Origin of the sequence: Nocardioides caeni (genome assembly GCF_004912195.1) — a bacterium.
Classification (GTDB): Bacteria; Actinomycetota; Actinomycetes; order Propionibacteriales; family Nocardioidaceae; genus Nocardioides; species Nocardioides caeni.
Genome location: NZ_STGW01000017.1, coordinates 1 through 56,620, shown reverse-complemented (window position 1 = coordinate 56,620; position 56,620 = coordinate 1). Strand labels below are relative to the sequence as shown.

The window sequence follows — 56,620 nt, the reverse complement described above, 5'->3', positions numbered from 1 at the left end:
TCGCCGTCCTCGCTGGCATAGGGACGAACGTCCAGGCGGGCGCCGACCTCGCCGACGCTCTGCGCGAGGAAGCCGGCGTTGGCGAGCCGGTCGACCAGCCCGGGCAGCGCCCGCTCCGCGTCGTCCAGCGGCACGGCGGCCTGCAGCAGGAACAGTCGCACGAGCGTCGCGAGCGGACCGCGCTCAGCCGCAGCCGCCGTACGACGGAGGGCGGGCGTCGTCTCGTTGCGCGAGAGCGCCGCGTGGGCCTGGGGACCGAGCAGGTCGCTGACGGAGTCGACGGTGAAGTCGGCGGCCACGAGGGCGTCGCGGAGGGGGCCGGACAGGGCGAGGGGCAGCACGGGTCAACCGTAGGCCGTGCCGGCACGCGGCGCCGCGTCCGGCGTCACCTCACCAGCGCGGCTTTCGTGATCCCGTCGGCGGCACGCACGGTGACGAAGCTGCGCGGCGGGCTGGCGCCGTACTCGATCGTCGTGGCGACCCCGTGCGCACCGAGGGTGCTGTCGTACCAGCCGGTCAGGGTGGGCGAGACCGTGCCCGACGGGTTGCCGACGCCGAGGTGGCGCCGCGGCAGGCCGAGGTTGCTGGCGAGACGACGCTGCCACGCGACGCCGCGCGAGCTGCTGCCGATGGCGGCGAGGGGCTGGTGGATCGAGGCGATGAAGTCGGGCTTGATCTCGCGCAGGAAGCGGATCATCGCGCGGGTCTCCGGCTCGCTGGCCCGGCGCGGACCGCCCCAGTAGCGGCCGCCCCGGCCGGCGCTGGTCCAGCCGCTGGTCGGCCAGTTGCGGTTGAGGTCCACGCCACGGGCGTTGGCGCGGGTCCCGCGCGCGGCGCCGTCGGGGTTCATCGACACGACGACCCAGATGCCGGTGCGCTCGCGGGGAACGATCCGGTCGCGGACGAACTCGGCCGTCCGGCGCCCGGCCGACTCGTCGCCGTGCATCTGTCCGAGCACGAGGAGCACGTGCTCGGCACCCTCGTAGCCGCGGTAGTAGGCGACGATCCGCCGCCCGCTGGCCGAGTGACCGATGACGCGCGCGGACTTCGTGTAGCCCGGCCCCTGAGGGAGGGTCCAGAACTGGTGGCCGTCGACGGCAGCCGACGGCGAGGGCACGGCCGCGCTGGCGGCGGTGGCCAGGGCCACCACCGCCAGCATCCCGAGAAGACGACGGATCACAACAGCGGCGCTGAGCTCTAGCTCTTGTCGAGCGACGGCGCGGGTGGCGCCGGCGCGTCGTCGGTCAGCGCCGACGTGCGCTGCTTGGAGATGTAGACGGCCGCGAAGATGCCCGCTGCCGCCGCCAGGGCGATCAGGATCCGCACGACGTCGTTCTCGCTCTCGCCGTAGGACAGGTCGACCACGGCGGCGACGATGAGCAGCGAGACCAGGTTCATCACCTTGAGCAGCGGGTTGATCGCCGGGCCGGCGGTGTCCTTGAACGGGTCGCCCACCGTGTCGCCGGTGACGGTGGCGGCGTGGGCCTCCGAGCCCTTGCCGCCGTGGTGTCCGTCCTCGACCAGCTTCTTGGCGTTGTCCCACGCACCACCGGCGTTGGCGAGGAAGACCGCCATCAGGGTGCCGGTCGCGATAGCGCCGACGAGGAAGCCGGCCAGCGGGCCGACGCCGAGACCGAAGCCGACGGCGATGGGGCTCAGGATCGCGAGGATGCCCGGGGTGGCCAGCTCGCGCAGCGAGTCGCGCGTCACGATGTCGACGACCCGGCCGTACTCCGGCCGGCCGGTGCCCTCCATGATCCCGGGGATGTCGCGGAACTGGCGTCGTACCTCATAGACCACGGCGCCCGCCGCACGACCGACGGCGTTGATCGCCAGGCCCGAGAAGAGGAACACCACGCCCGCACCGAGCAGGGCGCCGACGATCACCTTGGCGTCGTAGACACTGAAGATCTGCAGGAAGCCGAGGGCGTCGTCGAGGGTGGCGTCCGGCAGCGCGTCGCCGTAGGACTCCAGGGCGGTCTGGACGTACGACGCGAACAGCGCGCTCGCGGCGAGGACGGCCGTCGCGATCGCGATGCCCTTGGTGATGGCCTTGGTGGTGTTGCCGACCGCGTCCAGCTCGGTGAGGATCTGCGCGCCGCCCTCGCTGACGTCGCCGGACATCTCCGCGATGCCCTGGGCGTTGTCGGAGACCGGGCCGAAGGTGTCCATCGCGACGATGACACCGACGGTCGTGAGCAGTCCGCAGCCGGCGAGGGCGACGGCGAAGAGCGCGAGCTCGACGGCACCACCGGCCAGCAGCGCGGCACCGAAGACAGCGGACCCGATGACGATCGCGGTGTAGACCGCCGACTCCAGTCCGACGGAGAGGCCGGAGAGGATCACGGTCGCGTGGCCGGTCAGCGAGGTCTGGGCGACGTCCTTGACCGGGCGGTGCTCGGTGCCGGTGAAGTAGCCGGTGAGCGCGAGGATCGCGGCCGCCAGCACGATGCCGATCACGACCGCGCCGGAGGCGAAGATCCCGGGGGCGACGTCCGCGTCGACGCCGGTGCCGAAGTCGCTCCAGTCGCCCGGGAGGTAGATGAACGACAGGGCGACGCACCCGACGAGGCTGATCGCCGCGGAGAGGTAGAACGCCCGGTTGATCGTGGTCAGGCCGCTCTCGCCGGCGCGGGGCTTGCACAGGTAGGTGCCGATCACCGCGGTGATCGCTCCGATCGCCGGGATGAGCAACGGGAACACCAGGCCCTTGTCGCCGAACGCCTGCGAGCCGAGGATCAGCGCGGCGACCAGCGTGACGGCGTAGGACTCGAACAGGTCGGCCGCCATGCCGGCGCAGTCGCCGACGTTGTCACCGACGTTGTCGGCGATCGTCGCCGCGTTGCGCGGGTCGTCCTCGGGGATGCCCTGCTCGACCTTGCCGACGAGGTCGGCGCCGACGTCGGCGGCCTTCGTGAAGATGCCGCCGCCGACCCGCATGAACATCGCGAGCAGTGCCGCGCCGAAGCCGAAGCCCTCCAGCACGTTGGGCGCGGAGCTCTGGAAGACCAGGACGACGATGCTCGCTCCGAGGAGGCCCAGGCCGACGGTCGCCATGCCGACGACCGCGCCCGTGCGGAAGCCGATGTTCATCGCCGGGTCGCGGCCCTCGGTCTCCGCCGCTGCGGCGACCCGCAGGTTGGCGCGGACTGCCAGTGACATGCCCAGGAAGCCGATCGCGGCGGAGAAGCCTGCGCCCACGAGGAAGAAGACCGAGCGGAAGATCCGCACCGCCCACTCCGACTGGAGGCCGTCGGCCCCGTCCGCCGTGTGCGCCGGCAGGGCCAGCAGCACCACGAAGGCGATCGCCGCGAAGATCGTCAGCGTGCGGAACTGGCGGGTGAGGTAGGCATTGGCCCCCTCCTGCACCGCCTGCGCGATCTCCTGCATCTTGGGCGTGCCCTCGCCGGCGCGGAGCACCTCGGTCCGGAACAGGGTGGCCATGGCCAGCGACCCGAGGCCGATGGCTGCCACCACCAGCACGAGGACGAGATTGCCCCCGGTCACTTCGACATCGGCCAGATACGGATGGGGCATGCGACTGCCTCCTGGGGGAGTTCACTTCGGGTCATGTGACCCAGGTCATACAACGTGGCCCGGAGTCTACGCAGACCTGAGCGCGGAACACACGAACGATGTGACGCGAGTCACAGGATCTGGGTCGGGGCCGTGGTCCGATTCACCACGGTATGTAGGCGAACCGGCGGTTCCGCGGCGGAGTTCCGCGCGGGACGTGACAACTCGCCTACATACCGTGGTGAATCGGACCCAGGCAGCACCACGCCGCCGGTGCCGGCCTCCCCGCAGGCGTCGATCAGCGGCGACGCGCTCGCGCCATCAAACCGGCAGCGAGTCGTGGATGACGAAGACCTTGGCGAGGCCGGTGATCTTAAAGATCTTGAGGAGTCGGTCGGCGTTGCAGACGAGCTCGAGGGAGCCGTCGTGGGCGCGGACCTTCTTGAGGCCGCCGACGAGGACGCCGAGGCCGGTGGAGTCGAGGAATTCGACGTCCTGCATGTCCACGACGAGCTGGTAGGTGCCTGCGGCGACGAGCTCGGTGATCGTGTCACGGAGCTTGGGGGCGGTGTAGACGTCGATCTCGCCACCCACGGCGACGACGGTGCGACCACCGACCTCGCGCGTCGACAGTGTCAGATTCACGACCCTCACCCCGGAATCAAGTCGGTCCTTGTATGGCCCTTGTAGTGGGCTCAATCAAACCATGACCCAACCGGGCCCGCACGACGAGCACCAAATCCGCGCAGACGGGGGCCCCGCGGAGTGGGAAGGCGTCGGACCTCCTTGCGACAATCCGGGGGTGAGCGCAGCGCCCGATTCCGCCGTCCCGAGCACGGGTGTCGGCCGCCCGCCGGCAGCGCTGCTGGACCGTCTGGTGGCCCTGCCCGGGCGGGCCGATCGGCTGACCCATCGTGCGGTCCGGCCGGCCCGGGCGGCCGAGCACGTGGCCTGGCCGGCGTGGGCCGACGCGGAGCTGGTGGCGTCGTACGGGCGGCGCGGGGTGGAGCGTCCGTGGTCGCACCAGGTCGCGGCGGCGGAGGCGGCGCATCGTGGCGAGGACGTCGTGGTGTCGACCGGTACGGCGTCGGGGAAGTCGCTCGCCTATCTGCTGCCGACGTTGTCGGCGATCCGTGCGGCGCGGGGTCCGCGGGGGCAGCGCGGGTCCTCCACCCTCTATCTCGCGCCGACGAAGGCGCTGGCGCACGACCAGTGGGCGTCGCTGCGGGACCTCGGGCTCGACGTCCGGGTCGCGACGCATGACGGCGACAGCACCCCGGAGGAGCGGGAGTGGACCCGCGACCATGCGGAGTACGTCCTCACCAATCCCGACATGCTGCACCGCTCGCTGCTGCCCGGCCATGAGCGGTGGCACCACTTCTTCAAGTCGCTCGACCATGTCGTGGTGGACGAGTGCCACCACTACCGCGGCGTCTTCGGTGCGCATGTCGCGCAGATCCTGCGCCGGTTGCAGCGGGTCGCGGCCCACCACGGCGCGCAGCCCCGCTTCGTCCTGGCGTCGGCGACGGTGGCCGAGCCCGGGGTGACCGCGGCGCGGATGATCGGCCGGCCGGTCACCGAGGTCACCGAGGACGGGTCGCCGCGCGGTGAGCTGGTCCTGGGGTTGTGGGAGCCTCCGTTGACCTCGCACACGGGTGAGAACGGCGCGCCCGTCCGGCGACCGGCGACGGCCGAGACCGCTGATCTGCTGGCGGATCTCGTCGTCGATGACGTCCGCACGCTCGCCTTCGTCCGGTCGCGGCGCGGGGTGGAGACCGTGGCCCAGCGGGCCGGGGAGCTGATCGCGGAGGTGGACCCCTCGCTGGCCGGCCGCATCGACTCCTACCGCGGCGGCTATCTCCCGGAGGAACGCCGCGAGCTGGAGCGTCAGCTCCGCTCGGGGCATTTGCTCGGCATGGCCGCGACGAACGCGCTGGAGCTCGGCATCGACGTGAGCGGGCTCGACGCCGTCGTGGTCACCGGCTATCCCGGCACCCGCGCCGCCTTCTGGCAGCAGGTCGGCCGGGCCGGGCGTGACGGCGGCGGCGCACTCGGCGTGATGGTGGCGCGCGACGACCCACTGGACACCTACCTGGTCCACCACCCCGAGGCGCTGCTCGGCCGGCCGGTGGAGGGCACGGCGTTCGACACCGACAACCCGCACGTCCTGGGACCGCACCTGTGCGCCGCAGCCCAGGAGCTGCCCGTGACCGTCGCCGACGCGGAGCTGTTCGGACCGCGGATGCGCGAGGTGCTCCGCACGTTGGTGGAGCAGGGCCTGCTCCGGCGCCGGGCGATCGGCTGGTTCTGGACCGACCGCTCCCGCGCCGCCGACCTCGCCGACATCCGGTCGGCAGGTGGTCGACAGGTCCAGCTGGTCGAGGCGGGCACCGGTCGGGTCGTCGGCACGGTCGACGGCGGGCGGGCCCACGGCACCGCCCACACCGGCGCCGTCTATCTGCACCGCGGGGAGACCTGGCTGGTCGAGGAGCTCGACCTGGAGGAGCACGTCGCGACACTGCGCCGCGAGGACACCGACTTCACCACCAGCGCCCGGGAAGTCACCGACATCACGATCACCGAGGAGCGGGAGCGGGTGGCCTGGGGCGCGTGCCACCTGTCGTTCGGCATCGTCGACGTGACCAGTCAGGTGACGTCCTACCTGCGGCGCCGGGCACGCACCGGCGAGGTCATCGACGAGCGACCTCTCGACCTGCCACCGCGGACGCTGTCGACGACGGCGGTGTGGTGGACGGTGCCCGACAGCGTGCTGACCGCGACGCCCGCGCTCGACGCAGCCGACCTGCCCGGAGCCGCACATGCCGCCGAGCACTGCTCGATCGGACTGCTGCCGCTGTTCGCCACCTGCGACCGGTGGGACATCGGCGGCGTCTCCACTGCCCGGCACGCGGACACCGGCGAGCTGACCGTCTTCGTCCACGACGGACATCCCGGCGGCGCCGGCTTCGCCGAGCGCGGCTTCCGCACCGCGGCCGCCTGGCTGCGCGCGACCCGCGGGGCGATCGCCAGCTGCGAGTGCGCCACCGGCTGCCCGTCGTGCATCCAGTCGCCGAAGTGCGGCAACGGCAACGACCCGCTCGACAAGGCCGGCGCGATCGCGCTCCTCGACGCCCTGTTGCGCGACGCACCCCCGGCGTGAAACCGGAGTAGCGTGCCGCCATGGTGATCTTGGGACTCGTCCTCCTCGTCATCGGCGCGCTGGGGATCCTGGCTGGGATCTTCGGGACCGAGGCCGAGTCGACGTCCTCGCAGGGGACGACCGACGTGCACACGACGTTCATCGGCCTCGAGATGGGGGCCAGCACACTGTTCGTCGTCGCTGTCGTGTCGACCCTCCTCGTCGTCGCCGGCCTGTGGTTCATGAAGGCCGGCGCCAAGCAGGGCTGGAAGCGCCGCAAGGAGCAGAAGAAGTACAGCGAGCTCAACGAGAAGCTCGAGCGCGCCGAGGCCGAGCGCCTGCGCGACGAGTCGGGCGACGCCGACCAGCGCTGACCGGACGGCCGTCAGACCGCCGCTGTCAGGCCACTGGTCCCGCGCGGGCCCGGGCCGACAGGTCGGCACGCTGCCCGAGCCATCGCGGACCGGTGACGCTCACCTCGACCGTGACCACGGCTCCGGACGCCACGCACGACACGAGACCCGCGCCATTGGCGCGCACGATTGCGGCCGCCTCCGCGCACGGATCGAGGCCGGTCGGATCGCTCACCGCCGCCGCCCCCGCCAGCGCCGCCAGATCGGCTGCGGCCTGTGCCCTGCGGTGGTCGACGACCAGGGCGCCGACGACGCCGGCGGCGCACCCGATCAGCAGCAGCACACCCGCCATCGCGACCACGAGGACCGTGGCCGCTCCCCGATCGGCCCCTCGTGACCTCACGGTCCGGCGCCCGTCGGCTCCGGCACCGCGACGGCCTCGGCCTCGAGGCGGGCACCGGGCAGTGACCCCAGGAACCCGCCCGGGCCCTCCATCCGGCCGCTCGCCCGCACCACGATCCGTTGGCCCGAGACCGCCGTGGTGATCGCGACACCGTCCGGCGCCACTGCCTCACCGAGCGCGATCGCGGCCGCCGGGTCCTCGCCCCGGGCCAGCGCCCGCGCGGTCTCGCGGGCAGCGTCGACGGCGCGCACCTGACCGACGGCGACCGCGACGAGCCAGGTGAGCGCCGCGGTCACGGCCAGCAGGATCGGCAGGCCCACTGCCAGCTCCGCCGTCACCGCACCTCGCTGGACGGCAGCCGATCGACGTCGGGAGAGCCGGCTCACCCCAGGCCCAGCAGGTTGAGGACGTGGTCGAAGAGCGTCTTGATCAGCCGGTCGCCGAAGCCGCCGCTGAGCAGCTTGTAGAGCAGGCCGGCGAATCCCGCTCCCGCAGCGGTGGCAACGGCGTACTCCGCCGTCGTCACCCCGCGGTCGTCGAGCCTGCGGCCCCTGAGGCTGGTGTCGCGCATGGTCATCTCCTCTGGTCGTCGGCCACCCGATGCAGCCGTCCGTGACGACCTTGGCCGAGCCGGACGACGACGGGCCCTTCCTGCATCGGGGCCCTGTGCACGGCGTTCGTTCGTCCACAGCTCGCGGGGCCCGACGTGGACTGCGATGGGACGGCTGGGGGCGATTGATCACACGACCGACGTGGCGAGGCCGACGACCAGGGGCACGATGCCGAGGAGCACGAAGGCGGGCAGCAGACACACTCCGAGCGGTACGGCGGCCCGCACTCCGACCGACCGGGCCCGGTCCTCGACCTCCCCACGGGCATGCTCGGCCAGCTCCGCGGCGAGTGCGTCGACGGCGTCGGCGACGGGAGCCCCGCTGCGGTGGGCACGGAGCAACGCACGTCCGAGTGTGCCGAGGGCGGGGTCGGCGGCCAGCCCACTCCAGACGGCTGCGGGGTCCTCGCCGAGCCGGAGCCGCGCGGTCCAGGGCAGCAGCCGGTCGGCCGCCGGTCCGGCGAGCGCACGGACCACGAGCTCGACGGCGTCCGGCGCCGCGAGGCCCGACCGGAGGGCGGAGCCCAGCAGCGACACCACGTGCGGGAGCTCTCGGCGGGCCGCCTCGCGGCGGCGCCGCTCGCCCACCGGCTCGAGGCGCCGGGCAGCGCCGGCGACGACGATCGCGACGATCACGGCGGCGGGCGGCCCGGCGGTGCCGCCGACGAAGGCCCACGTGCCGGCGCCGGCCAGCATCGCCCAGGCCCAGGCACCGCGGCGGAGCAGGTCGCCGGTGTCCGACCCGGCCACGGGAGTCGCCGGACGGGTGCTCGCCGGCAGGCTCGGCCGAGGAGTGCGGAGCAGCGCCAGCGCCGCGACGACCAAGGCAGCGATGACCGTCATGCCCGTCATGCCCGTCATGCCGGTCACGAGGACGCCTCCACACCGCGGGCGAGGGCATCGATCCACGCGAGCCCGAGTCCGGTCAGGAGCAGGCCGCCGGCGAGGCACGCGATCCCCGCCGGCTGCCCGACCAGGAAGCCGAGGGGATCGGCACCGGCCCCCGATCCCATGGCGAGCGCGAGGGCGGGCAGCACCGCCAGGAGGCGGGCGGTCGCCCGTGCCGAGGCCAGCTCCCCGACGACGACGCGGCGGGTCCGCTCCGCCGACCGGAGGTCGTCGGCGACCCGGGCCAGCGCGGTGGCCAGGCCGTGACCGGTGCGGTGGGCGACCTGCCAGGCCGCGGCGACGAAGCACAGCGACTCGGCGCCGGGCGTGCGGGCCAGCGCCCGGAGCGCGGTGGGGACGTCGCCGCCCGCCTCAGCGACCCGCGCCACCCCTGCCACCAACGGCCACTCCTCGGCGGCTCGTCCGAGCGCTGCCGCGGGAGTCAGCCCGGCGGACAGCTCGGCCTGGAGGCCTGCGCACAGCTCGACGACCCGAGCGCGACGGTCCCCCGCCTCCCTGGCCTCCCGACGTCCGCGCGCCAGACGCGCCGCGCCCACCACGACGGCGATCCCGAGGACCACCAGCATCGTCGTCCGCGACGACCACCAGGCGCCGGCGACCGCGGCCGGCACCGCCGTCAGCAGGACCAGCCGCCGTCCGGGGAGCGCGCGCAACGTCGACTCCTCACCGGCTGGCGGGTCGATTCGGCCCATCGGCACGACCAGCACCGCGACGGCGAGGCCGGCGGCGAGGGCCGCCACCCCCAGCGTCAGCACGAGCGTCATGCCCGTCACGGCGCGGTGCCGCCGAGCAGCCGGCGCAGGTCGTCGAGCCCCGCACCCCGGACCGTCCGGCCGCCGGCATCGAAGGAGACAGCTGCCTCGGTGCGGACCAGCCCGTCGTCCTGCCGGCGCAGCACGGCGATCTCCCCGAGGCGGCGCCGGCCGCTGCTCCGGTCGCGGACCACGTGGAGGACGACGTCGAGCGCTGCGGCGAGCTGGCTGTGCACGGCGAGGCGATCGAGCCCGGCGCTGACGGCAAGTGCCTCGATGCGGGCCGGGACGTCACCCGCGGTGTTGGCGTGCAGGGTGCCGCAACCGCCCTCGTGTCCGGTGTTCATCGCCGCGAGCAGGTCGACGACGGCACCGTCGCGCACCTCGCCCACGACGAGCCGGTCGGGTCGCATGCGCAGCGCCTGCCGGACCAGGTCGCGCATCGGGACGGCGCCTGCGCCCTCCACGTTGGCGGGCCGCGACTCCAAGGACACCAACCGCGGATGGGGTGGGCGCAGCTCGGCGGCGTCCTCGACGACGACCAGCCGCTCCCCCGGGTCGACCTCGCTCAGCAGCGCCGCGAGCAGCGTCGTCTTTCCCGTCCCCGTGCCGCCGCTGACCACGAACGCCCGCCGCGCGGCGACCAGGCGCCGCACCAGCTCCCACCCGTCGTCGGTCAGGGCGCCCGCGGCCCGCAGCTCGGCCAGGTCGAGGCCGCCGCGACGCGGCACCCGCAACGAGATCGCGGTGCCGGGGTGTGCCAGCGGAGCGAGTACGGCGTGGCAGCGACTGCCGTCGGGCAGCCGCACGTCGGCGTACGGCGCGGCATCGTCCAGCCTTCGTCCACCTGACGCAACGAGGCGCTGCGCGAGTCGTCGGCACGACTCCTCGGAGGTCAGCACGACGTCGGTCTCCTCCAGCCCGTCACCGCGGTCGAGGAGCACCGGACCGGGACCGTTGACGAGGACGTCCGTCACGCCGGGAAGGCGCAGCAGCGGCTCGAGGACGCCCAGTCCGGCGGCCTCGCGGCGCATCTCCTCATGGACGGCGAGGACGGTGGCATCGCCGACCGGCATCCCCGACGCCCGCAGCGCATCGGCGACCCGGTGGGGCGTGAGGTCACCGGCCTGCGCCGCCAGGCGGCGGCGGACCGTCTCGACGAGTCCGCGCAGGTCGGCCACCTCGCCCGCCGGGACGCTCGCGGGGGTGTTCATGCCGCCTGCCGGCCGGTGTCCAGGAGGCTCCCGACGGCGCCCGCCAGCGGTCCGCGGGTGGACCGCAGCGGACCGAGGCCGAGGTCGACGGCTTCCGACAGGCCGCGTTGATCGCGCATCCGGGCGCGGACCGGGAGGCCGACGGCCCGCCGGATCTCGTCGTCGGTGAAGGCCTCGCCGCGCACGACGAGCCCGGCGGACGGGTGGTCGACGAAGCGGGCGCGCATCCGGGCGGCCCCAGCGACGCCGACCACGCTGGCGACGGTCGCCACCAACAGGTCGTCGCAGCGGGCGGCGAGCTCGTCGAGCAGCGGATCCCTGGTCCGGGGCAGGTCGAGGACGACCACCGCATGGCCGCGGCGTGCCGCCGACAGGGCCTCCCGGGCGGCGAACGCCTGCAGCGACTGGACCCGCCCGTCGACGTACCAGGACAGGACGCCGAGCTGGCCGCTGCGCGGCAGGGCGTCCCGCAGCGCCCGCGCGGAGAGGCGTCCGGTGGTCTGGCACAGCGCATCCCAGCGGAAGCCGTCGCGGCGCTCGACGCCGAGCATCCGGTCCAGTCCCGGGCCCTGCGGGTCGCAGTCGATGACGACCGCAGGACCCGACCGTGCTGCCCACTGGCCGAGCGCGCAGGCGAGGGTGGTGGCGCCCGCGCCGCCGCTGCCACCGACGACCCCGATGACGCGGGCTCGACCGGGCAGCTGCTCGGTCAGGTCGGCGAGGAGCTCGACGAGCCATCCTGCGGAGACCGGCAGCTCGACGACCTGCTCGGCGCCGAGGGCCAAGGTGGTGCGGAAGAGCTCGTGTGGTGCGGCGCGGCGGGTGACGACGTAGACCCGGGCCCGGGCCTCGGGCGCGATGGCGGCGAGCGCCTCGGCGGCGTCGGGTCCGACGAGGACGACGGGCGCGCGCGACCAGTGGGCGAGCGCTGCCGCGGCGTCGTGGACGACGACCGGGGAGACGTCGGCCGCGGCGGCCAGCGGCAGCAGGTCGGCGAGGAGGCCGTCGTCGGCCGTGACGACGAGCGGTGGCGCGTCGGTGTGGTCGTGGCGATGGGCGGGGTGGCGGTGGGTCGTGGTCATGCCAACGGTGTCGCCGGCGGCCGACATCGTCATGCCGGACGGTGCCGCGGCGGTGGACCACCGCGCCACGCCACGAGCCTGTGGACGGAAACGGGCGGTCCGGGTGCCGCGTGGGACTTGGAGGTCGCGCGTGGCAGGGACGCCGGCTCGCGCCGCACCGCGGGCCCTCGGCGGCGTTGCGGACGCTCAACGGTGCAACCAGACCGCCATAGCGCCCGCGCCTTGCCGAGCATCCCGCGAATGCGACGCTCGCCGATCGACGTCCCTGCCACGCGCGATCTCCTACGATGACCACATGGCCCCGCAAGGTACGCCGCCCACGGCGGCGTTCTTCGACCTCGACAAGACGATCATCGCCAAGTCGAGCGTCCTGGCCTTCAGCAAGCCCTTCCAGGCCGGCGGACTGATCTCGCGCCGGGCCGTGCTGCGCTCGGCGTACGCCCAGTTCGTCTTCATGATCGGCGGCGCCGACCACGACCAGGTCGAGAAGATGCGGCAGTTCATGTCGCAGCTGTGCGCCGGCTGGGACGTCGCGACCGTCCGCGAGATCGTCGCCGACACCCTGCACAACATCGTCGACCCGCTGGTCTATGACGAGGCCGTCCAACTGATCCTCGAGCACAAGGCCGCAGGCCGCGACGTCGTCATCGTCTCCACGTCGGGCAGCGAGGTCGTCGAGCCGATCGGCGAGATGCTCGGCGCCGACCGCGTCATCGCGACCCGCCTCGCGGAGGAGGACGGGCGCTACACCGGCGAGATCGACTACTACGCCTATGCCGAGGAGAAGGCCAACGCCGTCCGGGCGCTCGCGCAGGAGGTCGGCTACGACCTGGCCGAGAGCTACGGCTACTCCGACTCGGTCACCGACGTGCCGATGCTCGAGACCGTCGGCCACCCGTTCGCGGTCAACCCCGACAAGGAGCTGCGCAAGGTCGCGACCGCCAACGAGTGGCCGATCCTGCAGTTCACGCGCCCCGTCGAGCTGCAGTCGCGCCTCCACCTGCCGCCGCCGAAGCCGACGCTCGCCGCGCTCGCCGTCGGTGGCGTCGTCGCCGTCGGCGCGGCCGTGATCATCGGTGCGCGGAAGCGTTCGCTGAGCGCCTGAGCCTCGTCGGTCATCGAGGAGCGAGCGCCAGCGAGCGTCACGAGATGCCTGTGCCCACCTCGTCGAGTTCACCACAGGGGTCTCGTGACGCCCCGCTCGTTCCTCGCGGGGCTCCTCGACCACCGGAGTCAGCCAAATATGCAGGTGGCACCCGAGTCATCGCGTGTCTCGGGTGCCACCGCTGACACGTGAAACCTTGGCTACCAGGCGTGCACCGGTTTGCTGCTCCGGAAGTCTTCCGGACACAAGCGCCCTGTTAGGAAGGGTGGATCGCCGCGTGGGTACCGGGTTCACGTGTTGTCTGTGGAGTTCTGACTCCTTTGTACGCCGGTCGGCGGCCACCTTCAAGGGTTGTCTTTTCGACCGTCCCGGGGAACGCTGGCTGGTTGGGTCGGCTCCTCTTTTCAGCCGTCGGTGACCAGCGGACTCGCCTCGGCCGCCGCGGCGTAGGCCTCGGTGGCATAGATCAGCCAGGCGTGCATGCCGGCGCGACCGCCCGTCGACCAGCCGCGCAGGTTGGACTCGTAGGCCGCGCGCAGCCGCAGGTGGGCGGCCTCGGGCACGACGAGCGACTTCTCGTCGACGCCGCGGGCGGCGAGCAGCAGCCGCTCGGCGGCGCGCGCGACGATGCCGTTGTGGGAGTGGAAGGGCGCGGCGGCGACCAGCTCGGCGTGCACGACGGCCGCGACCGCCAGGGCCGGCGCCTGCGTCGGGGCGGTCACCAGCTCGGCGACGCCGCGCAGCTTCGCCGCCGACTCCCCGCCGCGCGGACGACCCAGCAGCTCGTCGGGCAGGGCACCGCGGGCCGCGAGCGTGTGGAGCCGCGCGAAGGCCTGGAGCGGCTGACGGCGCAGCACCGGCAGGAGCGACAGCAGCTCCGTCGCCACTCGTACGGCGGCCGCCGCCGTCTCGTCGCCGGTGCCCCCGCGCACCTCCTCCAGCGTCGACCCCGAGCCCTCGAGGACAGCGCTCGCGTAGGCGCCGCGCAGCAGCGACTCCGCCGTCAGCTCGGGGCTGGTGCGTCGCAGCCCGCGGTCGCGCAGCAGGACGTCGATGCCGTCACGGGCGGCCCTGAAGCCGGACGGGACGCCCTCCAGGGCGATCAGCCAGGCGTGCGGGTCGGTGCTCACGGAGAAAAGCCTAGTGTCCTGTCCGGTTGAAGCGCTGACATGGTCGGTGGTCATGGCGCGTGCATCGCGAGGCGGCCGTGCGAAGGCCTACCGGGTCGGCGGCAGGCGTGCCTCCGCGACGGCGCGCACGTGGCGTCGTACGCTCAAGGGCGTGGCCACCGACGACTCCTCCGCCTCCGCGGCACTCTCCTTCGGCGAGGCCGCCGACGCCTATGACCGCGGCCGTCCGGACTACCCGATCGACGCCGTCCGCTGGCTGACCGGCGAGACGCCGCTGAGCATCCTCGAGCTCGGCGCCGGCACCGGCAAGCTCACCGCGGCCCTGGTGGAGCTCGGCCACGACGTGCACGCCACCGACCCCGACCCCCGCATGCTCGAGCGCCTGTCCGTGGCCGTGCCCGAGGCGCGGCTCTCGCAGACGCGGGCCGAGGAGATCCCGGCCGCCGACGCCACCTACGACCTCGTCATCGCCGGGCAGGCCTTTCACTGGTTCGACCACGCGAAGGCGCTGCCCGAGATCGCCCGGGTGCTCAAGCGTGGCGGCTCCCTCGCCCTGATCTGGAACGCCAAGGACGAGCGGATCCCGTGGGTGAAGCGCCTGGGCAACCTGATCGGCCGGCAGGACATCACCAACCCCGACCCCGGTCCGGTCGAGGGTTCGCCACACTTCGGTCCGGTCGAGGAGGAGTCGTTCAAGCACTGGCAGACGATCAACCGCCAGAGCATCCAGGACCTCGTGCTCAGCCGCTCCAACATCGTGGCCCTGCCGCCCAACCAGCGCGACGCCAAGCTCGCCGAGGTGCTGGCGTTCTATGACGACTTCGGCCGCGGCATGGATGGCATGCAGCTGCCCTATGTCACGCGGTGCTTCAAGGCGGTCGTCGGCATCCGCCCGCAGACCGCCCGTCCCGAGCCGCTCCTCTCCTCCGCGGATCCCGCGCCGGAGGGGGAGGTCATCGAGCCGGAGGCGACCGACGCCGGCACCGGGTCGATGCCCGCCGTCGAGCCGCCGGCCGACGACGACTCCGGGATGCTCCTCATCGACTTCCGCTGAGGCAGCGCCATGGCCTGGCCCAGCGGCCCCCGCGGTCGGCGCAATCGACGTGGCCGGCTCGGCAGTGATGCCGACCGCGCCGCCTTCCGTGCCCTTCACCAGGCCTCACTCGCCTCCCCCGCCCTCCGCGAGGGCCTGACCGCGACCAGTGCCGAGCGCGCCGTGCGGCACCTGCGTCACCTCCTCGGTACGCCGGCCATGGCGATCACCGACACCGACGAGGTGCTGGCGTGGGACGGGGCGGGGCACCATCACCTCGACCAGGCCACGGTCGTGGGGCTGCTCGCGGTCGAGAAGGGCGCGACCCGCACCGTCGACCGCGGACAGCTCGGCTGCGACGAGCCGGGCTGCCCGATCCGCACCGGCATCGTCAGCCCACTCGTCGTCGACGGGCGCGTGCTCGGCACCGTGCAGGCGTTCGCGCCGACCTCGACCGCGGCGCTGGTGCGGGCCACCGAGGAGGTCGCGCAGTGGGTGTCGGGCCAGCTCGAGCTGGCCGAGCTCGACGCCCACCGCAACCGGCTGATCGAGGCCGAGGTGCGCGCGCTGCGGGCCCAGATCAGCCCCCACTTCGTCTACAACTCGCTCAACGCGATCGCCAGCTTCGTGCGCACCGACCCCGACCGCGCACGCGAGCTGCTGCTGGAGTTCGCCGACTTCACCCGCTACTCCTTCCGACGCCACGGTGAGTACACGACCCTCGCTGAGGAGCTGCGCTCCATCGAGCGCTACCTCCTGCTCGAGCAGGCGCGCTTCGGCGACCGGCTCCAGGTCACGCTCAACATCGCGCCGGAGGTGCTCCCGGTCGCCGTACCGTTCCTGTGCATCCAGCCGCTCGTCGAGAACGCCGTGCGGCACGGCCTCGAGAGCGTCGACCAGGTCGGCCACCTGACGATCGTCGCCCACGACCGCGGACCCGAGGCGGTCATCGAGGTCGAGGACAACGGCGTCGGCGAGGACCCCGAGAAGGTCCGGCGGGCCCTGGCCGGCGACGCGTCGCTCGACTCGGTCGGGCTCGGCAACGTCGACGCCCGGCTGCGCGCGACCTTCGGCGACGACTACGGTCTGGTCGTGGAGACCGCACCGGGCGCCGGCACCAAGGTGATCGTGCGCGTGCCGAAGTTCGCGCCGGGGGTCACCCCGTGAGCCCAGTGAGCCCCGTGAGCGGCCTGCGGGTGCTGGTGGTCGACGACGAGAAGCCCGCGCTCGACGAGCTGACCTTCCTGCTCGGCGCCGACGACCGCGTTGTCGAGGTGCTGGCGTGCTCCTCGGCCACCGAGGGCCTGCGGGTGCTGCGCGAGCAGGAGGTCGACTGCGCCTTCCTCGACGTGCAGATGCCCGGCCTCACCGGCCTCGAGCTGGCAGAGGTGCTGGGCCAATTCCGCCAGCGTCCGCCGATCGTGTTCGTCACCGCGCACGAGCAGCACGCCGTGGAGGCCTTCGACCTGGACGCCGTCGACTACGTCCTCAAGCCGGTGCGCCCCGAGCGTCTCGCCGAGGCCGTACGACGGGTGCTGGCGGCCAGCCGCCCCCAGCCGGCCGAGCCCGAGGCCGGCACCCAGGTCGCCGTCGAGCGGGGCGGGGTCACCCGATTCGTCGACCGGCGCGACATCACCCACGTCGAGGCCCAGGGCGACTACGCGCGCCTGCACACGACGGGCGGCGAGTCGTATCTCGTCCGCGTCCCGCTCACCACCCTCGAGGAGGACTGGGCCGAGGCCGGCTTCCACCGGATCCACCGCTCGCTGCTGGTGGCGTTGGGCCACGTGACCGAGGTCCGCAGCGACAGCGGCCGGACGTCGGTGATGGTCGGCGACACCGAGCTCGCCGTGAGCCGACGGCACAGTCGCGGGCTGCGCGACGTCCTCGTGCGCCGGGCGCGGGCCGGGGCCTGAGGGCGGGACCGGGACAGGGAGGTCGGGGTCATGGTCGAGCGGGTCCGGGTCACCGGTCCACCACGGCACACGGCGGCAGGTCGCGGCGCGGGTCGGCTCGGTGACGTCCACCAGCAGACTCCGATCGGCGACGTCTATCTCCGCTCGCTGCTGCGCGAGCAGCTCGGCCTGGCCGCGCGGGTGATCGGCCTCGTCGTGCTGACCCTGGGCGCCCTCCCGCTCGTGTTCCACCTGTGGCCGGAGCTGGCGGCGCGAGAGCTCGCCGGCCTGCCCGTGGCGTGGGTGGTCCTCGGGGCGGGCGTCTATCCGCTGCTGCTGCTCCTCGGCTGGCGCTACGTCCGACGGGTGGAGCGCAACGAGCGCTACTTCGCCGATCTCGTGGGGAGCGCCGGGGAGTCCGTCGGCCTCGCCGAGGCGGACGACGTCACGGGCACCGGCAGCGGCGTCGATCCGGGTGACCCCGCGTGAGCTCCGCGGACGTGCCCGGCCTGGTCGCCGTCGTCCTCGTCACGCTGGTGACGCTGGCGATCGGCACGTGGGGACTACGCGTCTCCCGCACGACCAGCGACTTCTTCGTCGCCTCCCGGTCGGTGCGGCCGGGTCTCAACGCCTCGGCCATCGGCGGGGAGTACCTGTCGGCGGCGTCCTTCCTCGGGATCGCCGGGCTGCTGCTCGTCGGCGGCGCCGACATGCTCTGGTATCCCGTCGGCTGGACCGCCGGCTACCTCATGCTCCTGGTCCTCGTGGCGGCGCCGCTGCGCCGCTCCGGCGCCTACACGCTGCCCGACTTCGCCGAGGCGCGCCTCGGCTCCCGCACCGTCCGTGCCGCCTGCTCCCTGTTGGTCGTCGGCATCGGCTGGCTCTACCTGATCCCGCAGTTCGAGGGCGCCGGGATCACCCTCCACGCCGCGATCGGTGCGCCCGAGTGGGCAGGTCCGCTCGTGGTCGGCGCGGTGGTGCTGGCCAACGTCACCTCCGGCGGGATGCGCTCGATCACCTTCGTCCAGGCCTTCCAGTACTGGCTCAAGCTCACGGCGCTCCTGGTGCCGGCCGCCGTCCTGGTGGCGGTCTGGTGGGGCGACGGGCGTCCGGGCTCGCGCCTGGCCGACGCCGACTGGTCGGTGCCGGTGGCCGAGGGCGGCGGCCTGGGCCTCTATGCGACGTACTCCCTGATCATCGGGCTCTTCCTCGGCACGATGGGCCTTCCGCACGTGGTCGTGCGGTTCTACACCAACCCCGACGGGCGCGCCGCGCGTCGTACGACGGTGGTGGTGCTGGCGCTGCTGGGCGTCTTCTACCTCCTCCCGCCCGTGTACGCCGGGCTCGGCCGCGTCTACGGTGCCGGCCTGGTCGACGACGGCTCGGACGTGCTGGTCCTCGAGCTGCCGCGGCTGATGCTCAACGGCACGGGAGGCGATGTCCTCACCGGGCTGGTCACCGCCGGCGCGTTCGCGGCCTTCCTGTCGACCTCCTCAGGCCTGGCGATCGCGGTCTCCGGAGTGCTCACCCAGGACCTCACCAGCCGCTGGGTGGCCGAGCGCAACGGCGTCGGCGCGTTCCGGCTGGCCGCCGTCGTGGCCGTCGTCGTCCCGGTGGTCGCCGCGCTGATGATCCGCAACGTCGGCGTCGCCGAGTCCGTCGGGCTGGCGTTCGCCGTCGCCGCGTCGACCTTCTGCCCGCTGCTCGTGCTGGGGATCTGGTGGCGGCGGCTGACCGACGTCGGCGCGCTCGCCGGCCTCGCCGCGGGCGGGCTCGGCGCGGGCGGCGCCGCGATCCTCACCCTCGCCGGCTATGCGCCCGGCGGCTGGCTCGGCGCGGCCCTGGCCCTGCCCGCCGCCTGGAGCGTGCCGCTCGCCGGTGCGGTGATGGTCGTGGTGTCACTGGCGACCGCCTCCCGCGAGCCCGTGCACGCCCGCCGTTTCCTCGTGCGGCTGCACACACCGGAGTCCCTCGCCCGCTGACCCGCCCCCGGTCATCGAGGAGCGAGCGCAGGACCCCAGGTCATCGAGGAGCGAGCGCCCGCGAGCGTCACGAGATGCCCGCAGCCACCTCGACGAGGTCCGCACCGAGGTCTCGTGACGCCCCGCTCGTTCCTCGCGGGGCTCCTCGACCACCAGCGCCGCTATCCCTGGGTGCGCAGGTAGCGCCCGAAGTGCGGCACCGTGAACGCGATCCGGCCACGCTCGCCGGAGTAGATGAGCCCCTTCTTCAGCAGGGCGTCGCGGGCCGGGGAGAGGGACTGCGGCTTCTTCCCGAGTACGACGGCCACGTCCGCCGTCGCGACGGAGCCGACCGGGTCGTCGGGCTCCTCGCCGGCGGCGTCCGCCATGGCGCGGAGGTAGTCGCGCTCGGCGGGGGTGGCGCGCTCGAAGCGGGAGCCGAAGAAGCCGACGGCCAGCTCCTCCTCGGCCTCGGGCGCCGCGACGGCGACGTCGTCGGCGGTGATCGGCGTGCGCGGTGCGAGGTCCCACACGGCACGGCCGTAGGCCTGGATGAAGTAAGGGTAGCCGCGCGTGGCGTCGTACATCGCGGCGAGGGCGTCGGTGGTGAACTCGGCGTCCTCCTCGGACGCCGGCGCGACGAGGGCCCGGTCGGCGGCGTCGCGGGACAGGCGGTCGATGCGCTGGTAGGAGAAGAGCCGCTCCGAGTAGGACTTGCTGGCGGACAGCACGGCCGGGAGGTGCGGCAGGCCGGCGCCGACGACGATGACGGGGAGGCCGTTCTGGCTCAGCTCGTGGCAGGCGGCGCAGAGGGCGGAGACGTCGTCGGTGCCGAGGTCCTGCATCTCGTCGATGAAGACGGCGACGCCCTTGCCGACGTCCGCGGCGAGGCCACCGACATCCGTCAGGAGCTCGACGAGGTCGATCTCGACGTCGCCGGAGTCGGCGCGGCCGCGGACGACCGGGGCGTCGATGCCCGGGCTCCAGCGGTCGCGCAGCTTGGCGTCGGCGCCGGCGTCGCGCTGGGCGAAGGAGCGGATCACGCCGAGGACGTGATCGGTCTCCGTGGGCTCGGGGTGGCCGAGCTCGCGGACCGCCTGGTGCAGCGCCGACGACAGGGGCCGACGCAGCGACTGGTCGGGGCGAGCCTCGAGCTTGCCGGTCCCCCATCCCTTGCGGACCGCGGCCGAGCGCAGCGCGTTGAGCAGGACCGTCTTGCCGACCCCGCGCAGGCCGGTGAGCACCAGTGACCGCTCCGGACGTCCGCGGGCCACCCGTTCCAGGACCACGTCGAAGGCCGTCAGCTGCTCGTCGCGGCCGGCCAGCTCGGGTGGCCGCTGACCGGCGCCGGGCGCATACGGATTGCGGATCGGGTCCATGATCCGACGCTATCGGCGTCTCTAGCGACAGCCCTAGATCGACCTAGCGTGTCGGGGCGAGAAACCGTCGTACGTCGAGCGAGAAAGCCCCACACCTCGGGCGAGAAACCTGCGCACTTCGGCCGAAAAAGGGGCGGGCCCCCGACCATCCCCATGTGAGGTCGGGGGCACCGGCCCGAGCCGGAGGGGGGAACGGCTCAGGCCGGGCGGCGGCGGCTGCGAGCCACCAGGGCAACCCCTCCCACCACGCCGCCAGCGCCGAGTGCGACCCCCCACAGGCCGACTGGCGCCCCCGTGGCCGGCAGCACGCCGGCCTCCGCCGTCGCACCGGTCGTGGCAGCCTCGACGAGGCCCTCCACGCCGGTCTGGACAGCGGTGTCCGTGTTGTCGTCGACCGCCCCGTCGACGCCGTCGACGTCGGTCTCCTCGGCGACCGGGCAGGGATCGGTGGCCGGGGAGAGGATGAAGTCCTCCACCCAGGCCGGCTCGATCTCGATCTCGGTAGCCGCGGCGTCGACGACGGTGACCTCGGACCCGGCGACCGGGGACCAGCCGGCGCCGGCCGGGGCGGCGGCGGACGTGCCTCCCGTGGTCTCCTCCGCGGCAGCGCCGGGGCGGGTGGTGCCCGTGGCGACGTAGCCGGCCTCGGGCGCGGTGCCCTCGGGCAGCCACAGCTCCTCGACGATCGCCGCGGCGGTCTCCGTGAAGACCCCGCGGAGCCAGCCGGAGCCGAGCGGGCTGTCGCCGTCGGGCAGCTCGGCGTGCTCGGTGGTGGTCCCGGCGACGCGGGTGACGCCGGTGAAGGTGCCGCCGGCCGGACCGGGCGCCCCCAGGGCGACCCAGCTGAGCTCGTCGTGGGCCTGCTCGGGCGCGGCCGGGACGGCGGCCTGGTCGACGACCCACACCTGCTCGGTCACCTCCGGCTCGAGCACGTCCACGCGGGTGTTGCCGGTGGGTGACCAGCCGAGCCCGTTGGCTCCGGCGTTCCAGCCCTCCCGCTCCCAGCGGGTGTTGCCGTTGTGCAGGTGCGCGTACTCCCACATCACCACGGTCACCGCCGGCGTCACGACGCGGCTCTCCCAGTGCCCGACCTCCGGCACGGCGGGGACGGCGGGCGCGTCGACCACGCGGACGGCGTACTGCTCCTCGACGACGTCGACCTCGCGGCTCCACGCCCACGTGCCCTGCGCCGGGGCGACCGTGCGCTCGTGCAGCACCTCGGTCGTCGGCACCAGGCGGCTCCAGACCCACTCGAGGTGGGTCACGGCAGGGACCTGCTCGACGACCGCCGGGTGGACGATCGTGTCGTAGACGGCGTCCTGGCCGCACTCGGCGCTGATCATCGGCAGGACCTCCCCCGGGACGGGGTCGGGGGCCGCCAGCGCCGCGCCGGGGGCGCCGAGGCCGAACGCGGCGACGGCGACCAGCGAGAGGGCGGGGAGGTGGCGGCGGGACATGGCACAGCCCTTCGGTTCGGGGGTGGATGTCGCTTCCGAGCCACGACGACCTGACAACCGGACCGGCCCGCACGGGGTCACTGCCGACGAGCCGAAACAGGACAAAGTCCCAACACCCTCCCTGCGCTCGCCTCTGGAATAGGCTGACGACGTGCCCGAGCTGCCCGAGGTGGAGGCGCTGGCCCAGGACCTGCGGGGCCGGCTGGCCGGCCGCGCGATCACGAAGGTCCACGTCGCCGCCTTCAGCGCCCTCAAGACCTATGACCCGCCGCTGGCCGCGATCGAGGGCGCACTGGTGGACGACGTACGACGCCACGGCAAGTTCCTCGACATCGAGGCCAGTGGCCTGCACCTGGTCCTCCACCTCGCCCGCGCCGGATGGCTGCGCTGGAAGGACGACGTGCCCGCGATCCCGCCGCGTCCCTCGAACAAGTCCCCCCTGGCGGTGCGCATCGTGCTCGACGAGGCCGACGGCGTCACGCCCGGGCTCGACATCACCGAGGCCGGCACCAAGAAGTCGCTGGCGCTCTATCTGGTCCGCGACCCCCTCGACGTCCCCGGAGTCGCGTCGCTCGGGCCCGACCCGCTCACCGACGACTTCACTCCCGAGCGGCTGGCCCGGATCCTCACCGACGCCGGACGCAAGCAGCTCAAGGGCGTGCTGCGCCACCAGGGCACGATCGCCGGCATCGGCAACGCCTACTCCGACGAGATCCTCCACGCGGCCCGGATGTCGCCCTACAAGCCGTCCGACTCGCTCTCCGACGACGAGCTCGCCATCCTCTACGCCGCGGTCCGCGACACCCTCGGCGCCGCCGTCGAGCGCTCCCGCGGGCACGCCGCCAGCGAGCTCAAGGCGGAAAAGAAGTCCAACCTCGCCGTCCACGGCCGCGCCGGCCAGCCCTGCCCCGTGTGTGGCGACACGGTGCGCGAGGTCTCCTTCGCGGACTCGAGCCTGCAGTACTGCGCCACCTGCCAGACCGGCGGCAAGCCGTTGGCCGACCGGCGGATGAGCAAGCTGCTGAAGTGAGCTCGAGGGCTCGAGCGGGCTCGAGTGAGCTGGCCGCTCACGCTGTGACGCGAGGAGTTCACGCGACGTTCGATCGAACGCCCAGGTTTCCCCCGTGGTCGGACGTGAAAGACTTCTCAGGCTTCCCTCAGTATCGCGCTGCTCTGCCGGCGCCGGGATGCGCCCACCATCACGTAGCTCTCACGAACCGGAGAAACACATGAAGAAGACCGCCCTCGGCCTCGGCAGCATGCTGCTGGTCGCCTCGTTCTCGCTCAGCGCCTGTGGCACCGACGAGGGCGAGCTCGCCAAGGAGTACTGCGACCTGGCCCAGGACGCCCAGGACGCCGCCGAGTCGGGCGACGCCGGCAAGATCGAGGACGCCACCAAGGCGCTCACGGACTGGCTGGAGGACAACAAGGACGTCGAGGGTGACGAGAAGGAGTTCACCGACGCCGTCGAGGACGAGTGCGGCGACCTGTCGACCGTTCCGTGATCCAGGCCTGATCCAGGCCTGATCCAGGCCTGATCCATCGCGATCCACGAGCCGGGCTCCCGTCAGCGGGAGCCCGGCTCGCTGCGTCTCACCGGGTCTGCTCATCTAGTGGCGCACTAGGCTCGCCGCATGATCCCCCAGGTCGAGATCGATGCCGTCCCGGACCCGCTGCCCGAGGGCCTGGTCGTCCTCGACGTCCGCGAGGACGAGGAGTGGGCGGCCGGCCGCATCGACGGCGCGGTCCACATCCCGCTGATGGAGCTGCCCGCGCGGGTCGGCGAGCTCGTCGAGCTCGAGGCGCCCCAGACGCTGGTGGTCTGCAAGGCCGGCGGGCGCTCGGCCCGCGCCGTCGCCTACCTCGCCCAGCAGGGCTATGACGTCGTCAACCTCGTCGACGGGATGATGGGCTGGGAGCGCGCCGGCCGCCCGATGGTCGCCGACGGCCCGGAGGCACCCGTCGTCATCTGACGACGAAATGACGACGGGCGCGACACCCGGAGGTGCCGCGCCCGCGCGATGCCTGAGCTGGAGGAGTCAGGCAGGTCCCGCGATCACGCCTGGCAGGTCTCGCCGACGTACTCGAAGAACTTGTCGATGTTCTTCTCGTCGTCCTCGGAGACGCCGGGGACGGTGTCGTCGCCGTCCTCGCTGCCGAAGGAGTCCTTGGCCTCGTCGTAGTCGAGGTCGGTGATCGCGTCGACCGCGGCCTCGAAGCCGGCGCGCTCGTCGTCGCCGATGTCCTCGGGGGTGCCCACCTCGCCGAGGTCCTCGTAGGCGGCCTGGATGTCCTTCCACTCGTCCTCGGTGGGCTCGTCACCCTCGATGGACAGGGAGACCTCGGAGATGTTGGTGATCTCGTCGCAGAAGTCCTTCTCGGAGGCGTCCGAGGGGTAGCCCCCGCAGGCGGTCAGGGAGAGGGCGAGCAGGACCGCGGCACCAGCAGAAGCGAGCGGGCGCTTGATCGAAGTCATCGGGTTTCCTTTCGTGGGAGCGGGTCACCGTGCCGGACCCGCGACAGGTCGCCGTCGTGACGACCCGAGGGACACCCCATGCCCCTCGACGGGCCGATTATTCACAGCCTGCTCTCAGACACGGCGAACCACGGGTGGCGCGCCGGTGACGAGTGGGTGTCAGTCCGCCCAGACGGGTGGCAGCGGCACGTCGAGGAGCAGCTCCAGCCGCTGGACGTACGACGCCCGCGAGATCGGGCGCACCCCGAGCGTCCGCAGGTGGGGCGTGGCCCACTGCACGTCGATCAGCCGGTCCCCCGCCGCGCCGGCCGGGTCGGAGCGGAGCAGGTCGACGAGCCCGACGAGCGCGGCCTTCGAGGCGTCGGTCTCGTGGTGGAACATCGACTCCCCGGCGAACAGCCCGCCGATCGCGACGCCGTAGAGCCCGCCGACGAGACGGTCGTCGCGCCACGCCTCGACCGAGTGGGCCCAGCCCAGGCGGTGGAGGGTGCCGTAGGCGCGGGCGATGCGCCGGTCGATCCAGCCGTGGGGCCGGCGCGGGTCGGCGCAGGCGGCGACGACGTCGTCGAAGCAGGTGTCGACGCGGATCTCGAAGCGGCGGGCCGAGCGGCGCAGCGAGCGGGTGACCCGCAGGCCGTCGAGCGGGAGGACGCCGCGGTGGGCGGGGCTCCACCAGCCGACCGAGCGGCCCTCGGGCATGGGGAAGAGCCCCGTCCGGTAGGCCTTCAGCAGGGTGCCGGGCTCGAGGTCGGCGCCGATGCCGACGAGGTCGCTGGCATCGTGCTCGGCGTCCTCGGGGTCCAGCTCGACCCCCAGCTCGACCCCCAGCTCGACATCGTCGCGCTCGTCGCCGTCGCTGTCATCGAGGTCAGGGTCGTCGTCGACGTCGCCCACCGGACCCAGGATCGGCAGCGCTGCCAGCTCCGCTCGCCCCGGGAGGTCCCAGGGCGAGGGAGGCGGCTCGACGGGCACGGCAGTGCTCGCCGCTCAGCGCGACCGGGGGGTCACTGGCTCGGCGTGGCGAAGACGTCCTGGCAGGCGTCCTCGGCGTACTCCGAGAAGGCGTCGAGCTTGGCCTCGTCGGCGTCCGACACGTCCGGCTCACCGCCGCTGGTGAACAGCTTGCGGGCCTCGGCGTAGTCGATGCCGGTGATGGTGGAGACCAGGATGTCGAGCCCCTCGCTCTGCTCCGCGGTGGCGTCGGCGGGAGTGCCGAGCTCGCCGAGGGCGGCATAGGCCTCCTGCAGCGCCTTCCACTCCGCGGCGGTCACGGAGGCCGACGTCTGGCTGCTCGTCATGAACACCTCCTGCAGCGCACCGCAGAACTCCTCGGTGCCGGCCGCGGCCGGGCCGGCACTCTCACCGTCGGTGGCGCCGTCGGAGCCCTCGTCGGTGGCGCCGTCGGAACCCTCGCTCGCGGCATCGTCGCTCGCGGCGCCGTCCGTGCTCGCGCTGGTGTCGGCGCTGGCCTTGTCGTCGCCGTCGTCGTCCCCGTCCGCGTCATCCCCGCACGCGGCCAGCGAGAGCGCGAGGGCGAGGGCCGCGAGGGCGGTGGCGAACAGGCGGAGCAGGCGGGTCATGGGGAACCTTCCGGTGCGGACGACACGATCGGGCCACAGTACGGGAGGCGCGATGGACGGACCTGCCGGCCCGTCCGCGGGCCGCCGCCCATGGCCCCACCACCCAGCACGCTCCTAGGATCGAGTCATGGCATCGCGGATGAAGAAGGGCCTGGCGGCGGGGGCCGCGCGGCAGCTGGCTCCACGGCTCACCCAGCTCGCACCGGGTCTGACCCACTCGTTCGTACGGGAGGCGCTGCAGCGCGCGATCCACGGCATCGGCCCGCTGCCTCCGGCGGCGGCCGCGGCGGAGGAGCAGCTGCGCGAGCAGCACGGCAACGTCGACAAGGCGATCCGAGAGGTCATCGAGAACCACGTCCTCTACGCCAGCATCGAGGGCTTCGCCACCAATCTCGGCGGCCTGGTGACCGCTGCCGTGGTGGCGCCGGCCAACATCACCGGGCTCGCTCTCATCCAGTGCCGCATGATCGCCGGCATCGCGCACCTGCGCGGCTACGACCTCGACGACCCGCGGGTCCGCAACGCCATCCTGGTGACCGTCCTCGGCGAGGACCAGGTGCTCAAGATGGTCAAGCGCAAGGACCTGCCGGCGCCGCCGATGGCGATCGCGACGGCCCCCGACGTCGACCCCGGACTGGACCGCGACGTGGCCAACGCCGTCGCCGCCGAGCTGATCGGTCGCGTCGTCGGCAAGAGACTGGCGGTCACGGTCAGCAAGCGGGTGCCGGTCGTCGGCGGAGCCGTCGGCGCCGCCACCGACGGCTGGACCACCTTCCGCGTCGGGCGCTACGCCGGCCGCGAGCTGCGGCCACGCCCGTAAGCGACGCCGCTTCCTCGCGGCGCGCAGCAGGCGTCACCTGCTCGCGCGGCCTCTTGCCTTGCGGTAGGCGCCGAGGGCCTTGCGGCCCGGCTGGCTGTCCTCCATGCGGCGTACGGTCCACTCCATCGACCGCATCAGTCGCGGGCTCCGGGCGCGGATGACGTCGCGGCGGGCGTCCTCGAGCTCGACGCGGAGCCGCTCGATCTCGCTCTCCCGCTCGGCCGAGGCCAGCAGCAGGGCCTTGATCGCGTCGACCGCGGCCGCGGCGACCTGGCGCTCGCGCGGTCGGTCGGGGTCGGGCCACGGATCGGAGATCGCGGCGGTGCCGCGCAGGTCCGCGAGGTCGCCGACGACGTCGTAGCCGCGCGCGTCCAGCTCGGCGATCCACTTCTCCGTCAGCTCCTCCACCCACGGCAGGTCCGCCGGGGGAAGGCTGAGCCGCGGTGAGGACGTACGCCGGGAGAGAGTCTGGTGGGCCAGCAGCTCCCGGACGAGCGGGCGGTAGGACGCCGGCGACAGCTCGCTCGCAGCAGCACGGTTGATCCGCGCCACCAGCGCCGACTCGGGCACCCCGAGGCTCGGGTTGGACCGCTCGGTCTCCCGCTCCAGCTCGATGCCGTCGAGGCCGAACGCCGTGCTGAACCGCTGCCACAGCAGGTCGGGGGCGCCGCCGGGTCGGGGCACGGTGACGATGTGGATCCGCTCGGGGGGCAGCGCGCTGCCCCAGCGGTCGAGGATGTCGGGGATCTCCTGGACGCCCCAGAACCAGGCGCCGATCCGGTGACTGCGCTCGGGGTCGCGCACGACCTCCATGAAGCGGGCGTAGGTGATCGACGCGCGGTGCTTGACGTTCTCCTGCCACTCCGCGGGGATCTGGCGGATCAGGCCACGCACCGAGATCACCAGGTGCACCTCGGCGCCGCTGCCGTCGGCGCGGTGACCCAGCGACTCCAGCGCGCGCTCGGCCTGCGCCCGGGAGGCGGTGGCGAGGATCTCGTGGCTGACGATCGACGTGCCGTCGTGGGCGCGGACCTGCGCGGCCAGCGCGTCCCACGCACCGACCGCCTCCTCCTCCAGCCCGCCCCAGCGCAGGCGCATGAGGTCGAGCGCGGCGAGGAAGTGGGCGTCGAAGCGGTCGGCGGGATAGCTGATGCCGTGCTTGAGCAGGGTCGGGCGGTTCTGGAAGAGGACGTCCTGGAGGTACGACGTGCCGGTCTTCGGGGTGCCGACGTGCAACAGGACCCGGCGGCTCATCTGCTCATCACCTACTGGTCTCGTCCCTGGTCTCGTCCCTGGTCTCGTCCCTGGCCTGATGCCTGCGCTGCTCCCGCGACCGGGTCGAGGAGCAGGTCCAGCGCCAGGCCGAGGACGGCGTCGTCGACCGGTCGCACCGGCTCCGTCGGCTGCGGCCCGGGCAGCAACGCGTCGAGATCGCCGAGCACAGGGTAGCCAGCCGCGGCGAGGTCGTGGCGGGCCCGCTCGGCCTGGGCGTCGAGCCAGCTGCTCCAGCGCGGCGGCACGGTCGGCGCCGGACCGCCACGCCCGTCGAGCCGGTCGACCAGCGCGGTGTGCAGCAGGCTGGGCCGGCGCTCGTGGTCGACGAGGAGCCCCAGCGGGTCACCGATGCGCCGGACCAGGTCGACCGCATCGGCCCCGAGCCGCGGCGGCGCGGCGACGTCGGCCACGCCCAGCGCATCGGCCAGGCGCGCCGGGTCGGTCACGATGACGACCTTGCCGGCGTCGTACCGCTGGGCCGCGGAGCGGGCCATCCGGGGCAGGTCCGCGCGGGGCGGCAGCCCGCCGGCGCCCGCGGCGCCCTTGACGAAGGCGCCCCACGTGACGCCGCCCTGGTCGAAGGAGCGGACGGTCCAGGCGTCGGCGAGGAGGGTGGCGAGGTCGGGCGCAAGGAGGTAGGCCGTGGGCCGTCGCCCGCCCGAGGGGTGGCCCTGCCCGGCGAGATCGGCCCGGGCCGCGCCGGCGCGCCAGGGGCTGCCGACCACGACGAAGGGCTGGGTCAGCTGGCGCCAGCGGTGGCTGGCGCTGCGGACGCGCTCGATGGTGGAGCGCTGTGCCACCGGCTGGCGGGCGACGTCCTCGGCGAGCAGCAGGCTGGCGACGCGGAGCAGCTCGGCGGCCTCGAGTGCGTCGGGATCGACGGGACTGGGGCCGAAGCCGGAGCCGTCGAGCCCGGTCAGGGTCAGCTCGGCGCGGCCACGTCCGGTGACGTCCGCCGCCACCACCCGGTCGGCGAGGCCGGCGGGCAGGCTGCGGCCGGAGTCGGCGGCGCGACGGTTGAGCCGCAGCAGCAACGCCAGGTGCTGGGCCCCGGGCAGCCGAGGGCCGGTGGCCGGGGCGTCGGCGACGGGATCGGCACCGGGGTCGGCGGTCCAGTCGAGCCAGCTCGTGGTCGAGCCGGCTCGCAGGGCGGCCACCCAGCCCCACGCGCGCGACTCTGCACTCATGGCGCCACCGTAGTCGGAGCGCCGCGAGCAGTGGCGGCGACCTCGGTCACTCGGTGGGTGGCGTGAGGGCCCGGACGACCGCCGACGGGCTCGGCCGGCCCAGCTCTGCAGCCATCCAGCGGCTGGTCGCCGCGACCGCCGTGAGGTCGACGCCGTGCTCGATGCCGAGACCGGTGAGGAACCAGACCAGGTCCTCGGTCGCGAGGTTGCCGGTGGCGCTGTGCGCATAGGGGCAGCCGCCGAGACCGCCGGCCGAGGCGTCGTACGTCGTCACGCCGGCCTGCAGGCCCGCGTGGACGTTGGTCAGCGCCTGTCCGTAGGTGTCGTGGAAGTGCAGCGCCAGGCGCTCGGGGCCGATGCCGGCGGCAGCGAAGGCGGCGACCAGGGCCCGGACGTGCCCGGCGGTCGCGACACCGATGGTGTCGCCGAGGCTGAGCTGGCCGACGCCGAGGTCGAGCAGGCGGGTGCCGACGGCGACGACCTGGTCGATGGGGACGGCCCCCTCCCAGGGGTCGCCGAAGCACATCGAGACGTAGCCCCGCACGTCCATCCCCTGCGCCAGGGCGCGGTCGACCGTCGGGGCGAACATCTCGAACTGGGAGTCCACGGTGCGGTTGAGGTTGCGCTCGGCGAAGGTGTCGGTGGCGGAGGCGAAGACCGCGACGTGGCGCAGCCCGAGCTCGACGGCGCGGTCGAGGCCGCGCTCGTTGGGCACCAGGACCGGCAGCTCGGCCGCGGCGTCGCCCAGCTCGGCCCGCAGCGCGGTCATCAGGTCCGCCGCGTCCGCCAGCTGCGGCACCCACCGCGGGTGCACGAAGCTGGTCGCCTCGACGATCGGCAGGCCCGCGGCGAGGAGGCGGCGTACGAACGCCGCCTTGGTCGCCGTCGGGATGATCCCCTGCTCGTTCTGCAGGCCGTCGCGGGGACCGACCTCGTAGATCGTGACAGCGGCCGGCAGGCCGGGCTCCGGCACGACCATCGGCAGCCCGATCACGACTCCTCACCCCGGTCGGCCCGATCGACGACGAAGAGCGGGGCGCCCAGGGCCACCTGGTCGGTGGTGCGCGCCGCGACCCGGGTGACGGTGCCGTCGTAGGGCGCCTTGAGCGCGAGCTCCATCTTCATCGCCTCCACCACGCCGAGCACCTGTCCCTCGACGACCTGCTCGCCCTCGGTGACCCTGACGTCGACGACGATGCCGGGCATCGGCGCCGCGACCGTGCCGTCGCCGGCGTCGGCCGCATGGTCGGTGGTGGCGTCGGGGCGGGTGAAGACGAAGCGTTGGCCGCGGTGGACCAGCTCCACGTCGTGCGCGGTCACCCGAGCGACGGTGCCCTCCGGGACCCGTGCCGCGGCCGTGACGTCCTCGTCGAACGTGACGAGGGGAGCGGCCGGCGGCCCACCCATCCGGAACCCGTCGCCGGCGAAGGGTCCCCCGGCGGCGGCGTGGGCGTCGAGCCACAGCCGCGCGGCGATCGCGCGAGCGGGCGCGGGATCGGGGGCGGGCACCTTGTTGCGGTCCAGCCAGGCCGTGTCGATGCCGCCGGGCTCGGCGAACACCTCGCTCGCGACCAGCTCGCGCAGGAAGCCGGTGTTGGTGGTGAGACCGAGGATCGCCGTGTCGTCCAGGGCGTCGACCAGACGACGTCTCGCCGACTCGCGGTCCACCCCGACCGCGATGACCTTGGCGAGCATCGGGTCGTAGGAGGTGCCGACGACCTGACCGGACTCCAGCGCGTGGTCGACCCGGGCGGACTCCGGCCACGCGACGACGGCCGCGGTCCCGGCCTGGGGCAGGAAGCCGTTGAACGCGTCCTCGGCATAGACCCGTGCCTCGATCGCGTGCATCTCGTGGCCGGCCAGCCGTCGGACCCAGTCGGCCTGGTCGAGCTCGGCGCCGCTCGCGACGTGCAGCTGCAGCGCCACGAGGTCGGTGTGGTTGACCTCCTCGGTCACCGGGTGCTCGACCTGGAGCCGGGTGTTCATCTCCAGGAAGTAGAAGTCGTTCGTCGCCGCATCGAGCAGGAGCTCGACGGTGCCGGCGTTGGTGTATTCGACCGCCTTCCCGAGGTCGACCGCTGCCTGGTGCATCCGCTCGCGCAGCTCGTCGTCGAGGCCTGGCGCCGGCGCCTCCTCGATCACCTTCTGGTGTCGCCGCTGCACGGAGCACTCGCGGGTGCCGAGGTGGATGACGTTGCCGTGGGCGTCGCCGATCACCTGCACCTCGATGTGCCGGCCGCGCTCGACGTACTTCTCGATGATCATCGCGTCGTCACCGAACGCGCCGAGGGCCTCGCGCTTCGCCGCGGCCATTGCCTCGGGGAGCTCGGCCGCGGAGCGGACGATGCGCATGCCCTTGCCGCCGCCGCCGGCCGCGGCCTTGACGAGCACGGGATAGACGAAGGACGCGGTGTCGTCCCCCAGGTCGTACGACGGCACGACCGGCACACCCGCGGCGACAGCGAGCTCACGGGCGGCGTCCTTGCGGCCCATCTGCTCGATGACCTCGGGCGTCGGGCCGATCCAGGTCAGCCCGGCATCGATCACGGCCCGGGCGAAGGCAGCGTTCTCCGAGAGGAATCCGTAGCCGGGGTGGATCGCGTCTGCGTCCGCCTCCACCGCGGCGGCGAGGACCGCGTCGGCGTCGAGATAGCTGGGGATCCTCAGTGCGAGGTCGGCGTCGCGGACGTGGAGCGCCTCGGCGTCGACGTCGGTATGGACGGCGACGGTGCGGATGCCGAGGTCACGGCCCGTGCGGAACACGCGCCGGGCGATCTCGCCGCGGTTGGCGACGAGGATGGAACGGATGGCACTGGTCTCGGTCATCGCGATCACATCCGGAAGATGCCGTAGGAGGGGTCCGGCGTGGGCACGGCCGTGACCACGTCCAGCGCCATGCCCAGCACCCGCCGGGTGTCGGCGGGGTCGATGACGCCGTCGTCCCACAGCCGCGCGGAGGCGTAGTAGGGCGAGCCCTGGCGTTCGTACTGCTCCTCGATCGGACGCTTGAACTCCGCGACGTCCGGGTCGTGCTCCTTGCCCGCGACGGTGGCGAGCACGTTGGCAGCCTGCTCGCCACCCATCACCGAGATCCGGGCGTTGGGCCACATCCACAGGAAGCGCGGGTCGTAGGAGCGACCGCACATGCCGTAGTTGCCGGCCCCGAAGGACCCGCCGATGACGAGTGTCAGCTTCGGGACGACCGAGCAGGCGACCGCGGTGACGAGCTTGGCGCCGTCGCGGGCAATGCCCCGGTTCTCGTACTCGCGCCCGACCATGAAGCCGGAGATGTTCTGCAGGAACAGCAAGGGGATGCCGCGTTGGTTGCACAGCTCGACGAAGTGGGCGCCCTTGAGCGCCGACTCGCTGAAGAGGATGCCGTTGTTGGCCACGATCCCGACCCGGTGGCCGTGGATGGTCGCGAAGGCGCAGACCAGCGTCTCGCCATAGAGCTGCTTGAACTCCTGGAAGCGGCTGCCGTCGACCAGGCGCCGGATCACCTCGCGGACGTCGTACGGCGTGCGCGTGCTCGACGGCACCACGTCGTAGATGCTCTCGGGGGCCTCGAGCGGGTCCTCCACCGTCACCGCTGGTCGAGGTGCGAGGTCGCCCCGCGACCGGGCCTCGAAACCACCGGACGCGGACCCCGGCAGCGTGTCCACGATCCCCCGCAGGATCCGCAGCGCGTGGTCGTCGTCGTCGGCCAGGTGGTCGACGACACCGGAGCGCCGGGCATGGACCTCCCCGCCGCCGAGCTCCTCGGCGGTGACGACCTCGCCGGTCGCGGCCTTCACCAGCGGGGGTCCGCCGAGGAAGATCGTGCCCTGCTCCTTGACGATGACGGTCTCGTCGGACATCGCGGGCACGTAGGCGCCGCCCGCGGTGCAGGAGCCCATCACGGCGGCGAGCTGGGGGATCCCGCGTGCCGACATGTTGGCCTGGTTGAAGAAGATGCGGCCGAAGTGCTCGCGGTCGGGGAAGACCTCGTCCTGCATCGGCAGGAAGGCGCCGCCGGAGTCGACGAGGTAGAGGCAGGGCAGCCGGTTCTCGGCGGCGATCGTCTGCGCGCGCAGGTGCTTCTTGACCGTCATCGGGTAGTAGGTGCCGCCCTTGACCGTCGCGTCGTTGGCGACGACGAGGCAGTTGCGACCCTGCACCCGGCCGATGCCGGCGATCACGCCGGCCGCGGGCACGGCGTAGTCGTCCCCGTCGTCCCCGTCTGCCCCGTCTGCCCCGTCGGCCCCGTAGAGGCCGAAGGCGGCGAGCGGAGCGATCTCGAGGAAGGGGCTGCCGGGGTCGAGGAGGCGGTCGACGCGATCGCGGGGCAGCAGCTTGCCGCGGGCGGTGTGCTTGTCGCGGGCGGTGGGGCTGCCGCCCTGGCGCACGCGCGCGAGCCGGTCGCGCAGCTCGGCGCTGAGCTCGGCCAGCGTCGGGGGGGTGGTGGTCACAACGAGAAAGGTTAACGATCATTAACCTCGTCGGCAACGAGCGACCTGAGAAGGTTTGGCAAAATTGTGTGCCCCGCGAACGCTAGTGGTCATCTCCGGAAGCTGTTCGGGGCGCGGGACACCCGGAGAACTTCCGGAGCTGACCACTAGCCTGCTGTGATGACCGAGCCCCGTCGGCGTGAGCAGATCCTCGCCACCGCCGCCGACCTCTTCGCGGCCCGAGGCTTCCACGGCGTATCCGTCAGCGACCTCGGCGCGGCGTGCGGCATCTCCGGACCCGCGCTCTACAAGCACTTCCCGTCCAAGCAGGCGGTGCTCGCCGAGATGCTGGTGTCCATCAGCGAGCGCCTGCTCGCCGTGGGCCAGGAGCGGGTGGCCACCTCCGACGGCGCCGCCGACGCACTGCGCGACCTGGTGGACTGGCACACCGAGTTCGCCCTCACCCACCGTCCGCTGATCATCGTGCAGGACCGCGACTGGGAGTCACTGCCCGAGGACGCCCGCGACCAGGTCCGCCGGCTGCAGCGCGCCTACATCTCGCTGTGGGCCGGCCAGCTCCGCACCCTGCAGCCCGACCTCGACCAGCCCGCCGCCCACGCGGCCGTCCAGGCCACCTTCGGCCTGCTCAACTCGACCCCGCGCGCCGGGCAGGACATCCCCGACGCCCCCCTGCGCGACCTGCTCGCCTCGATGGCGCTCGCCGCGCTCGGCGTACCGGCCCCCGCTCCGCTGGGATAGTCCCTGCCCAAAAGCACCGAACTGCGGTCGATTTCGGTGCTTTTGGGCAGGGACTATCCCGAACGGCGGGGGTACGACGGGGTCCGATCCGGGTCAGAAGCGCGGCGCGGCCCGCTCGATGATCGGGGCGAGATCGAGGCCGGCGGGCAGGGTGCCGAAGGCGCTGCCCCAGTCGCGGACCAGGCGGCTGGCGCAGAAGGCGTCGGCGACGGCGGTGGGGGCGAAGCGGATCAGCAGGCCGGCCTGGAAGACGACGGCGATCTGCTCGACCAGGCGTCGGGCGCGCAGCTCGATGTCGTCGAAGTCCGTGAACTCCTTCTTCAGCGACGTGAGCGCGTCGTCGTAGCGCTGGTCGGTGCCGACGGCCAGCTCGGCCTCGGCGAAGAACGCGTCGAGGGACTCGGGCTCGCGGCCGATGGCGCGCAGCGCGTCGAGGGCGGCGACGTTGCCGGAGCCCTCCCAGATCGACAGCAGCGGCAGCTCGCGATAGATCCGGGCGAGGTCGAAGTCCTCGGTGTAGCCGTTGCCGCCGAGGCACTCGAGCGCCTCCACCGCCAGGGAGGGGCCGCGCTTGCAGACGTAGTACTTCGTGGCGGCGAGGGCGAGTCGGCGCAGGGCGGCCTCGCCCGCGTCGCCGTGGATGGCGCGGTCGTTGGCGCCGGCCAGGCGCATCATCGCGGTGGTCGCGGCCTCGGACTCCAGGGCGAGGTCGGCGAGCACGTTGCGCATCAGCGGCTGGTCGACGAGCTGCTTGCCGAAGGCAGCGCGGTGCTGGGTGTGGTGGACGGCCTGCTCGAGGGCGGCGCGCATGCCGGCGGCGCTGCCGATGACGCAGTCGAGGCGGGTCATGTTGACCATCTCGACGATCGTCTTGACGCCCTTGCCCTCCTCGCCGACGAGCCAGCCGACGGCGTTCTCGTACTCGATCTCCGACGAGGCGTTGGACTTGTTGCCGAGCTTGTCCTTGAGCCGCTGGAAACGGATCGGGTTGGCGTCGCCTCCCGGCAGGACGCGGGGCAGCAGGAAGCACGACAGCCCGCCCGGCGCCTGCGCGAGGGTGAGGAACATGTCGGACATCGGGGCGGAGGTGAACCACTTGTGGCCCACGATCCGGTAGGCGCCGGCCTCGTCGCCTCCTCCGTCCAGCGGCGTCGCGGTGGTCGTGTTGGCGCGCACGTCCGAGCCGCCCTGCTTCTCGGTCATCGACATGCCGGCGATCAGGCCCCGCTTGGTCGCGGGGTCGCGCAGGCCGAAGTCGTACTCCCGATTCGTCAGCAGCGGCTCGAAGCGCGCAGCCAGCTCGGGGGTGGCCCGCAGCGCCGGGACCACGGCATAGGTCATCGAGATCGGGCAGCCGTGCCCGGCGTCGACGTTCCAGGAGTAGAACTTCGCCGCGCGAGCGACGTGCGCGCCCGGTCGGTCGTCGGCCCACGGCGCCGCGTGGATGCCGTGGGAGACGGCGGTCTCCATCAGCTGGTGGTACGCCGGGACGTACTCGACCTCGTCGACGCGCCGGCCGTAACGGTCATGGGTGTGCAGGCGGGGCGGGACGCGCTCGGCGAGCCGTCCCCAGTCGCGGGCCTCGGCGGAGCCGGCGAGCCGGCCGACGGCCTCGATCTCGGGCAGGGCCCAGCCGGCGCCCTCGCGCTCGATGCCCTCGCGCAGCGCGGGGTCGGCGGACGTGTCGTGGCCGAGGAGCGGCGGGACCTGGTTGGTGACCTCGTGGGTGCTGGTCATGGCGATCATCCCTCGCTGTTCGGCTGGTTCGTGACGTTGCTGGTCTGCGGTCCGTGGTCGTCGTACGGCGCCCCGTCGCGCTCACGCACGGCCTGCCGGAAGCCGGCCTCGGCGGCGCGCTGCTGGAAGGCGTATCCCTCGCGGGTGTGGCGGGAGATGCCGTCGAAGACGGTCGAGATCATCTGACTGTTCTGCACGCCCTGCGCGAGGAGCGCGGAGTTGAGCGCGAGCTTGGTCATGATGAGCTGGTTGAGCGGCATCGCGGCGATCCGCTGCACCAGCGCCTCGGTGCGCTCCTCAAGCCGGTCGGGCTCGGGCGCGTCGATCGCCAGGCCCCACGCCGCGGCCTCGGTGCCGGTGAGGGTGTCACCGGTGAGCAGCAGCCGCTTGGCCCGCTGGTCGCCGAGGCGGTGCGCCCACAGGCCGGCGGACGGGACGCCCCAGACCCGGGTGGGCGGGTAGCCGATCTTGGCGTCCGCCGCGATCACGATCTGGTCGCAGTGCAGCGCGATGTCGGTGCCGCCGGCGACGCAGAAGCCGTGGATCCTCGCCACGGTGGGCTTGTTGGCGTGCAGCAGGCTCGCGAAGCCACGCGTGAAGCGGCTCATCATCGCGTAGTCGACCATCGGGTCCCACGTGCCCGCCGGGTCGTGGTTGAGCATCTGGACGGTCGGGTCGAGGACGGTGCCCTCGCGCGGCACAGGCCCCACCCGGTGGTCGAGCTCGTCGAGACCCCCGTCCATCAGACCCTCGGCCGAGGCGGCGAGGTCGTAGCCACCGCAGAAGCCCTTGCCCCGGCCGCTGAGCACGATCACGTGCACCCGCGGATCGAGATCGGCGCGCTCGACGGCGTCGGCCAGCTCGACCGGGGTGTCCGGGGTGATCGAGTTGCCCTGCTCCGGACGGTTGAAGGTGAGTCGCGCGACCCGCCCGTCGACCTCGTAGGTCAACGTCCGGTAGGGCGGCACGTCGTCGGAGAGCCGCGGCGTGGCGCGGTACGGCGAGTCGGGGCCCTCGTGCGCGGGGCGACGCCAGGCGGCGGGATCCGTCATGGCCGCGACATTACGCTTGTGTCGACAGTTGTGTCCAGATCTGTAGTTCCCTGTCGTTCGTCGAGTAGTCCGCGAGGAACGAGCGGGCGTATCGAGACGTCTGTGCCCGGTGCTGGGACTGGCCCGGTCCGGTACGCCGGTTGCGGACGTCTCGATACGCGGCTCGCTGGCGCTCGCCTGCTACTCGACGAACGAAGGAGGTGCTGGCGCTCGCCTGCTACTCGACGAGCGAGCGTCACAGCATGAGAAAGTGCGGTCGTGACCGAGACCGCCCCGCTCCCCGCGCGATCGGTCATGCTCAGTCTGCTGCTCGGCTCCCATCCCGATCGGATGTCGGCCGCGGAGCTGGTCCGCGCCGGCGAGCACTTCGGCATCCCCGCGTCGACCGCACGGGTCGCGCTCACCCGCGCCGTCGCCGCCGGGGACCTGCGCCGCCACCCTTCGACAGGCTCAGGGCAAGCGGCCGTCTATGCCCTCGGCGAGCGCCTCGCCCGCCGACAGCAGCGTCAGGATGAGGCCGCACTCGATGCCGAGACCCCGTGGGACGGCACCTGGGAGATGGCGGTCGTGGTGGTCGGCGGCCGGTCGGCGACCGAGCGGGGCGCACTGCGGGAGCGGCTGGCGTCCTACCGCCTGGCGGAGCTGCGCGAGGGCGTGTGGACCCGCCCGGCCAACCTGCGGCGACCGCGCGCCTACGCCGACGACGTCGTGCTCAGCACGTTCACCGCCACGCCGGACGACGACCCCGCCGCCCTCGCGGCCGGCCTGTGGGACCTGCGCGCCTGGGCCGCCGAGGGACGCCGGCTCCTCGACCGGCTCGCGGCGACCACCGAGCCCGCCCCGCGCCTCGCGGTCGCCGCGCACCTGGTGCGTCACCTCGCCGCCGATCCACTGCTGCCGGCGACGCTGCTGCCCGCCGACTGGCCGGCCGCGGCCATGCGCGACGCCTATGCGGGCTACCAGGCCGAGCTGCGCGGGTTGACCGTCGGCTCGTGACGTCCCGCGGCGCTCAGCCCACCGCGTCGCGGCGATCGAGATCGGTGGCCAGGTAGGGGTCGAGCCGCGACAGCCGGGTGGCGAGCTCGCGACACCGTTGCGGGGTGTCGGCCGCGGCAACCCAGTCGGCCTCGGCGGTGGTCACCCCGACGAGCTGCAGGAACTCCAGCCGGCCGTGCAGGGAGTCGACCGGCGCGACGGTCGTGTCGGGCACCACGAGGTAGCTCGTGATCGCCGAGTCGTAGCCCTGCCGGATCGAGCTCCCGCCGGCGACCACCTGGAAGGGCTCGAACCAGCGTCCCGAGCCGGCGGTGTAGCGCGCCAGGTTGGCCATCGTGCCGATCGCCCAGCCGATCTCGGGCTCGGTCGTGCGCACCTTGGTCGTCAGCTCGTAGCCCCAACCGCTCCGCTCGCGACCATAGCTCTCCAGATCGGCGTAGAGGTCGCTCATCCCATAGCTGACCGCGTGCAGGTAGCCGTCACCGACGAAGACGCTCACGCCGTCGAGATGCTCCGGTCCGCCGAACATCGCGCGGGCCGCCAGGTTGGTCGCCGAGTGGCGCGGCTCCTGGTCGCCGTAGACGGCGGCGAACGCCGAGTCGATCGCCTCCCACCCGGGCGCCCAGTCGTCCTCTGCGGCGGTGCGGGCGGCGTACTGTTCACGGCTCATGGGTGCACTCACCGCGGGGACCTGCCCGCCGCGAGGGAGCAACAAACCGCTGGCGCCACAGGGCGTGTCTCCCACGTCGGCGCCGTCGGCCCGGGAGGCGGGCCCTAACCCCCTGCAGCGGCGCGGCGCATCTCCTGCAGCCAGGCGCGATAGGCGAGGTGCTCGGCCCGCAGCGCCTCGCCCGGCCAGTCCCGGGGCAGGAGCGCGACCGGCAGCACCGGGTCGGCGAGCAGGTGGCGGGCCGAGGTGATGCAGGCAGCGAACCGGCGAGCAGGGTCGTCGGTGCGGGTCGCCTCGAGCAGCGAGCGCGCCGTGGCGGCCCAGGCGTCGAGGTCCCACAGCAGGGCGACGAGCTCGTCGGCCGAGCGAGCCGGGCGGGCGACGAAGCGCTCCCCCAGCACGAGGACCTCCTCCGTCCATTCGAGCTCGAGGTTGGCCGGACGGAGCCAGAGGCCCTCGCGCAGCTCGGCCAGGCGCAGCCCCTGGAGCCGCGACCGCAGCTCGGCCCGCTCGTCGGCGGGACGACCGGCCGCAGTGACCGTAAACATCTCCCAGTCGCCCGCCCAGCCACCGGCCCGGTCGACACGGCGCGGGTGGACGGCGTCCTCCTGCCGGCGCTGCCGCTCACGGAGCCGGTCGGAGAGGCGGTAGCCGTCCGTCGTACGCGCCAGGTCACCGGCCGCCGTCATCCGCGACAACGCGGCGCGGACGGTGCTCTCGGCGACGCCGACGAGGCCGCCGCCGGCCACCAGCTCGCGCGCAGAGAGCTCGGCCACCTCGGCCCCGATGAGCAGGCTCAGGACCGCCGAGCGCGCCGCGACGGGACGGATCGGGGAGGCGGGCATGGCTGGAGCCTAGGAGATCGCGCGGTAGCGCCGCCGGGCATGTGACCTGCGTCTTACATTCTTTCCGCGAATGTTCCCGATGTGTAATGTCCGGCGCCATGACCTCCACGCAGCGCCTGACCGGGCGCACCCTGATCATGTCCGGCGGCAGCCGCGGCATCGGCCTCGCCATCGGCATCGCCGCTGCCCGGGAGGGCGCCAACGTCGCCCTGCTCGCCAAGACCGACGCGCCGGACCCGCGTCTGCCCGGGACGGTCCACACCGCAGCCGCCGAGATCGAGGCGGCCGGCGGTCAGGCGCTGGCGATCGTCGGTGACGTCCGTGACGAGGACTCGGTCGCCCGGGCCGTCGCGCAGACGGTCGAGCGCTTCGGCGGGATCGACATCTGCGTCAACAACGCCTCGGCCATCGCCCTCGCCCCGACCGAGGAGCTGCCGGTCAAGCGCTTCGACCTGATGACGTCGATCCAGCTCCGCGGCACCTACCTGCTCTCCCGCGCCTGCCTGCCGCACCTGCGCGAGAGCGACAACGCCCACCTGCTCTCACTGTCGCCGCCGCTGAACATGTCGCCCGAGTGGCTCGGCGCGCACCCGGCCTACACGCTGGCGAAGTACGGCATGTCCCTGCTGACCCTGGGCTGGGCGGCGGAGTACGCCGAGCACGGCGTGGCCGCCAATTGCCTGTGGCCGCAGACACTCATCGCGACCGCGGCGGTGCAGAACCTGCTCGGCGGCGACGCCGCGATCCAGCGGGCCCGCACCCCCGAGATCGTCGCCGACGCCGCCGTCGAGATCCTGACCCGGCCGTCGGCGACCTGCACCGGGCACACGTTCATCGACGTCGACGTCCTCGCCGAGGCGGGCGTGACCGACCTGTCGGCGTACGGCGGCAGCGGCGAGCTGGAGTACGACATCTTCGTCGACCCGCCGGCCTCCGCCTGAGTCAGTCGTCGAGCTCGTCGAGCAGCTGCCGGGCCCGGAGCGCGGCGTCGACGGCCACCTCGACGTCGTCGGCCAGGTCGAGGACACCCGGCCCTGCGGCCTCGGCCGCCGGAGGCGGGACGGGCCGAGCGGTGAGCAGGTCGTCGCGGGAGACGCCGCGCACGGCCAGCAGGACCAGCGGGTCGGCGTCGACCAGCCAGCCGGTCTGCAGCAGGACGGCGACCGCGTGGGCGCACGGGTCGAGGTAGTGCGGGCACGTGCAGGTCGACGCGAGCTCGCCGCCATAGGGCAGCAGCTCCACGCCGACCTCCTCCGCGTGCTCGACGAGCTCGTGCGGCAGGTTGCCGGCGAAGAGCTCGGGGATCCGGCCCGACTCGGCCGCCACGGCCTCCAGGAAGGCCGCATGGCCGGTCTCGTCGAGCACGGGCACGGCGACCTCGACCGTCCATGCGTCGTCACCGTCGCGGACCGCCGCGAGCAGCGCCCCCGCGTCGACGGTGATCCCGCCGACCTCTCCGCGACGGGCGAGGACGCGACCCGGCTTCAGCTCCGCCTCGGAGTACGCCGCCTCCTCGGCCGCCCGCAGCCAGGCCTTGCCCCACCACGACCGGACCCCCCGCCGGGGTGGCGCCTGCCGCACGTAGGTCGTCCTCATCCCTCCTCCCGGGCGCGGAGGTCGTCGAGGATCTGCTGGCGGCGCTGGTCGGTGCGCAGGGTGACGAGGTCGCGCAGCTCGGCGTTGCCGAGCTCGGTGAGGGCAGCGTCACCGCGGGCCAGCACGGCGTCGGCGAGCTGGCGCTTGCGACCCAGCAGCGCCGCGACCCGCTCCTCGATCGTGCCCTGCGCCGTCATCCGGTGCACCTGCACCGGCCGGGTCTGCCCGATCCGGTAGGCGCGGTCGGTGGCCTGCTCCTCGACGGCCGGGTTCCACCACCGGTCGACGTGGACGACGTGGTCGGCGCGGGTCAGGTTGAGGCCGGTGCCGCCGGCCTTGAGGGACAGCAGGAACACCGGCACCTCGCCGGCCTGGAAGCGCGCCACCATCGCCTCCCGCTCGCGCACCGGAGTCTGTCCGTGCAGGAACTGGTGGGGCATCCCGATGTCGGCGAGGTGCCGCTCGATCAGGCGGCCCATGGCGACGTACTGCGTGAAGACGAGGAGGGCACCGCCCTCGGCGACGACCGTGGAGACGAGCTCCTCGAGGAGCTCCACCTTCTCCGAGCGGCCGACGAGACGGGCCGACTCCTGCTTGAGGAACTGCGCCGGATGGTTGCAGATCTGCTTGAGGCCGGTCAGCAGCGCGAGGACGAGGCCCCGACGGCGCGGGTCGTCGGCCGGCAGCGCCTCGATCCGCTCCATGGTGTCCCGGACGAAGCCCTCATAGAGCACGACCTGCTCGCGGGTGAGCGACAGCAGGTGGTCGGTCTCGGTCTTGGCGGGCAGCTCGGGGGCGATGCCGGGGTCGGACTTGCGGCGCCGCAGCAGGAACGGGCCGATGAGGTCGGCGAACTGGCGCGCCTTGGTCGGCTCCGCGCCCGACTCGATCGGTGCCGCCCAGACCCGCCGGAACGCCTGGCGGCTGCCGAGCAGGCCGGGCACGCACCAGTCGAGGATCGACCACAGCTCGGTGAGGTCGTTCTCCACCGGCGTGCCGGTCAGGGCGACGCGGGCGCGCGAGGGCACCTTGCGCAGGGCGCGCGCGGTCGAGGTCCGGGAGTTCTTGACGTGCTGCGCCTCGTCGGCGACGACGAGGTCCCAGTCGATCGCGGCGAGCGCGCCGTCCGCACCGTCGTCGCGGCGCAGGGTGCCATAGGTGGTGAGCACGAAGCCCGCTCCCTTGGTCACACCGACCAGCACCGACTCATCGGCCGCCTCGGACGCGCCGGGCAGCTCGCGTGCGGAGCCGTGGAACCGGCGGACGGGGCAGTCGGGCGCGAAGCGCCGGATCTCCGCCTCCCAGTTGCCGAGGAGACTGGCGGGACAGACCACGAGGGTGGGACGGCCGGCCGCGGCGCCGGTCTCGAGCCGGTGCAGGTGGAGCGCGATGAGCGTGATCGTCTTGCCCAGGCCCATGTCGTCGGCGAGGCAGGCGCCCAGCCCGAGGCCGGTCAGGTCGGCCAGCCAGGTCAGCCCCTGACGCTGGTAGTCGCGCAGGGACGCGGCGAGGCCGGCAGGCGCGGGGAGCGGGTCGCGCGTCGCGGCGGCGAGCACCTGCTCGCGCACGTCCAGGAGCCGCGCGCCCACGATCACCTGCGTCGAGGACGACTCCGCCTCACCGTCGGCCGGGAGCTCGGTGACGCCCGTGAGCGCGGCAGCGAGCGCCTGCGCGCCGGTGGCCTTGCGGATCAGCCGCTTGCGCGCGCGCAGCGCCACGGTGGGGTCGACGATCGTCCATGCCCCGCGCAGCTTGATGACGGGGCTGGCGGCCCGCGCCAGCTCGTCCATCTCCGCGTCGGTGAGCGCGTCGTCGCCGAGCGCGACCTGCCAGGAGAAGGAGAACAGGCCGTCCATCGAGAACGGGCTGTCCTGGAAGGGCAGCTCGGCCGGGTCCTGGCGACCGGCCGGACCCAACGGATCGGGGCGCCGGTCGAGCACGGCGCGGGTCGTGAGTCGCGGGCCGAGCCCACGCGGCCAGTGCACGTCGACGCGCGCGTCCCGCAGGGCGCCGACATGACCGAGGAGGCTGGCGATCTCGTCGCCGTCGAGGGTGATCTCGTCGGGCACGGCCAGCGCCAGCAGCCGGTCGAGGACCGGCCAGGCCTCCGCGGCTCCGCGCAGCGCGATGCCCGCATGGATGCGGGCCCGCGGACCGAAGCCGTGGCTCTCCGCGACCTCGGGGTCGTCCGGGTCGGCCGACCACAGCACGCCGGCGTCACACACGTGCATCGGGTCGCGCTCGTCGTGCACCTGCACGACCAGGCGCACCGACCCGGCCTCGAGCTCGCCCTCGTCGGCCTCGACGCGCAACGAGACCCGCACCAGCTCGGGGAGCGCGGCGACCGACGCGGCCCGCTGCTCGGCCTCCACCCGGGCCGCGAGCCGGGCACGGACACGCTCGGCGAACGACTCCGGCGCGACGGCCGACTGGTCGCCGCCCGGAGCAGGGGACGACGGCGCGGAGGCCGGGCGGCGGGTCCGGGGGCGGGCCACGGGCGCGGCGCGCGTCATCGTGTCGGCCACCCCGTCGAGCACGCCCTCGACGATGACGCGGGCGTCGGCGGGGTCGAGGCCGTCGTACGTCCGGGCGAGGAGGAGACGGTCGACCGCCTCACGGTCGCGATCGTCGAGCTCGGCGACCCGCCACCCCGGCTGGTCGTCGTCGGGAGCGATCCGCCCGGCCGCGACCAGCCGCAGCCCGAGCAGCGCGGCACTGCTGAGCAGGAGCACGCTCGGGTGGGCGTCGCGGTCGTCGCGGGCGCGGTGCAGCACCGGGAGCGCCGCCCGCAGTGGCAGCGCGACCACCCGGCCGTCGGCCCCGTCGGCCCCGTCCGGCGCTGCGGACCGGAACTCGATCGATCCGTCCCGTGCGGGTCGCCCGGCCCGGAAGGTCGCCGGGCCGGTCACGGGTACGAAGCTCACAAAGGGACGCTAACGGGTGGGGCCGACACCGAGTTCCCGGCGCCGGCCCCGTCGGCTCGTCGTCTCACGAGGACACTGGATCCGCCTGGGCCGCGGTCGATCGGCCGCGCAGCCGCGCGACGAGCAGGCCACCGAGCAGCAGCACGCCCCCGGCGGCGCCGACGATGGCCGACCACCAGGTCGGGTGCTCGGCCGCGAGCGCGACCGAGGCGAGTGGGACGGTGATGGCCGGCATCGCGATGGCGAGGATGCTGAAGCCGGAGTGGTTGGTGATCGACGCCGCCACACCCCACACGATCGTGAGGACAGCCGCGAAGGCCAGCACCCACCACACGTCCGCCTCGACGAAGCCAAGATCCTCCGGCATCGGGTCGGCGAACGGGTCGCCCCCGCCACCCATCGCCATGAATCCGAAGAACCCGCTCAGGAGGCGGGTCGCGACGAAGATCAGCATGATGCCGACGTACGACGCCAGACCCATCGCACCGACCACGACGCCGGTCACGGCCCGGCTCGGAAGCATCCAGCCCAGCAGCGTCACGGCGAGCACGAAGACCCCGACGACCGCAGCGGCCACCACCGATTGGTGCTCGCCGTCGATGCTGTCGGCCAGCAGGTCGTCGAAGAGCAATCCGTAGATGAGCGCGAGTCCGAGGATCGTCGTCACCATGAACGCGGCGCGACGGGCGGCGACGTAGCCGATGACGGACAGCGCGACCACCACGCCGCCGACCAGGTAGCCGACCCAGTTGTCGTCCTTGTCGATCCCGACCGTGATCATCGCGGCGACACCGAGGATCCCGACGACGCCCGGCCAGGTCACGACCTCCTCGCGGGCGCGGCCGCCGGCGCGGCGGGACGCGAGCGCGCCCAGGAGCGCGATGAGCAGCAGGCCGGCCGTGGCAGCGAGGCCGGCGCCGTAGTTGGACCAGTCGAGCTCACCGTCGTCGCCCGAGCGGCTGCGGAACACCGAGATGACGATCGCGGCGCCCAGGAGGCCGGTGCCGACCGCGACGACGGCGCCGGTCATGCCGGCCTTGGTGGCCCTGGTGGGGAAGTCCGGGTCGAGCACGGCGTCGTCGCCCCAGGACGGCGGACCGCCGGAGCCCGCGCCCAGGACAGCGGGGTCGTAGGCCGGGTCGGGTGTCCCCTCGGGGGCGGCATGGGCGCCGCGGACCGGTGCGACGACGGTCCGGCCGCCGTCGTCCTCCGGCGCTGCCGCGCCACGATGGGCCGGTGGCGGCTCCTCGCTGCCCGAGCCGGGCGCGGCCGGACCGACGGGCGCGGCAGGCTCGGCGGGTGGCGCCGCGGGCGCGGCGTCGGGCCGCGGGCGCATCACGGTCCGGTCGGGAGAGAAGTCCGGCGGCGCGGGAGCATCGCTGGGCGCTGGTGGAGGCGGAGGCGGAGTCGCGTCCCCGCCGGAGGTCGGGGTGCTGCCCGTGCTGCCCGAGGTGGCGTCGTCAGTCATGTCCAGCAATCTAGGGCGACTTCTCCCCGAAACCGGGGAGGTGGCGGCCCGAGGGCGACTCAGGGCGACTCAGGAAGGTTCAGGGCAGGACGCGGCCGGTCACCGGAGGCAGGTCGGCGAGGGTCACGATGCCCGGCGGCGCGGCGACCACGGCCGGCACGGCATTGGTCACGGGCAGGGCGGTGTAGATCATCCCCAGACCCATGTAGCCCGGCTCGGTCCAGTCCTTCGGCGGCAGGCACTGCACGACGGTGCGCATGTTGGGCACCCCGAAGACCTGGATGACGTGGCCGTGGGCGAGCGGCTTGGGCGGCTCGACGTGGCTGCCCATCGTCCAGTTGAAGCCGACGCTGACGACGTTGCGGTCACCGACCCAGCCGCGGTGGTAGCCCATCACGCCGGCGACCGTGCCCTCCGGGATCTCCATGAAGCCGAGGTCGGAGTGGCCGGTGGCGGTGGTGAACTCGACGTCGAAGGTCAGCCTGTCGAGGGTGACGCCGAGCGCATCGGCCATCATCGCTGCGGACTCGGCGAAGACCTCGCTCTCGCGGCGCACCGACTCGGCGAGGCCCGGGGTGTCGGGCGCCTGCGAGAAGCCCATGGCGGTCTGGGTGCCCGCCGACTCGTAGGTCGAGCAGTCGACCGACTCGGTGATCCGGATCTCGTCGACCCGCTCGCACGAGCCGCTGAGGACCATGCCGATCATATTGGTCATGCCGGGGTGGGCGCCGCTGCCGAAGATGGTCGACTGCCCCTGCTGACAGGCCTTGTCGATCCGGGCGCGGTCCTCGGGGGTCTGCTTGCCGCCGGTGATCCACGCGGCGCTGGTGCAGACGTTGATGCCCGCCTCGAGCAGAGTGACCAGCTCGTCGATGCTCGGCCACAGGGGGTTGTAGCAGCAGGCGTCGGGCTCGAGCGCCAGCAGCGCGGCCACGTCGTCGGTCGCGACCACCCCGGTGGGCTCGGGCCAGCCGCACAGCTCGGCGGCGTCCTTGCCGACCTTGTCCGCGCCGTGTGCATAGACCCCGACCAGCTCGAGGTCGGGCCGGGCGAGGATCGCGTGGGCCGAGCGTCGTCCGATGTTGCCGGTGGTCCACTGGATGACGCGGAGGGGGCGGTCGGGCCGGCGTGCGCTCATGCGAGCGAGACTAGAACGTGTTCTATTTCGTGTCGAGGGGGAGATTCACCTCAGCCCGCCACCCCCAGCACGAGGGGTACGACGCCCGCCGCTCCTGCCTCGGACAGGGCGACGCCGGCGAGGGTGAGCGTCCAACCGGTCACCAGCCGGTCGTCGACCAGCAGCACCCGACGGTCGTCGACGGCGTCGGGCGCGTCCAGCCGGAGCGCGCTGCGGCGGGCGACGGCGGCGACGCGCTGGGCGGAGTTGGTGGCGCCGCGGTCGGGGGCGACGTCCGGGTCGACGATCGCCCACCGGCCGACGACGGGGACCTGGAGGAAGCGGGACAGGCCGGCGGCGAGGTCGGTGGTCAGCTGGGGACGCCGCTCGGACTCGCACACGACGATGGCGTCGACCTGCGGGCGCCAGTCCTGCAGCATCGCGACCATGGCCCGGGCCAGCCCCTCGGGCACCGGGCCGTCGACGGCCCGGCCGTCGGCGTCGGGACGGAAGAGCTCGCGCAGCGCGTTGCCCTGGCCGAGGTCGGTGAGGCGGGCGATGGCGCGGCCCTCCTCGGCGGGCGGCTTGATGCGGCCGGACCAGCCGAGGCCGATCGAGGACAGTCCGCTGGGCCACTGCTTGCGCGGCTCGATCGGCACGCCGGGGCGGGCCAGACGCTCGGCCGCGGCGCCGACGGCGGCCTGCGAGACCTCCGTCGACAACGCCATGCCGCCGCAGTTGTCGCAACGGCCGCAGGTCCACGACGGGTCGGCGAGGACCTCCGGGTCGTCGAGCTGGCGGCGCAGGTAGCGCATCCGGCACTCGTCGCTGCCGAGGTAGTCGATCATCGCCTGCTGCTCGGCCTCCCGCGCGGCACTCACCCGCGCGTAGCGGTCGGCGTCATAGCTCCAGGGCTGGCCCGTCGACTCCCAGCCGCCGCGCACCCGCCGGACGGCACCGTCGACGTCGAGCACCTTGAGCATCGTCTCCAGCCGGGTGCGGGTCAGGTCGATGCGCGGCTCCAGCCCGGCAGTGCTCATCGGCCGTCCCTCCTCGGCGAGCACGTCGAGGGTCTGCCGCACGAGGTCCTCGGCGGGGAAGGCGAGCGAGGCGAAGTAGCGCCAGATGTCGCGGTCCTCGATGGCCGGCAGCAGGACCACCTCGGCGGAGTCGACGGCGCCGCGGCCGGCTCGACCCACCTGCTGGTAGTAGGCGACCGGGCTGTTGGGGGCGCCGAGGTTGACGACGAAGCCGAGGGCGGCGTCGAAGCCCATGCCGAGCGCGCTGGTCGCGACCAGCGCCTTGACCTCGCCGTTGACGAGGGCCTGCTCGAGGGCGAGCCGCTCGGTCTGCTCGGTCTGGCCGGAGTAGGCCGCCACCTGGTGCCCGCGCGAGCGGAGGTAGTCGGCGACCTCCTGGGTGGCGGCAACGGTCAGGCAGTAGACGATGCCGCTGCCCTGCTGCTCGGCCAGGTGGTCGGCCAGCCAGGCCAGCCGCTGCTCGGCGGTCGGCAGCCGGACCACGCCGAGGCGCAGGCTGGCCCGGTCGAGGCTGCCGCGCAGCACCAGCGCGTCGGCGCCGAGCTGCTCGGCGACGTCGTCGGTGACCCGCTGGTTGGCGGTCGCCGTGGTCGCCAGCACGGGGATCCCGGCGGGCAGGTCGGCGAGCAGGGTCCGGATGCGGCGGTAGTCCGGGCGGAAGTCATGGCCCCAGTCGGAGATGCAGTGCGCCTCGTCGACGACCAGCAGGCCGCAGGTCGCCGCCAGCCGCGGCAGCACCTCGTCGCGGAAGCCCGGGTTGTTGAGACGCTCCGGGCTGACGAGGAGTACGTCGACCTCGCCGGCGGCGATCATCCGGTGGATGTCGTCCCACTGCTCGACATTGGTCGAGTTGACCGTGACCGCGCGGATGCCGGCCCGCTCGGCCGCGGCGATCTGGTTGCGCATCAGCGCCAGGAGTGGGGAGATGATCACGGTCGGGCCCGCGCCCTGGTCGCGCAGCAGCAGGGTCGCGACGAAGTAGACCGCCGACTTGCCCCAGCCCGTGCGCTGGACCACGAGGGCGCGGCGCCGCTCCTCGACCAGCGCCGAGATCGCGGCCCACTGGTCGTCATAGAGCGCGACGTCGTCGCGACCCACCAGCGCGCGGAGGTGGCCGTCGGCACGCTCGCGCGCGCTGCCGACCGTGGCGAGGGTGACGGTCTCCGAGTCGTCCGGGCTCATGGGGCCGTGTCTACCAGCCACGCCCGACCCTGCCGCATCCCAGTGCACAGGCACCGGGGCTGATCTCGCCGGCACGAGGAACGACACGGAAAATGGAAGCAGCCGCTGGCGTCTCGGGTCACCAGCGGCTGCTGGAGCCGACACTAGCGGCGCCGGATCGGACCTGTCCCCGAAAATCCCGAAAGTCCCCTCGTCCTGCAAGAAAGGGAGGACCGCGGAGCGGGTCCGACCCGGCTCACGCCTCCGACGTGTTGGCCGACCACCAGATCCGGGCGATGTCGAAGCGCGAGCGTGCCGCCCAGCGCAGCCGGACGTCACCGACGTGCTTCTCGACGCCCTTGACCGAGATCCCGAGGGCCTCGGCGATCTGCTGGTTGCTCCGCCCTCCGGCCAGCAGTCCGACGACGTCGGCCTGGCGCGGGCTCAGCGCGGGCGCCTCTGCAGGTCCCGAGCGGGCGCCGGCCGCCGCGAGGAGGCCGATCCGATTCGCCACGCCGAAGGCGTGGAAGACGCGCGAGAGGTGGGCCCGGACCGTGCTGGGCGCGAGGAACAGGTCCGCAGCGATCTCGTCGACCTCGCGGCCCGCCAGCACGAGACGGGCCACCTCCGCCTCCCGGGCGGAGAGCACGGACCACTCCTTGCCCGCGACCGGCGGGAGCCGGCGGCCCGACGGCGCCAGCACCTCCTCGGCGGCGCGTCGGACGGCGCCGTAGCCACTGCGGTCGCTGTCCTCCACGAGCGCCCGCAGCCGCCGCGAGGCGCTGCCCACGTCGCGGGCGGCGATCCGGGCGCGGGCCAGCACGATCTCGCCGTCGGCGACCTCGGTCTGGCTGCCGCGCTCGGCGCAGAGCTCGATCGACGTCGTCAGGAACTCGATGGCCAGGTCCACGTCCCCTGCGGCCAGGTGCCGCCGGCCCCACGCCCGCGTGGCGGTCGGGGCGACGACGGGATGGTCGAGGACCGGGTCCAGCAGGGCCAGCCAGGTGTCGGCGGAGACGAGGTCGTCGCCCTCGAGCGCGACCGCCACCAGCAGGTCGATGGACAGCGCCCGGTCGATCAGCGTGCTCCTCTCCAGCCCGTGCTCGTCGGCGGCGCGGAGGATCACCTTCGCCGCCAGCGCCGTCTCCCCGGCCGCCATCAGGCCGTAGCCGAGCAGCCGCAGCACCCCGCGATCCACGAAGTCCCGCGGCGGGGCGGGCACCCGGTCGGCGACCTCGAGGGTCGCCAGCAGCGCGGCGTGGTCGTCCGCCTTGCCCCGCACCACACCGACCACCGAGCCGACGACGCCCGCCAGGCGCTCGGAGACGGCCGCCGCCTCCAGCACGGGCGGCAGCAGGTCCTGCGCGGCGTCGATGCGTCCCGAGAACGCCGCGATCCGCAGCCGGCAGATCGCCATCATGGTCGCGAAGGGATGGCCGACCCACACCTCGTCGGGCGGGGGTACGACGGCAAAGGCGCCGTCGACCTCGGCCGCATCGTCGAGCCGCGCCCCGGTCAGGGCGGCCTCCGCGAGGACGTAGCGCAGCAGCGCTCCGCCCGGCGTGGCCAGGTCCGCCACGTCGTCCAGCAGGGCGCGGGCCTCCCGCCACGGACCGAGCCCGTCGACGTCGGGGTCGCCGGCAGCCGCCAACGCTGCGCCGGCCAGGCAGAGCGCGCGAGCCTCCGGTGTCGACGCCGCCGCGACTCCAGCCGCAGCCAATGCGCTCGCCCGGCGGTGGTCGCCGACCCAGTTCGCCGCGACGGCCGCGACCGCGGCGCTCTCGGAGACCCCCGTCTCCCGCCACGCCGCCTCGGCATCGAGCAGCCCCTGCTCCGGCCGTTCGCCCACCAGGTGCTCCAGCACCCCTTGCGCTCCTGCGACCCACCCCACGACCCCACCGTGGCACGCGGGTCCGACGGTCGGCAGCCGAACGCCGCCTTTTTGACCCTGGACCCGCGTCGACCGCGACACGCCGCCATTGCGAGCAATCCCTATGGCCGCCGCGGCCGCGCCGACGAGACAATCGACCGCCCGTCGGGCGACCCTGGGGGGCGCGCCCGACGGTGTTCACCGCCTGATGCGGGCCGGACGTCACCGGGATTGTGGGGGTCTCGGTGATGGTCCCGCGCCGTCGGCGCCGGATCGGCGTCAGTCCCGGTCAGGTCGTCCGTGCACCCTCGACCGCCCACCAGGTGCGGGCGACGTCGAAGCGGGAGCGTGCCGACCAGCGGACGAGGATGTCGCCGACGTGCTTCTCGACGCCCTTGACCGAGATCCCCAGCGCTTCGGCGATCTGCTGGTTGCTGCGACCGGCGGCGACGAGCGCCGCGACCTGGGCCTGGCGAGGGCTGAGCATCCGCAGCTCCGCCGCCACCGCTCCCGCTCCGGGCGACGGCCGGGCGGGCCCGGCGACGGCGAGCAGCCCGATCCGGGTGGGGACCCCGAAGGCGCACAGCACCCGGGAGACATGGCTGCGCACGGTGGTCGGGGAGAGGAAGAGGGCCGCGGCGATCTCGCCGATGTCGAGGCCGTCGAGGACGCACCGGGCGACCTGCTGCTCCCGCGCGGACAGCACGTCCCATCCGCCGCCCGCCACGGGCGGCAGCCGTCGCCTGGTCGCCTGCAGCGCTGAGGTCGCGGAGCGTCGTACGGCGTGGTGGCCGCTCGCGTCGCTGGCACTGACCAGGGATCGCAGGTCGCGATTCGCGGCGGCGATGTCGGCGCCGGCGATCCGCGACCGGGCGAGCACGATCTCGCCCTCGGCCGCCTCGACGAGGCGGCCCTCGCGCCGGCAGGTCGCGATGCTCACCTCGAGCTCGGCGATGGCGGAGGACACGTCACCGACGGCCAGCAGGTGGCGGGCACGGGCGCGCCGGACGGTGGGCGCGGCGATCGCACTGCCCTCCAGGCCAGCGAGGGCCGCGAGCCAGGTCTCGGCGACGGCGGCGTCGTCCACGTCGAGGGCGGCGACCAGCAGCATCTCGAAACCCAGCGCGCGGTCGATGATCGTGGAGGCACCGAGATCGCCGTCGTCGCCGGCGCGGAAGACCAGGCGTGCCGCATCGTCGACGTCACCGACGGCGACCGCTCCGAAGGCCAGCAGGAGCAGCACGCCCCGGTCGATGAAGTCGCGGTCGGCCTGGACCGCCGCGGACTCCGACGTCTCGATGCTGCGTCGTACGCCGTCGGCGTCGTCCGCATTGCCCAGCACCAGCCCCGCGACCGCCTCCACCACCACGACCAGACGACTGCCCGGCACCACCGACTCCCGCATCGGCCCGAGCAGCGCGCCGGCCTCCGTGATCTCTCCGGCGAAGGCCGCGACCCGCACGTCGCACGCCCGCATCATCGCGGCGAAGCGGTGCCCGGCCCAGGCGGCCGCCGACGCGGGCGCACCGGCCAGGACGCCGCGGGCGTCGGCCAGCCGGGCGGAGACGAGCGCCGACTCGGCGAGCAGGTAGCGCACCATCGACCACCAGCGGCCGTCGTCCCCAGCCCGGGCGAGCAGGTCGGTGCCCTCGGCCCAGGGTGGACGGCCGTCGGCGTCCACGTCGCCGGCGGCGGCCAGCGCGGCCGCGGCACAGGCCAGCGCCCGGGCGCCGGGATCATCCGGGTGAGTGCTCCCCGTGCCTGCCAGACCATGGTCCGCCCAGGAGGACGCAGCCGCGAAGTCGCCCGTCCAGAAGCCGACGACCGATGCCAGGGCGGCCACGACCGGATCGGCGGCCGCCGTCCATGCCGCGTCCAGCCGGTCCCGGGCCTGCCCCGTCCGGCCCTCCGCCAGGTCGTCGAGGACGCCGGCGAGCAGGTCGCTCCGATCGACGTCCACGAGCCACCATCGTAGTGACCGTCGGCCCGTCCCGACGCGATTCCACCGCTTCCCTACTACCGCCCCCCGCCGGCGGCCGCGAGAGTCGCCCCCGGCACCACACGTGGAAGGGATCCTCATGACGCGCGCATGGATCGTCGGGCTGCTCCTGGTCGGCGCAGTGGCCGCCGGGTGCGGCGACGACACCGACAAGATCAACGGCAAGGACTCCGGCGACACGTCCTCGACCGGCAGTGACGGCGGGGACAGCGGGGACAGCGGCGACAGCGGGGCTCTGCCGCTCTTCTGCGACCTGATCACCGCTGAGGAGATCGGCGAGGCGCTCGGCGCCCCCGTCACCACGACGACCGGTCCGTTCGACGTGTGCGAGTTCGACCAGGAGGACCCGCGCGCACTCAGTGGCTCCCTCGGCACGGTCGAGGTCGGCGCCGACAACGGCGGCTTCGAGAGCTATCGCTCGGGTAGCTCCGCCACCCTCGAGAACGCCACCGACCATCCCCTCGACGACCTGGGCGAGGCATTCGTCGCGACCGGCACCTTCGCCGGTGGCGAGAACCTCCAGGCCTCCGGCGGCGTGCTCGTCGACGGCGGCGTCGTCTACACGGTCACCCTCATCCAGGGCGAGGAAATGAGCGAGCAGGAGCTCGTCACCATCAGCGCGGCCCTGCTCCAGCTGATGCTCGACGCCGCCTGACCTAGTGCGGGCGGGGCTCGGTGCCGAGGGTCGCGCACGCGGCGTCGTAGAGCGCGACCACCTCGCGGCGGATCTCCGCCCGCTCGGTGATGGGCCCGCCGGGCCAGAGGATCCGCCGCTCGCCGAGAGGTCCCTCCGGGCCGATGACCGTCCACGTCCCCGCCTCGCCGTCGGCGTCGCTCATCGACGCCGCGGTCGCCTCCGGCACGCCGTTGGCGCGCACGATGAGCAGGTTGTCGTCGAGGTGGTCGTCGTTCATGTGCGCCAGGACGGCGTCGACCACGGCGGGTTCGAAGGCATGGGTCATGCCCCCATCCTGCCGCGAGGGCACACAAGGCCCTGCGAATGGGCCAAACCCCCATCGCGGAGCGAGACCCGGCCTCGCCACGCTCGACCCATGCGATTCCTCTCCAGGTCCCACGTCACCACGATCGCCGTCTGCGCCGGTCTCGTCGTCGCGGCCGGGGCCGGTGGCGCCGTCGCCGGCGCCCAGATCACGGGTGCCCAGATCAAGGACAACACCGTGACCACGGTCGACATCAAGAACGGCACGCTCACCCGGGCCGATCTCGCCCCGACCTCCCGGGGCCCCGTGGCGCTGCATGTGAAGACGGTGCAGAGCTACATCCCCGCCTCCGACTGGGCGAAGGTCAGCTACACGTGCCCGGGCACGAGGAAGGTGCTCTCGGCCGAGGCGTGGCTGGTCAGCTCACGGGCGGCCGTCCAGGTCGAGGTCCCCACCGAGCAGGTCGCCAACGCCTACAGCCCGGACGTGACCGAGGCCGACACGGTCCGGATGCGGGTGGTGTGCGCGGTCTTCTGATCCGACGCGGACGCAGGTGACGAGCCCCGGTGGTTGAGGTGCGAGGAGCGCCAGCGACGAGCCTCGAAACCGCCGGGCTCGCGTCCGCGAGGTTCGCACAGAGGTTTCGACACGCTCCATCGCGGGTTCGTTCCTCCCCCGCGGTCGCTGCTCAACCACCAACGATCACGCCGGCTCCGCCGTCGTGATCACCAGATCCGGACGCGGTCGGCGGGCTCCAGCCAGAGCCCGTCGCCCGGCACGGTCCCGAAGGCGTCATGGAATTCGTCGAGGTTGCGCACGATGTTGGCGCGGAACTCCGGCGGGCTGTGCGGGTCGATGGTGAGGTACTGCTGCTCCTGCTCGAGCCGGCGCTTGGTGCGCCACACGTAGGCCCAGTTGAAGAACAGCTTCCTGCGGTCCTCGACGGACGCCTCGCTGCCCCGCGACTGCACCGCGATGAGGTAGGCCTTGTGCGCGATGGTGAGACCGCCGAGGTCCCCGATGTTCTCCCCGACGGTCAGTGAGCCGTTGACCTTCTCGTCGGGCAGGTTGCGCGGCGAGAAGCCGTCGTACTGCTCGATCAGTGCCTTCGACTTCACCTCGAAGGCGGCCTTGTCGTCGGCGGTCCACCAGTCGTTGAGGTTGCCGTCGCCGTCGTACTGCGCACCCTGGTCGTCGAAGCCGTGGCCGACCTCGTGACCGATGACCGCACCGATGCCGCCGTAGTTCTCGGCCTCCTCGGCGTCCGGGGAGAAGAACGGCTTCTGCAGGATGCCCGCCGGGAAGCAGATCTCGTTGGTGCCGGGGTTGTAGTAGGCGTTGACGGTCTGCGGCAGCATGAACCACTCGTCGCGGTCGACCGGCGAGCCGATCTTGGCGAGCTGGCGGTCGGTCTCGAAGCCGGCGGCGGCCTGGGCGTTGGCGACCAGGTCGTCAGGTCGGACGACGAGGGCGCTGTAGTCGCGGAACCGCTCCGGATAGCCGATCTTGGGCCGGAAGGTCGCGATCTTGTCGTAGGCCTTCTCCTTGGTCTCCTCGGTCATCCAGTCCAGCTGGCTGATCGAGGAGCGGTAGGCGGCGAGCAGGTTGGCGACCAGCTCGTCCATCATCGCCTTCGACGTCGGCGGGAAGTGCCGGGCGACGTACTCCTTGCCGACGGCCTCGCCCATCGCACCCTCGACGAAGGACACCGCCCGCTTCCACCGGGCGCGCAGCTCGGGGGTCCCCGACAGCGTGCGGCCGTAGAAGTCGAAGTTGGTCTCGACGAGCTCGTCGGTGAGGTACGGCGCCGCCGAGCGCAGCACCCGTGAGGTGAACCAGTCGCGCCACGTCTCGATCGGGGTGGCGTCGAGGACCTTCGACAGGTGCTCGAGGTAGGACGGCTGGCGGACGATGACCTCGGCCACCGTCGCCTGCGGGCCCGAGAGCCGGCCGCCGAGGTTGGTGACGTAGGCGTCCCAGTCGAACGCCGGGCAGAGGGCCTTGAGCTCGTCGCCGGTCAGCCGGTTGTAGGTCTTCTGCACGTCGCGGGTGTCGGCCCGCTCCCAGTGGCCGCGGGCCAGCTCGGTGTCGAGCGCGAGGATGCGCTGCGCGGCGCCCGACGGGTCGTCGTGGCCGCCGAGGGTGAGCAGCCGGCCGAGGTAGGCGGCGTACTTCTCACGGATGTCGGCGAACTTCTCGTCGCGGTAGTAGGACTCGTCGGGCAGCCCCAGACCGCCCTGCACGAGGTGGAAGAGGTAGCGGTCGGACTGCCGGTCGTCGGTGTCGACGTAGGACCCGAAGAGGCCGTAGCCACCGACGCGCTCGAACTCGCCGAGGAAGGCAGCGAGGTCACGGATGTCGCGCAGGCCCGCGACGCCGTCGAGCAGCGGCCGCACCGGGTCCAGTCCGGCCGCCTCGACGCCTTCGGCGTCCATGAAGGAGTTGAACAGGTCGGCGATCTTGCGGGCGTCCTCCGACCCGCCGGGGTCGGCGGCCAGCTCGGTGATGATCGCCTTCACGTCCGCCTCCGCCTGGTCGGCGAGCTGGACGAAGGGGCCCCAGCTGGACCGGTCGGAGGGGATCTCCGTCTCGGCGAGCCAGGCGCCGTTGACGTGGCCGAAGAGGTCGTCCTGGGGGCGGGTGTCGAGGTCCATGCCCGGGCGGGCGTCGTCGAGGATGCTCACCCGGCCGAGACTAGGCCACGTCCCCCAAGCCGACGCCGACACGCCACCGGTCGGCTCG

52 protein-coding genes (1 of these 52 cut by a window edge) are annotated in these 56,620 nt (G+C 73.2%); 17 read left to right on the top strand and 35 right to left on the bottom strand.

The features are described 5' to 3' along the window. The 4 genes from E9934_RS17580 to E9934_RS17565 form a co-directional block, all read right to left on the bottom strand. Positions 1-341, bottom strand: the beginning of a protein-coding gene (locus E9934_RS17580; RefSeq protein WP_136564206.1) for a DUF7059 domain-containing protein. The gene continues 1,156 nt to the left of window position 1, outside the view; 341 of the gene's 1,497 nt are visible here — the first part of the coding sequence; it begins with the start codon at positions 339-341; the stop codon falls past the left edge of the window. 44 nt (positions 342-385) lie between these two features. Next, a complete protein-coding gene (locus E9934_RS17575) occupies positions 386-1,159 on the bottom strand; it encodes a M14 family zinc carboxypeptidase (protein ID WP_158295053.1) in 774 nt (257 codons plus the stop codon). A 38-nt stretch (positions 1,160-1,197) separates the two neighbouring features. Further along, positions 1,198-3,537: a sodium-translocating pyrophosphatase gene (locus E9934_RS17570; protein WP_136564204.1), complete on the bottom strand. Its 2,340-nt coding sequence runs from the start codon at positions 3,535-3,537 to the stop codon at positions 1,198-1,200. Between the two features lie 300 nt (positions 3,538-3,837). After that, complete coding sequence (locus E9934_RS17565; protein WP_136564203.1) at positions 3,838-4,161, bottom strand: STAS domain-containing protein; 324 nt, start codon at positions 4,159-4,161, stop codon at positions 3,838-3,840. 157 nt (positions 4,162-4,318) lie between these two features. On the opposite strand from E9934_RS17565, the gene E9934_RS17560 reads away from it, so the two are divergent. Both E9934_RS17560 and E9934_RS17555 read left to right on the top strand, forming a co-directional pair. Beyond that, a complete protein-coding gene (locus E9934_RS17560; protein WP_238695040.1) occupies positions 4,319-6,676 on the top strand; it encodes a DEAD/DEAH box helicase in 2,358 nt (785 codons plus the stop codon). A gap of 20 nt (positions 6,677-6,696) precedes the next feature. Beyond that, positions 6,697-7,029 carry a hypothetical protein gene (locus tag E9934_RS17555; RefSeq protein WP_136564201.1) on the top strand — a complete coding sequence of 111 codons (333 nt, stop codon included), beginning with the start codon at positions 6,697-6,699 and terminating at the stop codon, positions 7,027-7,029. A gap of 25 nt (positions 7,030-7,054) precedes the next feature. Here E9934_RS17555 and E9934_RS17550 read toward each other — a convergent pair whose 3' ends face one another. The 7 genes from E9934_RS17550 to ssd all read right to left on the bottom strand — a co-directional run bounded on the left by E9934_RS17550 (position 7,055) and on the right by ssd (position 12,047). After that, entirely contained in the window at positions 7,055-7,411 is a 357-nt protein-coding gene (locus E9934_RS17550; protein WP_275106648.1) for an Rv3654c family TadE-like protein, read from the bottom strand. Continuing rightward, positions 7,408-7,749 (bottom strand): TadE family type IV pilus minor pilin, encoded by a 342-nt coding sequence (locus E9934_RS17545; RefSeq protein WP_238695038.1) that lies wholly within the window; start codon positions 7,747-7,749, stop codon positions 7,408-7,410. The genes E9934_RS17550 and E9934_RS17545 overlap by 4 nt, the downstream gene beginning before the upstream one ends. A gap of 44 nt (positions 7,750-7,793) precedes the next feature. After that, entirely contained in the window at positions 7,794-7,982 is a 189-nt protein-coding gene (locus E9934_RS17540; protein ID WP_202977372.1) for a DUF4244 domain-containing protein, read from the bottom strand. A 168-nt stretch (positions 7,983-8,150) separates the two neighbouring features. Next, positions 8,151-8,882, bottom strand: a complete 732-nt coding sequence (locus E9934_RS17535) for a type II secretion system F family protein (protein WP_136564221.1) — start codon at positions 8,880-8,882, stop codon at positions 8,151-8,153. Positions 8,883-8,887: 5 nt separating this feature from the next. Then, positions 8,888-9,694 carry a type II secretion system F family protein gene (locus E9934_RS17530; protein ID WP_136564198.1) on the bottom strand — a complete coding sequence of 269 codons (807 nt, stop codon included), beginning with the start codon at positions 9,692-9,694 and terminating at the stop codon, positions 8,888-8,890. A 5-nt stretch (positions 9,695-9,699) separates the two neighbouring features. Then, positions 9,700-10,896 carry a TadA family conjugal transfer-associated ATPase gene (locus E9934_RS17525; protein WP_136564197.1) on the bottom strand — a complete coding sequence of 399 codons (1,197 nt, stop codon included), beginning with the start codon at positions 10,894-10,896 and terminating at the stop codon, positions 9,700-9,702. Next, positions 10,893-12,047 (bottom strand): septum site-determining protein Ssd, encoded by a 1,155-nt coding sequence (gene ssd, locus E9934_RS17520; RefSeq protein WP_238695037.1) that lies wholly within the window; start codon positions 12,045-12,047, stop codon positions 10,893-10,895. The genes E9934_RS17525 and ssd overlap by 4 nt, the downstream gene beginning before the upstream one ends. A 226-nt stretch (positions 12,048-12,273) precedes the next feature. Between ssd and E9934_RS17515 the strand changes: the two genes are divergently transcribed. Further along, on the top strand, positions 12,274-13,083 hold the full coding sequence (locus tag E9934_RS17515; RefSeq protein WP_136564196.1) for an HAD family hydrolase: 810 nt from the start codon (positions 12,274-12,276) through the stop codon (positions 13,081-13,083). A 404-nt stretch (positions 13,084-13,487) separates the two neighbouring features. On the opposite strand, the gene E9934_RS17510 is transcribed toward E9934_RS17515, so the two are convergent. Then, positions 13,488-14,213 (bottom strand): oxidoreductase, encoded by a 726-nt coding sequence (locus E9934_RS17510; RefSeq protein WP_136564195.1) that lies wholly within the window; start codon positions 14,211-14,213, stop codon positions 13,488-13,490. Between the two features lie 52 nt (positions 14,214-14,265). On the opposite strand from E9934_RS17510, the gene E9934_RS17505 reads away from it, so the two are divergent. Genes E9934_RS17505 through E9934_RS17485 form a run of 5 tightly spaced genes read left to right on the top strand, consistent with a single transcriptional unit; the run spans position 14,266 to position 19,123 of the window. Next, positions 14,266-15,267 carry a class I SAM-dependent methyltransferase gene (locus E9934_RS17505; RefSeq protein WP_136564194.1) on the top strand — a complete coding sequence of 334 codons (1,002 nt, stop codon included), beginning with the start codon at positions 14,266-14,268 and terminating at the stop codon, positions 15,265-15,267. Positions 15,268-15,276: 9 nt separating this feature from the next. Further along, the gene (locus E9934_RS17500) at positions 15,277-16,413 is read left to right on the top strand and encodes a histidine kinase (RefSeq protein WP_136564193.1); all 1,137 of its coding nucleotides are present in this window, start codon (positions 15,277-15,279) and stop codon (positions 16,411-16,413) included. Next, complete coding sequence (locus tag E9934_RS17495; RefSeq protein WP_136564192.1) at positions 16,410-17,162, top strand: LytR/AlgR family response regulator transcription factor; 753 nt, start codon at positions 16,410-16,412, stop codon at positions 17,160-17,162. The genes E9934_RS17500 and E9934_RS17495 overlap by 4 nt, the downstream gene beginning before the upstream one ends. 30 nt (positions 17,163-17,192) lie before the next feature. Next, positions 17,193-17,630: a hypothetical protein gene (locus E9934_RS17490; RefSeq protein ID WP_193556923.1), complete on the top strand. Its 438-nt coding sequence runs from the start codon at positions 17,193-17,195 to the stop codon at positions 17,628-17,630. After that, positions 17,627-19,123, top strand: coding sequence for a sodium/solute symporter (locus tag E9934_RS17485; RefSeq protein ID WP_136564191.1), 1,497 nt, complete (start codon positions 17,627-17,629; stop codon positions 19,121-19,123). Before E9934_RS17490 ends, E9934_RS17485 begins: the two co-directional genes overlap by 4 nt. 161 nt (positions 19,124-19,284) lie before the next feature. Here the strand turns inward: E9934_RS17485 and E9934_RS17480 are convergent, their stop codons facing one another. Both E9934_RS17480 and E9934_RS17475 read right to left on the bottom strand, forming a co-directional pair. Beyond that, positions 19,285-20,481 (bottom strand): ATP-binding protein, encoded by a 1,197-nt coding sequence (locus tag E9934_RS17480; RefSeq protein ID WP_136564190.1) that lies wholly within the window; start codon positions 20,479-20,481, stop codon positions 19,285-19,287. A 197-nt stretch (positions 20,482-20,678) separates the two neighbouring features. After that, positions 20,679-21,938 (bottom strand): hypothetical protein, encoded by a 1,260-nt coding sequence (locus tag E9934_RS17475; RefSeq protein ID WP_136564189.1) that lies wholly within the window; start codon positions 21,936-21,938, stop codon positions 20,679-20,681. 151 nt (positions 21,939-22,089) lie between these two features. Here E9934_RS17475 and E9934_RS17470 point away from each other — a divergent pair, with 151 nt between their 5' ends. From E9934_RS17470 to E9934_RS17460, 3 genes are all read left to right on the top strand, one after another. Further along, complete coding sequence (locus E9934_RS17470; RefSeq protein WP_136564188.1) at positions 22,090-22,968, top strand: Fpg/Nei family DNA glycosylase; 879 nt, start codon at positions 22,090-22,092, stop codon at positions 22,966-22,968. A 199-nt stretch (positions 22,969-23,167) separates the two neighbouring features. Then, positions 23,168-23,443 carry a hypothetical protein gene (locus E9934_RS17465; RefSeq protein ID WP_136564187.1) on the top strand — a complete coding sequence of 92 codons (276 nt, stop codon included), beginning with the start codon at positions 23,168-23,170 and terminating at the stop codon, positions 23,441-23,443. A gap of 129 nt (positions 23,444-23,572) precedes the next feature. After that, positions 23,573-23,911, top strand: coding sequence for a rhodanese-like domain-containing protein (locus E9934_RS17460; RefSeq protein ID WP_136564186.1), 339 nt, complete (start codon positions 23,573-23,575; stop codon positions 23,909-23,911). Positions 23,912-23,994: 83 nt separating this feature from the next. Here E9934_RS17460 and E9934_RS17455 read toward each other — a convergent pair whose 3' ends face one another. The 3 genes from E9934_RS17455 to E9934_RS17445 form a co-directional block, all read right to left on the bottom strand. Beyond that, a complete protein-coding gene (locus tag E9934_RS17455; RefSeq protein ID WP_136564185.1) occupies positions 23,995-24,414 on the bottom strand; it encodes a hypothetical protein in 420 nt (139 codons plus the stop codon). Positions 24,415-24,573: 159 nt separating this feature from the next. Further along, entirely contained in the window at positions 24,574-25,308 is a 735-nt protein-coding gene (gene aat, locus E9934_RS17450) for a leucyl/phenylalanyl-tRNA--protein transferase (protein WP_338036711.1), read from the bottom strand. A 110-nt stretch (positions 25,309-25,418) separates the two neighbouring features. Further along, positions 25,419-25,994, bottom strand: a complete 576-nt coding sequence (locus E9934_RS17445; protein WP_136564184.1) for a hypothetical protein — start codon at positions 25,992-25,994, stop codon at positions 25,419-25,421. A gap of 127 nt (positions 25,995-26,121) precedes the next feature. Between E9934_RS17445 and E9934_RS17440 the strand changes: the two genes are divergently transcribed. Further along, a complete protein-coding gene (locus tag E9934_RS17440; protein WP_238695036.1) occupies positions 26,122-26,814 on the top strand; it encodes an EcsC family protein in 693 nt (230 codons plus the stop codon). A 33-nt stretch (positions 26,815-26,847) separates the two neighbouring features. Here the strand turns inward: E9934_RS17440 and E9934_RS17435 are convergent, their stop codons facing one another. Genes E9934_RS17435 through E9934_RS17415 form a run of 5 tightly spaced genes read right to left on the bottom strand, consistent with a single transcriptional unit; the run spans position 26,848 to position 33,724 of the window. After that, on the bottom strand, positions 26,848-28,068 hold the full coding sequence (locus E9934_RS17435) for a hypothetical protein (RefSeq protein WP_136564183.1): 1,221 nt from the start codon (positions 28,066-28,068) through the stop codon (positions 26,848-26,850). A gap of 11 nt (positions 28,069-28,079) precedes the next feature. Continuing rightward, positions 28,080-29,276, bottom strand: coding sequence for a hypothetical protein (locus tag E9934_RS17430; protein ID WP_136564182.1), 1,197 nt, complete (start codon positions 29,274-29,276; stop codon positions 28,080-28,082). Positions 29,277-29,322: 46 nt separating this feature from the next. Next, positions 29,323-30,270: a hydroxymethylglutaryl-CoA lyase gene (locus tag E9934_RS17425; protein ID WP_238695035.1), complete on the bottom strand. Its 948-nt coding sequence runs from the start codon at positions 30,268-30,270 to the stop codon at positions 29,323-29,325. Further along, positions 30,267-32,102, bottom strand: coding sequence for an acetyl/propionyl/methylcrotonyl-CoA carboxylase subunit alpha (locus E9934_RS17420; RefSeq protein ID WP_136564181.1), 1,836 nt, complete (start codon positions 32,100-32,102; stop codon positions 30,267-30,269). The genes E9934_RS17425 and E9934_RS17420 overlap by 4 nt, the downstream gene beginning before the upstream one ends. Before the next feature lie 5 nt (positions 32,103-32,107). Continuing rightward, the gene (locus tag E9934_RS17415; protein ID WP_136564180.1) at positions 32,108-33,724 is read right to left on the bottom strand and encodes a carboxyl transferase domain-containing protein; all 1,617 of its coding nucleotides are present in this window, start codon (positions 33,722-33,724) and stop codon (positions 32,108-32,110) included. 159 nt (positions 33,725-33,883) lie between these two features. On the opposite strand from E9934_RS17415, the gene E9934_RS17410 reads away from it, so the two are divergent. Beyond that, positions 33,884-34,462 carry an SACE_7040 family transcriptional regulator gene (locus tag E9934_RS17410; RefSeq protein WP_193556922.1) on the top strand — a complete coding sequence of 193 codons (579 nt, stop codon included), beginning with the start codon at positions 33,884-33,886 and terminating at the stop codon, positions 34,460-34,462. 93 nt (positions 34,463-34,555) lie between these two features. Here the strand turns inward: E9934_RS17410 and E9934_RS17405 are convergent, their stop codons facing one another. Together E9934_RS17405 and E9934_RS17400 are read right to left on the bottom strand one after the other, a co-directional pair. Then, the gene (locus tag E9934_RS17405; protein ID WP_136564178.1) at positions 34,556-36,199 is read right to left on the bottom strand and encodes an acyl-CoA dehydrogenase family protein; all 1,644 of its coding nucleotides are present in this window, start codon (positions 36,197-36,199) and stop codon (positions 34,556-34,558) included. A 5-nt stretch (positions 36,200-36,204) separates the two neighbouring features. Continuing rightward, complete coding sequence (locus E9934_RS17400; protein WP_136564177.1) at positions 36,205-37,251, bottom strand: crotonase/enoyl-CoA hydratase family protein; 1,047 nt, start codon at positions 37,249-37,251, stop codon at positions 36,205-36,207. 258 nt (positions 37,252-37,509) lie between these two features. Between E9934_RS17400 and E9934_RS17395 the strand changes: the two genes are divergently transcribed. After that, entirely contained in the window at positions 37,510-38,247 is a 738-nt protein-coding gene (locus E9934_RS17395) for a PaaX family transcriptional regulator C-terminal domain-containing protein (RefSeq protein WP_238695034.1), read from the top strand. A 13-nt stretch (positions 38,248-38,260) separates the two neighbouring features. Here E9934_RS17395 and E9934_RS17390 read toward each other — a convergent pair whose 3' ends face one another. Then, a complete protein-coding gene (locus E9934_RS17390; RefSeq protein ID WP_136564176.1) occupies positions 38,261-38,917 on the bottom strand; it encodes a suppressor of fused domain protein in 657 nt (218 codons plus the stop codon). Positions 38,918-39,021: 104 nt separating this feature from the next. Continuing rightward, positions 39,022-39,762 carry a PaaX family transcriptional regulator C-terminal domain-containing protein gene (locus tag E9934_RS17385; protein ID WP_136564175.1) on the bottom strand — a complete coding sequence of 247 codons (741 nt, stop codon included), beginning with the start codon at positions 39,760-39,762 and terminating at the stop codon, positions 39,022-39,024. 98 nt (positions 39,763-39,860) lie between these two features. On the opposite strand from E9934_RS17385, the gene E9934_RS17380 reads away from it, so the two are divergent. Further along, positions 39,861-40,703: an SDR family oxidoreductase gene (locus E9934_RS17380; protein WP_136564174.1), complete on the top strand. Its 843-nt coding sequence runs from the start codon at positions 39,861-39,863 to the stop codon at positions 40,701-40,703. 1 nt (position 40,704) lies between these two features. Here E9934_RS17380 and E9934_RS17375 read toward each other — a convergent pair whose 3' ends face one another. The 7 genes from E9934_RS17375 to E9934_RS17345 form a co-directional block, all read right to left on the bottom strand. After that, the gene (locus E9934_RS17375) at positions 40,705-41,358 is read right to left on the bottom strand and encodes an SWIM zinc finger family protein (RefSeq protein WP_136564173.1); all 654 of its coding nucleotides are present in this window, start codon (positions 41,356-41,358) and stop codon (positions 40,705-40,707) included. Next, entirely contained in the window at positions 41,355-44,282 is a 2,928-nt protein-coding gene (locus E9934_RS17370; protein WP_136564172.1) for a DEAD/DEAH box helicase, read from the bottom strand. Before E9934_RS17370 ends, E9934_RS17375 begins: the two co-directional genes overlap by 4 nt. A gap of 64 nt (positions 44,283-44,346) precedes the next feature. Continuing rightward, positions 44,347-45,750, bottom strand: coding sequence for a hypothetical protein (locus E9934_RS17365; RefSeq protein WP_136564171.1), 1,404 nt, complete (start codon positions 45,748-45,750; stop codon positions 44,347-44,349). A 79-nt stretch (positions 45,751-45,829) separates the two neighbouring features. After that, a complete protein-coding gene (locus E9934_RS17360; RefSeq protein WP_136564170.1) occupies positions 45,830-46,888 on the bottom strand; it encodes an NAD(P)H-dependent amine dehydrogenase family protein in 1,059 nt (352 codons plus the stop codon). Between the two features lie 50 nt (positions 46,889-46,938). After that, a complete protein-coding gene (locus E9934_RS17355; protein WP_136564169.1) occupies positions 46,939-49,089 on the bottom strand; it encodes a RecQ family ATP-dependent DNA helicase in 2,151 nt (716 codons plus the stop codon). Positions 49,090-49,324: 235 nt separating this feature from the next. Next, positions 49,325-50,932: a helix-turn-helix domain-containing protein gene (locus E9934_RS20370; protein WP_158295052.1), complete on the bottom strand. Its 1,608-nt coding sequence runs from the start codon at positions 50,930-50,932 to the stop codon at positions 49,325-49,327. Positions 50,933-51,227: 295 nt separating this feature from the next. Continuing rightward, complete coding sequence (locus E9934_RS17345; protein ID WP_136564167.1) at positions 51,228-52,898, bottom strand: LuxR C-terminal-related transcriptional regulator; 1,671 nt, start codon at positions 52,896-52,898, stop codon at positions 51,228-51,230. A gap of 118 nt (positions 52,899-53,016) precedes the next feature. Here E9934_RS17345 and E9934_RS17340 point away from each other — a divergent pair, with 118 nt between their 5' ends. Beyond that, positions 53,017-53,592, top strand: a complete 576-nt coding sequence (locus tag E9934_RS17340; RefSeq protein WP_136564166.1) for a hypothetical protein — start codon at positions 53,017-53,019, stop codon at positions 53,590-53,592. A 1-nt stretch (position 53,593) separates the two neighbouring features. On the opposite strand, the gene E9934_RS17335 is transcribed toward E9934_RS17340, so the two are convergent. Beyond that, the gene (locus E9934_RS17335) at positions 53,594-53,899 is read right to left on the bottom strand and encodes a DUF2470 domain-containing protein (protein WP_136564165.1); all 306 of its coding nucleotides are present in this window, start codon (positions 53,897-53,899) and stop codon (positions 53,594-53,596) included. Between the two features lie 90 nt (positions 53,900-53,989). Here E9934_RS17335 and E9934_RS17330 point away from each other — a divergent pair, with 90 nt between their 5' ends. Further along, positions 53,990-54,415 carry a hypothetical protein gene (locus tag E9934_RS17330; RefSeq protein ID WP_136564164.1) on the top strand — a complete coding sequence of 142 codons (426 nt, stop codon included), beginning with the start codon at positions 53,990-53,992 and terminating at the stop codon, positions 54,413-54,415. A 188-nt stretch (positions 54,416-54,603) separates the two neighbouring features. Here E9934_RS17330 and E9934_RS17325 read toward each other — a convergent pair whose 3' ends face one another. Then, on the bottom strand, positions 54,604-56,562 hold the full coding sequence (locus E9934_RS17325) for a M13 family metallopeptidase (RefSeq protein ID WP_136564163.1): 1,959 nt from the start codon (positions 56,560-56,562) through the stop codon (positions 54,604-54,606). Positions 56,563-56,620 lie beyond the last annotated feature (58 nt).

Bases quoted from the DNA above. Each gene is read 5' to 3' on its own strand.
- E9934_RS17575 (WP_158295053.1), bottom strand. From the start codon at position 1,159: ATGCTGGCGGTGGTGGCCCTGGCCACCGCCGCCAGCGCGGCCGTGCCC.
- E9934_RS17570 (WP_136564204.1), bottom strand. From the start codon at position 3,537: ATGCCCCATCCGTATCTGGCCGATGTCGAAGTGACCGGGGGCAATCTC.
- E9934_RS17555 (WP_136564201.1), top strand. From the start codon at position 6,697: ATGGTGATCTTGGGACTCGTCCTCCTCGTCATCGGCGCGCTGGGGATC.
- E9934_RS17540 (WP_202977372.1), bottom strand. From the start codon at position 7,982: ATGCGCGACACCAGCCTCAGGGGCCGCAGGCTCGACGACCGCGGGGTG.
- E9934_RS17535 (WP_136564221.1), bottom strand. From the start codon at position 8,882: ATGACGGGCATGACGGGCATGACGGTCATCGCTGCCTTGGTCGTCGCG.
- E9934_RS17530 (WP_136564198.1), bottom strand. From the start codon at position 9,694: ATGACGCTCGTGCTGACGCTGGGGGTGGCGGCCCTCGCCGCCGGCCTC.
- E9934_RS17525 (WP_136564197.1), bottom strand. From the start codon at position 10,896: ATGAACACCCCCGCGAGCGTCCCGGCGGGCGAGGTGGCCGACCTGCGC.
- E9934_RS17515 (WP_136564196.1), top strand. From the start codon at position 12,274: ATGGCCCCGCAAGGTACGCCGCCCACGGCGGCGTTCTTCGACCTCGAC.
- E9934_RS17505 (WP_136564194.1), top strand. From the start codon at position 14,266: ATGGCGCGTGCATCGCGAGGCGGCCGTGCGAAGGCCTACCGGGTCGGC.
- E9934_RS17500 (WP_136564193.1), top strand. From the start codon at position 15,277: ATGGCCTGGCCCAGCGGCCCCCGCGGTCGGCGCAATCGACGTGGCCGG.
- E9934_RS17490 (WP_193556923.1), top strand. From the start codon at position 17,193: ATGGTCGAGCGGGTCCGGGTCACCGGTCCACCACGGCACACGGCGGCA.
- E9934_RS17480 (WP_136564190.1), bottom strand. From the start codon at position 20,481: ATGGACCCGATCCGCAATCCGTATGCGCCCGGCGCCGGTCAGCGGCCA.
- E9934_RS17475 (WP_136564189.1), bottom strand. From the start codon at position 21,938: ATGTCCCGCCGCCACCTCCCCGCCCTCTCGCTGGTCGCCGTCGCCGCG.
- E9934_RS17465 (WP_136564187.1), top strand. From the start codon at position 23,168: ATGAAGAAGACCGCCCTCGGCCTCGGCAGCATGCTGCTGGTCGCCTCG.
- E9934_RS17460 (WP_136564186.1), top strand. From the start codon at position 23,573: ATGATCCCCCAGGTCGAGATCGATGCCGTCCCGGACCCGCTGCCCGAG.
- E9934_RS17455 (WP_136564185.1), bottom strand. From the start codon at position 24,414: ATGACTTCGATCAAGCGCCCGCTCGCTTCTGCTGGTGCCGCGGTCCTG.
- E9934_RS17445 (WP_136564184.1), bottom strand. From the start codon at position 25,994: ATGACCCGCCTGCTCCGCCTGTTCGCCACCGCCCTCGCGGCCCTCGCC.
- E9934_RS17440 (WP_238695036.1), top strand. From the start codon at position 26,122: ATGGCATCGCGGATGAAGAAGGGCCTGGCGGCGGGGGCCGCGCGGCAG.
- E9934_RS17435 (WP_136564183.1), bottom strand. From the start codon at position 28,068: ATGAGCCGCCGGGTCCTGTTGCACGTCGGCACCCCGAAGACCGGCACG.
- E9934_RS17430 (WP_136564182.1), bottom strand. From the start codon at position 29,276: ATGAGTGCAGAGTCGCGCGCGTGGGGCTGGGTGGCCGCCCTGCGAGCC.
- E9934_RS17420 (WP_136564181.1), bottom strand. From the start codon at position 32,102: ATGACCGAGACCAGTGCCATCCGTTCCATCCTCGTCGCCAACCGCGGC.
- E9934_RS17410 (WP_193556922.1), top strand. From the start codon at position 33,884: ATGACCGAGCCCCGTCGGCGTGAGCAGATCCTCGCCACCGCCGCCGAC.
- E9934_RS17405 (WP_136564178.1), bottom strand. From the start codon at position 36,199: ATGACCAGCACCCACGAGGTCACCAACCAGGTCCCGCCGCTCCTCGGC.
- E9934_RS17400 (WP_136564177.1), bottom strand. From the start codon at position 37,251: ATGACGGATCCCGCCGCCTGGCGTCGCCCCGCGCACGAGGGCCCCGAC.
- E9934_RS17390 (WP_136564176.1), bottom strand. From the start codon at position 38,917: ATGAGCCGTGAACAGTACGCCGCCCGCACCGCCGCAGAGGACGACTGG.
- E9934_RS17385 (WP_136564175.1), bottom strand. From the start codon at position 39,762: ATGCCCGCCTCCCCGATCCGTCCCGTCGCGGCGCGCTCGGCGGTCCTG.
- E9934_RS17380 (WP_136564174.1), top strand. From the start codon at position 39,861: ATGACCTCCACGCAGCGCCTGACCGGGCGCACCCTGATCATGTCCGGC.
- E9934_RS17375 (WP_136564173.1), bottom strand. From the start codon at position 41,358: ATGAGGACGACCTACGTGCGGCAGGCGCCACCCCGGCGGGGGGTCCGG.
- E9934_RS17365 (WP_136564171.1), bottom strand. From the start codon at position 45,750: ATGACTGACGACGCCACCTCGGGCAGCACGGGCAGCACCCCGACCTCC.
- E9934_RS17360 (WP_136564170.1), bottom strand. From the start codon at position 46,888: ATGAGCGCACGCCGGCCCGACCGCCCCCTCCGCGTCATCCAGTGGACC.
- E9934_RS17355 (WP_136564169.1), bottom strand. From the start codon at position 49,089: ATGAGCCCGGACGACTCGGAGACCGTCACCCTCGCCACGGTCGGCAGC.
- E9934_RS17340 (WP_136564166.1), top strand. From the start codon at position 53,017: ATGACGCGCGCATGGATCGTCGGGCTGCTCCTGGTCGGCGCAGTGGCC.
- E9934_RS17335 (WP_136564165.1), bottom strand. From the start codon at position 53,899: ATGACCCATGCCTTCGAACCCGCCGTGGTCGACGCCGTCCTGGCGCAC.
- E9934_RS17330 (WP_136564164.1), top strand. From the start codon at position 53,990: ATGCGATTCCTCTCCAGGTCCCACGTCACCACGATCGCCGTCTGCGCC.